Source organism: Azospirillum terrae (genome assembly GCF_053470425.1).
In genome coordinates, this window is record NZ_JBPXMR010000013.1 from 1 (window position 1) to 55,460 (window position 55,460).

The following is a 55,460-nucleotide window of genomic DNA, read 5'->3' on the forward strand; positions in this document are numbered from 1 at the left end:
CGGCGGGCCGAACTATCCGGGCATGTGATAATGGCTTGGGCGCCGCTTCCGCTTGACGGCGGCGCCCAAGCCGGGTCTACATCGCGCCGTCGATTTCCGCAGGTGCGAAGATGATCAAGGTTATCCGGGCCAAGTTCCACGGCATCCGCGTCACCGACGCGAACCTGAATTATCAGGGCTCGATCACGCTCGACCCCGAGCAGTGCGAGTCGATCGGCATCATGCCGCTGGAGTTCGTGGAGATCTGGAACAAGAACTCCGGCGCGCGGATCAGCACGTACGTGATCTACGGCGAGCGCGGCTCGCGGGCCTGCGTGCTGAACGGCTCGGCGGCGCGCACCTGCCAGATCGGCGACGAGATCATTATAGCCGCCTCCTGGTACTGCCAACCGACGGAAATCGCGTCCCTGAAGCCGCGTGTGCTGACCTTCCACCCCGACAACCGGGTGGACAAGGTTCTGTGCTACGACGTGACCGACCACGCCAACGGCCGCTTCGACTTCCGCATCCTGGACTTGACGGACGAGTTGGCCGACGCGGAAGCGGTCTGATCGCCGCTCACCCCTGCACCAGCACCTCGAACACGAAGGGCGAGTCGCGCCCGCCGGCGACCACGCTGTTTGAGCCGATTTGCAGGCTCATGGTGTCCTTGGCGAAGATGCCGCCAATGTATTGGCCGTTGACCATCGTCCCCAACTCGCTGCCCACGTCGCGCACGACGAGGCCAAGGCGGTGGTCGCGGTCGATGGCGAAGTGGTTGGGCGACAGGCGGAACGGCGCGTCGTCGGGCAGGCGCAGCGTGTAGCGGTCGCGCATGGCGGCGCCGTAGCCGTCCGGCGTGCGGCCGATGCGGAAGGGCAGGGCGTCGATCCACACCGTCTGCGAGGCCGGCATCCCCTCGACGCGGATGCCCACGTCGCGCACCCCCATGGTCAGCCGCGCCGAATGCACGTAGCTGGCGATCTTGCGCTCGATGACGGGGTTCGCCGGCTCCGGCGCGGGCAGGGACGCCGCGGCGGCGGCTACAGGCAAGCCGGCCGCAGCGCCGGGCTCGCCACCGGCGTTGTGCAGCCGGGCCACATCCTCGCTCAGCGTGCGGACGCGCTCGCTGAGGCGCAGCAGCAGGAGTTGTGCCGTCTCCGGGTCGCCGCTGATGGTTGGCAGGAAGGCCTCGGCCGGGATCACCTCGACCAGCACTTCGGTGATGGCGCGCACGCTGGCGCTGCGCGGCTTGCGCTCGATGACGCCCATCTCGCCGACGAACGAGCCCGGCCCGATCTCGCCCAGCACGACGGGCGAGCCCTGCGACTCCTTCACCACCGACACCCGGCCTTCCAGGATGCGGCAGGCGAAGTCGCTGGGGTCGCCCTCGCGGAACAGCGCGTCGCCCGCGCGGTAGTGCATCTTCATGGCCGGCAGCCCTCCTCGGCACCGGCCCTACTGTGACGGGCGAAACCTTGCCAAACCGTTGAACGGCGCGACCGCTACGACGGCGACAGGCCGGCGAACTGAAGCAGGCTGAAGGCCATGTTCGCCGTCGCCTCCTTGGGGCTCTCCACGTCGCCGCGCAGGCGCGTCATGAAGAAGGGATGATTCCGGCCGTCCGTCAGCATGATGCGTCTGGCGTCGGGGCCAACCGGCTTGGGCATCGTGAGGTCGTCTTTGGCGAAGCGTTTGTCGGCGCCATCGAAGCGATAGTCGTTGTCGATCTGCTTGCCGGGAGGCAGCACGCGGGTGCTCGGCATCAGGTCGAGGTGGCTGAACATGCCGTCGCCGTCCCTGTCCTTTTTCTTCTTGGGCAGGTGCGCCAGCTTCTCCATCGCGGCGGGGTCGAAGACGACGCGCGCCAGCGCGGGCTCGTTTTTCCGGCCTTCCACCGTCACCTCGGCCAGCGTGCCGTTGTTCTCGGGCGGGCGCTTGGCGAAGTCGGCGCCCATTTCCCTCACCATGCTCGGCGGGGCGAGCGCGCCCAGCACCGTGTTGCGCATGATGTAGTGCAGCGCCTCCTTGTTTATCGTCACCTTGGTGGCCTTGAGCGGGTCGAGGCCCAAGCGGTCGACGAAGAATTTCTTCACCGCATCCATGAAGACCTCTTCGGCCTTCAACTCGGCCGGCGTCTTCTGCACGGGGGCTGCGGCGGCCGGCGACTTCAGCGCCAGGATCGCCTTCAGCTCCTTCGCCTGCGGCGACAGGACGACCTGATCGGTGGGTGCGGCGGCGGTTGTGGCGGTGCTCGTGGAGGGCGCGGCGGTGGCGGTCGCGGCCGGCTTGGCGCTTGTCTGGGGAGTGGTGGGGAGCGATGAGCTGCCCGATGCGATCTGGATGCTCATGGTTGCCGATCTCCGTTTTGGATCACAGCTCCGGCGTTTTTGCCGGGTGTTTGCGCTACTCAGGATAGAGCATGATGCCGGCGCGGTAAACGGCCGATGGCGCGACCGAAGCGCGCAACGCAAAACGCCCATTCCCCTGCCGTCATGCCCGTGCTTGACACGGGCATCCACCGGGGGCGGCGCTCAGGTGCGGGGCGTGGATGGCCGGGTCAAGCCCGGCCAGGACGATGAGGGAAACCGAGCGTTCGCCAGTGTGTCCGCGCTTGGGCTCGACGGTATCAGACCCTGATGTCGACTCCGCCCGGACGCGCCGCCGGGGCCGGTGGGGTGGAGGCGATCTGCTTGGCGCCTTCGAGGGCGGACGCCACCACCTGGGCCTGGGTGGCCTGGATCTGCTGGGTCACCTGCATGCCGATCACGGCCATGCCGGTCAAACTGCCGCTGACGTCCATTCTGGACCTCCACACCCATCGAAAACCCGGCACCCATTATGCGCGTGTGCGAAGGGGGAGTCCAGGGATCACCCCTCCGGCATCTCGAACGCCGCGACCACCGGGGCGTGGTCGCTGTCCAGCGCGGAGTCCGGCTCCCCGCCCAGCGATTCGTTGTGCACCTCGACGGCGCGGAACCAGCCGGCCAGCGGCCGCGACACCAGCAGATGGTCGAGCATCGCCGCCTGTCCCTCGTACAGCACGGAGAAGCGTTTTTCCTCCGGCAGGCGCAATTCCAGCGGCACCAGCGCGCGGGCGGTGAGAGCGCCGTTGCCGGCGTCGCCCAAATCACCGCTGATGATGCGCAACGGCGTCTGGCGGTCCTCGGCGTTGTAGTCGCCGGCCACCACGACCAGCGCCTGGGCGTCGGCGTCGAACAGCTGTTCCACGGCAAGGCGGGTTTCCAACGCCTGTCCGGCCCGCTTGATGGCGGCCAGGAAGAAGCCTTCGGCCCAGCCGCCGACACTCGACCAGGACTGCGCCGTCGGTTTCTGCCCCGGCACCGGGGCGGCCAGGGGTGCGCGCAAATGCAGGTCGAAGACGTGCAGCGGCCGGCCACCGGGCAGGTCCACGCGGGCGTGCAGCACCGGGCGGTCCCAGCTCACCGGCTCCTCGCCGGTGGCGGGCGGGTTGGCGGTGACCATGCGCACTGCGGGCGGCGGCACCAAGTCGTGCTTGAGCAGCCGCGACTCGGCCACCGGCCAGCGGCTGGCGACCACCAGATTGTGCCGGTCGGCCAGATGGCCGGTGCCGGTCGCCAGCGTGTATCCCGCGTACCGCGTGCCCTCCAGCAGCCGGGTCAGCGCGCGCAGGCGGCGCGGCTCGCCCTTCACCGGACGCTGGGCGTTGACCTCCTGAAGGCAGAGCACGTCGGCGGCCAGCCGCTCCAACTGCGGGCGCAGCACGGCGGCGCGTTCCTCGAAGGGCGGCGCACCGTCCTCGTCGTCGAGGCTTTCCAGGTTGAACGTGGCGATTCGCAGAAGCATGGGCGTCAGAACAGTTCGACTTCGCCTTCGATCTCGCTGGTGCGCAGATGATCCATGAACGAGGATTCGCTGCGCACCACGTCGCGCGCCTGATCGTCACCGATCAGCCGGCGCTGCGTGCGCCCCGACGCGGGGTAGAAGCGCACCGCGCGCGCGGCGGCGCCGCCGACGTCCCAGCTCATGGTCGGGATGCCCTCGGTGGCGAGGTATTCCATGACGAACTCGACGTTGCGCTGGCCGATGGCGCTCTTCATGGCGTTGACGCTGGCGCCGCCGAACACCTTGGCGCGCAGCCGGTCGCGGCGGCCGGTCACCGACAGCATGCGGTTGATGAGTTGCTCCATGGCGGCGCTGCCGTAGCGCGACGAAACCGACAGCTTGTCGGTGCCCGAGTCGGGCAGCAGGAAGTGGTTCATCCCGCCGATGGCCGCCACCGGATCGAAGACGCAGGCGGCGACGCAGGAACCCAGCGTGGTGGTGATGATGACGTTGGGGTCGTCGCTGACGACACAGCCGCCGACGACGATGTTGACGATCTCCGCTCCCAGCCGCCGGTCGTGGTAGCGGTTGGCCTCTCCCTGCACGGCTTCATGCCGCGCGCGCAACACTCGGTTCGACGGCGGCCTGGATGCGGAGTGCGGCATTGGGGTCCTGCGAAGGGCGTCGTTGCGCACCAGTGTAAGGCAGGGGGGTGCAACCGCCAAGCGCGCCTTGCGCGGTGGTGGCGTTCGGGCTTCGTGGGGAAAGCAGGATTTACACGGATTGCGCGGATTTATGCACGGATTACACGGATTTTCTTTTGCTTGCTGCGCGTCGGCTTGCCCGCCAGCCCATCGCTGCGCACGGATAAAGAAAATCCGTGTAATCCGTGCCAAAATCCGTGCAATCCGTGTGAATCCTGCTTCCGCCACGAAGCAGTTACGGCACCGCCTGCCACTGCCCCAGCATCTCCGCCTGCACCGCCCGCGCGCGGGCAAGCCAGGCGCGCGCCTCGGGCGGGATTTCGGCGACGCGGCGGTCCATCGAGGCGTCCATGGCCGCGCGGAGCGGCGGGTCCCCCACGCTGAAGACGAAGCCCAGATGCCGGCCGGACGTGGTGCGCAGCAGCCCGGCCAAGGCCTTGGCATAGGCCAGCGTGCCGGACTTGGCGCGCACGCCCGGCAACGGCCCGCTCTCGTCGTCGCCGGGCAGCAGCGCCCACAGCCGCTCGCCGCCCAGCATCAGGATCGCCGCGGTCTGGCGCGGAGTCATCCGCGACGCCGTCGTCAGGCCGGAGTGGTTGAGCAGTCGAAAGCCCGTCCAGTCCACGTCCGGCCGCTGCGCCCGCATCCAGCCCGCCAGCACCGCCGCCGAGCGCTCCAGCGTGTCCGCCGCCGGGTCGAGCGTTCGCGCCGCCGCCAGCCCGACCAGTTCCGCCGACAGGTTGTTGGAGTGCTTCAGCACCCGCGCCGCCAGTTCGATCAGCGGCGGGCTGTCGTGCAGCACCAGGGCGCGTGCGCCGGCTGGCAGCAGGCCGGCCATGGGCGGCGGCAGCGCGATGCCGCGCTCGGCGGCCATGGCGTGGACCACCGACGCCGCGACCGCGCTTGGCCGGGCCACCGGCAGCCAGATCCGCTCCGGCGCGCCGGGGCGCGGCGCCAGTTGCCAGCGTTCGCCGGCCCGGTCGGGCAGGGGGGCCACCAGGGTTTCGGCGGCCGGCACCACGGTGATACCGATGCCGTCCACCGGGTGGCGGCCGATGTCGGAGACGCTCCACACCCCGGCCTCGACCGAGCCGTCGGGCCGGCGCTTCCAGGCGAGCTGCACGCGGTTGAAGTTCAGCGACAGCGCGCCCAGGCCGGTGTTGTAGCCGGCGGTGCGCGGCTGCCCGGAATCGATCTCCGGCAGCTCCGGCAGGGCGGAGGCGTCGTAAAGAAACCTTCCCGTCACCCGGCGCACGCCCTGCGCCGCAAGGCCGTCGAGCATCGCCGCCACATCCTCGCCGACCAGCGACGGGTCGCCGCCGCCCTTCAGGATCAGGTCGCCGTGCAGCGTGCCGTCCGCCAGCGCGCCGGTGGCGTGCAGGCCGGTGGTGAAGCGGTGCTCCGGGCCGAGCAGCGCCAGCGCCGCCACGACGGTCGGCAGCTTGACGACGGAGGCCGGCGCGAACGGCCGGTCGGCGTGGTCCTCGGCCAGCACCCGTCCGTCGGCCGGGTCGAACAGCACACAGCCGATCTCGGCGGTCGGGCCGATGCGGTCGGCGTCGCCGGCCGCGGCCAGCGCCGGCAGCAGGAGCAGCGCGGCAAGGACGCGGCGCCAGGGCAGAGGGAGGGCTTGCGGGAAGGTTCGCATGAGGCCGAAGCTTGCGTTGCGGCGGAGCGCAATGCCATAAAATTAGGGACGGAACCGTCTGCATCAGGGCACGCCGCCATGAATCCCCCGAAACGCGAATACCGGTACGAGGTCGTCGTCGAACAGGGCGGCCGGCCGAACATCGACGGCGTGTTCTCCGACGAGAAAATCGCGATGGACCGGGCGAAGTACCTGCTCGGGCTCGCGAAATACTCGGTTGTCCGCGTTTCCAAGGTGAACAAGGACGGCAAGGAAGAGACGCTGTTCGAAAAGGCGTACAGCGGCGGCGGCAAGGTCACGACGATCTCGCACATCGAAGAGGCCAATTACTGCAAGGACGTGCTGGAAATCTTCTCGTTCGAAAGCCGGATGACGCTGCTGCGGTTGTTCCGCGCCTATTTCGACGACCAGACGGTGATCCCGGCCGAGCAGCTGCACCGCTATTTCCCGCTGCGCTACTTCGAGCGCGAGGCGACGCTGTTCAATCCCGGCATGAGCCGGCTTGCCACCCTCCAGGCGCCGGCCGCCGGGATGAAGGTGTTCGACCGCCAGGACCAGATCCTGAAGATGTTCGGCCAGCTCAAGGAGCTGGCGCAGAATTCGGGCGTGCTGGCGCCCTTCGGCCAGACCTTGATGCAGCTGGGCGTCGCCGGCCTGCTGGCGCAGGCGCGCACCGACCGCGCGCCGGAGGAGCTGGACCGCATCGTCACCTACGCCTTCTCCAGCGCGTTGGAGAACGCCCGCGACTGGGGCGAGAAGCTGACGGGCATCCTGCGCTACCACGTGGAGAGTGACCCGGAAACGGTGGCGATCGTCGATCAGCTGCTGTGCGAGACGATCGACGGCCGCGAGCCGGTGCGGGCGCTGATCGGCTATTCCCCCGACCTGGGCACGGCGCTGCAAGCGCTGCTGGCGACGTTGCGCGGCGACCTGGACGACCGATTGCCGCACACCGAACCGCTGCTGGATCTGTCCAACGCGGTGGCGGCCGGCGGTTTCGTCCATGTGAAGGACGCGCTGCTGCGCCGGGTGCGCGGCGGCATCGAGGGCAAGAATCCGATGACCCGGCATGGTGCGGCGGCCGAGGCCAAGGCGTTCCAGGCCATCGTCGATCAGCTGGCGGCGTTCGACGGCTTCATGGGCGGCCCGGCGATGGCGTCGGCGCTGATGAAGCGCGCCAAGATCGCCTGGGGCTCGGCGCTGAACGACATGCCCTTCGAGGAGACGGTGCAGCGCCTTTCCGGCCGGCTCGGCTCTCCGGCGGCGCGCATCGGCTTCCTGCTCGATCTGGCGGCCAGCGACTTCGGGCGCCGGCGCATGAGCTATCTGGTGGAGCAGGTCGCCAACATGTTCGCCCGCGTCCGCTCGGCCCGCGAACTGGCGCCGGCCGGTGCGTCCATGGACGAGGTGCGCGCGGGGCTCGGCCACCGGCTGCGCGCCGCCGGCATCCCGCGCGTGCTGGCCGACGGGCTGGTCGCAAAGATCGCCGCCATCCCGGACGAAGACCGCGTCATCGTCCCGCTGATCCAAGAAGAGGTGACGGTCGACCTGTCGGCGCCGAAGGTGGTCATTCCGAAGCTGGTGGTGAACTTCAAGGGTAAGCGCCACGTGCTGCCCGACGAGGGCACGGAGCTGGTGGTCGGCCGCTCGCGCGACTGCCAGGTGATGATCGAGGTCCCCTCAGCCTCGCGCCGCCACGCCCGCTTCGCCTGCGAGGGGGCGGGCTTCGTGGTGTCCGACCTCAGCCGCAACGGCACCCGCGTGACGCCCGAGGAGGGCGAGTCGCGCGTGCTGATGAACGGCGAGATGGCGGTGCTGTCCGGCAAGGGCGAGATCGTCATCGGCTCCCCCCAGGCCGGCGAGAAGCCGGCGCACATCCATTGGGAAGTGCAGCGGTAGGGTGGAGCCGCTTACTCCAGCCCCGCCATTTCCGCCCCACAGAACCGGTTGCGGCCCTCGCGCTTGGCGGCGTAGAGGGCGCGGTCGGCGTACTCCAGAACCCGGTCGGGCGGCTCGTCGGCCGGTGGGAAGACGCAGGCGAAGCCCAGGCTGATCGTCACATGGTCGGCCACCGGCGAGGCGGCGTGCGGGATCGCTTCGGTCTCCAGGCTGGCGCGCAGGCGTTCGGCAACGCGGGCTGCACCCTCCGTATCGGTCTCCGGCAGCAGGCAGACGAACTCCTCGCCGCCGAAACGCGCCACCAGATCGCCGGGGCGCTGGACGTGGTCGGTCAGCACGCGTGACACCGCGCGCAGACAATCGTCGCCAGCTTGGTGGCCGTAGCGGTCGTTGAACGCCTTGAAGTAATCGACGTCCAGCATGATCACCGAAAGCGGCAGCCGCGAGCGGCTGCAGCGCCGCCATTCCAGCGCCAGCACCTCGTCGAAGCGGCGGCGGTTGGGGATGCCGGTCAGCCCGTCGAGGAACGACAGCTGGCGCAGCAGATCGGTCTGCCGCTTCAGCAGGATGTGGTTGCGCACGCGCGCCTGGACGATGGGCGGGCTGATCGGCTTGGTGATGAAGTCGATGGCGCCGACCTCCAGCCCGCGGGTCTCGTCCTCCACCTCGCCGCGCGCCGAGATGAAGATGATGGGGATATCGGCGCTGGCCGGGCTCTCCTTGATGCGCGTGCACACCTCGAAGCCGTCCATGCCCGGCATCATGATGTCCAGCAGCACGAGGTCCGGCCGGCGCGCCTGCACCAGCTCCAGCGCCTTCTCGCCGCTGGTGGCGAAGTAGATGTCGTAGTCGTCGCGCAGGATGCGGCTCAGCACATGAACGTTGCTGGGCACGTCGTCGACGATGAGGATCTTGGCGCGCGGTTCGGACATCGGCGGGCTCACGAGGCCGGGAGGTGGCTGAGGGGTAGGTGGATGTGCAGTTCGTCGGCAAGCCGGCGCAGCAGTCCCTGCGCCTTGGCGAAGTCGAGCGCGTCGACGGCGGTGGTGATGGCCTTCACCCGGCCGGGGCCGACGCGGACGCTGAGCGGCCCTGCCAGCGCCAGCCACTCCTCCGCGGCGGCGAAGTTGTTGTCGCCCAGCAGCCCGTCCAGCCGGTCCAGCGCCTCGGCCAGCGGACCCTCCGGAGCGGCGGGCGCGGCCGGGGCCGGGGCCTCGGCCATGCCGCGGGCGGTGTCCAGCACCGCCGCCAGTTCGCGGCGCAGCTCGGGCAGGGTGGCTTGCGCTGCCGCGCGCTCGCCGCGGGACGTCGTGGTTTGCACGGCTTCGGCGGCGGCCGACAGGCGGCGGGCGCCCAGGCTGCCGGACATGCTCTTCAAATCGTGCGCCAGCTTGCGGGCGTCGTCCAGTTGACCGGTCTCCAGCGCGTCGGAGATCGCGTCGGCGATCCCGGCGTGGGTCGCGGCGAAGCTCATCAGGATGCGGTGGAACAGCTCGGCGTCGCCGTCGACGCGGCGCATGGCGTCGGCCATGTCGATGCCGGCCGGCGGGGCCACCACCGGCGTCGCCGGCAGAACGGGCGGCAAAGCGGGGGGCAGAACGGGCGGCAGGGTGACGGCGCCGCCGGTCCAGCGCAGCAGCGTGTCGATGAGCTGCGGCGGGTCGAGCGGCTTGGCCACATGGTCGTTCATGCCGGCGTCGATGCAGTGCGCGCGGTCGCTGGGCAGCGCGCTGGCGGTGATGGCGATGATCGGCAGATGGGCGAAGCGGGCCTCGGCGCGCAACGCGCGGGTGGCGGCGAAGCCGTCCAGGCGCGGCATCTGCACGTCCATCAGCACGGCGTCGAAGCCGGTTTCGGCGCCGTGTACGAGGTCCACCGCCTGCTGGCCGTCGCCGGCCACGGTCACCACCGCGCCGACGCGTTCCAGGATCTCGCGCGCCACCTGCTGGCCGATGGCGTTGTCCTCGGCCAGCAGCAGGCGCTTGCCGGCCAGCGGCCGGGCCGGCACGGCGACCGGCGCCGCAGCGCAGGGGGCGCCGTCCGGCGCCAGCGCATACGCCGTGGCGACCGCGTCGAGCAGCGCCGAGCCGGTCACCGGCTTGACGATGATCCCGTCGAGGCCGAGGTCCACCACCTCCTGCACCGCGTGCTCCTGGCTGAAGGCGGTGACGACGATGATGATCGGCGCGGTCAGCGCGCGGTCGCTGCGGATGTGCCGGCTCGCCTCGATGCCGTCCATGCCCGGCATGCGCCAGTCCATCAGCACCACCTCGTAGGGCAGCTCCGCCGCCGCCGCGCGCGACAGCTCGGCAATGGCGGCCTCGCCGGACGGGCTGGTGACCGCCGTCCAGCCGAAGGTGCGGACCAGCGAGGCGAGGCTCTCGCGCGCCGTCTCGTTGTCGTCCACGACCAGGACGCGCAGGCTGCGCGGCAAGGCCCGCGTCTGCACCGGCCGCGCCATCGGCTGCGCCGGGCGGTCGAACACGGCGGTGAAGCGGAAATCGCTGCCCTTGCCGGGCTCGCTGGAAACGCTCATGCCGCCGCCCATCAGGGTGACCAGCCGGGTGCAGATCGCCAGCCCCAATCCGGTGCCGCCATAGCGCCGGGTGGTCGAGCTGTCGGCCTGACTGAACGCGGCGAACAGCTGGCGCTGCTGCTCCGGCGCGATACCGATGCCGGTGTCGCGGATCGAGAAGGCCAGCGTGGCGTGCTCCGCGGTCAGTGTCACCGCCTCGACGGTGACGACCACCTCACCCCGCTCGGTGAACTTGATGGCGTTGCCGGCGAGGTTGATGAGCACCTGCTGGAGGCGCAGCGAGTCGCCGATCAGTTCCAGCGGCACCTCCGGCTGGACCATGAACAGCACCTCGATGTCCTTCTCGCGCGCCGCGGTGGAGACGATGGTGGCGAGGTTGTCGAGCAGATCGTCCAGGCGGAAATCGGCCTGCTCCAGATCGAGCTTGCCGGCCTCGACCTTGGAGAAGTCGAGGATGTCGTTGAGGATGCCGAGCAGCGACTGCGCCGAACCGCGGAGCTTATGCGCGTAATCCTTCTGGCGGGCCGACAGCTCGGTCTGCTGCATCAGGTGCACCAGCCCGAGGATGGCGTTCATCGGCGTGCGGATCTCGTGGCTCATGTTGGCCAGGAACTCGCTCTTCGCCCGGCTCGCCGCCTCGGCCGCGGTCTTGGCCTCCAGAAGCGCCTGTTCGCCGGCCTTGCGCTCGGTGACGTCGGAGAAATAGACGACGATGCCCTCCGCCGAGGGCGAACAGGTGCCCTCGTACCAGGCCATGTGCGGCGGGTGGAAGATGGTGTCCGTGACCGTCACCCGCTCGTCCATGGCGCGGCGGAAGCTGGTTTCCAGCGGCGAGCCGCGCGTGTGCGGGAATGCGTCCCAGAAGACGGCGCCGGTCAGGTCGCGGCCATGGGAGATGCGGTCGCGGGCGCGCTGGTTCATGTAGACGAAGCGCCAGTCGCGATCGAGCGCCAGGATGCAGTCGGACGTGCTCTCCAGCACCTCGCCCAGCCGTTCGGAGGCGCGGCGGGTCTCACGCTCGGCCGCTTCGGCGCTCTGCCGCGCGGCGTCCAGCTCGCGCTCGCGGGCGGCGAGGCTCCGGGCCATGCTGTTGAGGGTGTCGGCGAGCGCCACGATCTCCACCGGGGCGCCGCGGCTCTCCACCGCCTCCGCCGTCCGGCCGGCGCCGATCCGCTCGGCGGCGTCGCACAGGCGCTGCATCCAGTCCAGCACCGAGCGCTGCACCAGCAGCCACACCGCCAGAAAGCCGACGAGCGCCGCCAGCGCCGACACCGCCAGCCCACTGTACAACTCGGCGCGCGCCTGCGCCCAGATGGGCTCCAGCATCAGGCCGACGACGAAGGTCTTGTCGGTGCCGGGGATGCGCCGGAAGCTCCAGATGCGTTCGTGCCCATCGGCGCTGGTCACCTCGAACTCGCCCTGCGGCTCGGTCAGCATGCGCTTGACGAACGGGAAGGCGCTCATGTTCTTGCCGATCCAGCCTTCCGGGTCCGGCTGGCGGGCGATGATGGTGCCTTCGCTGTCGAACACGACGACGCGGGCGCCCTCCTGCCGGGTGACGGCGATCAGCCCGTCGTACCAGTCCAGGTCGATGTTCACGCCGACGACGGCGCGCACCTGCCCCTGCTCGACGATGGGCTGCAACGCCACCATCATCCGCTTGCCCGACAGCCGGCCGATGATGTAGCCGCTCAGCTCGAAGTCGCCGCTGGCGAGCGCGCGCTTGAAGTAGCTGCGGTCGCTGATGTCCAGCCCGCGGCCGTTGCCGGTGTTGTCGCAGATCACCCGTCCGTCGCTGTCGGCGACCCACAGGCCGTTGTCCCAGCGGTGGCGCTCGTTGAGGGGTTGCAGGATGTCGACGCAGGCCTGCGGGTCCATGGCGCCGGCCCCGCGGATCTCCGGCACGAGGGACAGAACGTCCAGCAGCGTGTGCGCGTCGCCGATGACGTCCTGCTGGCGGCGCACGCCCTCTTCGGTCAAATGAATCGCCATTTCTCTGGCGCTTTCGCGCCGGACGGCCACGTCCTGGGTCAGGTGGTAGACCGCCGCGGCCAGCGGCAACACCAACGCCCCCAGCACGATGGCCAGCATGCGCCCGCGAAGGCTGTCGAAGCGCATGGCGCGCAGAAGGCGGGAGGTGGGGCGTGCGAGCATCTCGGGGCGCGAAGGAGTGGATCGTGGATCGGCGATCCTACCCCGTTCGGCGCCCCGGCGCTCTGCTTATATCAAAGTGGATAACATTTGACGCAGTCGATGCGCTGCGGCGGCGGTGGTCAGAAAAACGCCTCGAGATTGCGGCGGATGCGCTCCAGCACCGGAACGACCTCGGCCGGCACCTGGAATGTCTCGCCGGTGATGGTCTCGTAGGCGTGGATGTAGACGGCGGCGGTGTCCAGCACCAGTTCGTCCGGGATGGCGGGGGTGGCGTCCTTGTACGGGTCGCAGCGCTGGCTGACCCAGGTGCGCACGAAATCCTTGTCGAAGCTGTCCGGCCGCTGCCCGGCCTTCAGGCGCTCGGCGTAGCTGCCGGCCATCCAGTAGCGGCTGCTGTCCGGCGTGTGGATTTCGTCCGCCAGCACCACGTTGCCGGCCTCGTCGACGCCGAACTCGTACTTGGTGTCGACCAGGATCAGGCCGTGCTTCGCGGCGATCTCGCGCCCGCGGGCGAACAGCTTCAGCGCGATTGCCGCGACCTCCTCCCATTGCGCCTTGGGCATCAGGCCGCGCTCGACGATCTCCTTGGCGGACAGCGGCTCGTCGTGGCTGCCGATCTCGGCCTTGGTGGTGGGGGTGATGATCGTTTCGGGCAGCTTCTGGTGCTCGTGCATGCCGTCAGGCAGGCGGATGCCGTACATCTCGCGCTGGCCGGCCTTGTACATCGCGCCGATCGAGGTGGACGTGGTGCCGGTCAGGTAGTCGCGCACGACGAACTCGACGGGCAGGATCTTCAGGCGCTTGGCGACGACGACGTTGGGGTCCGGGTACGCGATGACGTGGTTGGCGACGATGTCCTTCGTCTGCTCGAACCAGAAGCGCGCGGTCTGCGTCAGCACCTCGCCCTTGAAGGGGATGCAGGTGAGGATGATGTCGAAGGCGCTCAGCCGGTCGGTGGCGACGATGATGCGCCGGCCATCGGGCAGGTCGTAGTTGTCGCGCACCTTGCCGGCATAGTGGCTCGGCAGTTCGGGGATGGTGGCGTCGGTCAGCACATTGTGCAGATGCGGAGCCAGCGAGCGCGCGTCGATCATGGGAACCACGCCGAAAAATGGGATTGGACCGGCCGGCATGTAGCACAGGACAGGCCGGCCGAACAGGGCTGTCGGGCATCTACTGATTTTGGGAAAGCGGGCGGCGGAATCCCGGAAATGGAAAATTTCCGGCCCGACTCCCTCCGCAAAAGCCGCCGTGCCCGCTTGGCATGGCGCCTGCAATGGCCCGTGGCGGATTTTGCAAGGGAGTAGCCAGCGTGCACACCATGGACGAAGCCCCGCGGCAGGACGGCGTGGGTGAGCGGAACGGGATCGGCGTGGTTCTGGCGGTCTGCGCGTTCGCGCTGTTCGGCTTTGCGCAGGTGGAGCGCACCGACGCCTTCCCGCGCCTGAGCCAACCGGCCGGCTGTGCGACGGCCGCCAGCCTGCGGACGCCGGACGGCTTGGCGCAGGCGCGCGCGCAGGGCGCCTTCATCCGCGTCCTGCCCTCGGCCGTGCAGCGCGGCGGCGTCGATCCGAAGCGCGGCGGCCAGATGCTGGTGACGGTGTCGGTCGAGGTGGTCAAGACCGGCTGCCCGACCGTGCGCGCCGACGCCAGGTACGACGCGGCGTTCGAGCTGGTGGACGGCGTGCCGAAGATCACCCGCCTCGCCGACCGCGCCCCCGGCGTCCCGACAACGGCCACGCCCGTCGCCGGGAAGTAGGTGGCGGTGATCGCGTGACATCACCTGTTTGCGCGTTGGTTCAACCGGCACGCTTGCCCTTGCCGGTCATGTGTCGTAGGATATGATTCCTCGTTGGCGAGGTGTGTCCGCATGACGCCGAACGGATGAGACGTTCGCCAAAAAACGCGTCTCACTTCGTCTCATCCGACGCCGAACGGATGCAACGCTCCATCGAATCGCGTTTCATAGTGTTTCATAGCGTTTCATCCGACGATGTTGGGCGACGTCTCGCACCCGTCACGTCATCGCTGACAGAGCATCAGAGCACCCGCGGAGAGGCTCATCCCCCCGTCAGCGCCTCGCCGTTCTGCCGGTGCGGCGATGCCAGCATGGACGCGATGGCTTTGCGCAGCTCCACCGCGACCACCGGCTTGTGCAGCATCTGGATGCCGCTCGCGCGCGCCTCGGCCAGACGCTCCGGGGCGGTGTCGCCGGTGATCATCGCGGCCGGCGGGCACGCCCCGAACCGTTCCTCGATCATGCGGATCGCCTGAATCCCGGTCTCGCCGTCGCGCAGCCGGTAGTCGGCCAGGATGGCGTCCGGCGCCCGTCGGCATTCCTCGACCCGCTGCAACGCCTCGCCGACCGAGCCGGCGACGAGGACCGTGTGCCCCCAGGATTCCAGCATCGTCTGCAACCCCAGGCGCACCAGCACCTCGTCGTCGATCACCAGCACCAGCCCGTGCCGCTCGCCGCTGGCGGCGGGGGCGGCGGGCGGGTCGAACCGCGGCGGGCGCCGCACCAGCGGCACGTCTAGGCTGAAGACCGAGCCGCGGCCCACGCGCGAGTGGACCTCGACGCCGTGGCCGAGCAGCCGGCTCAGCCGCCGGACCACCGCGAGGCCCAGGCCCAGGCCCTTGCTGCGGTCGCGCTCCGGGTTGCCGAGCTGGTAGAACTCCTCGAAGATGTCGTCGACGCGCTCGCCGGCGATGCCGATGCCGGTGTCGGCCACCATGATCCGCACCCGGCCGCCGCAGCGGCGGCAGCCGATCAGGACGCCGCCGCTGCGGGTGTAGCGCAACGCGTTCTCGATCAGGTTGCGCAGGATGCGTTCCAGCAAAGCCGGGTCGCTGTGCACCGCCAGCGTGGAGCGCACGACGCGGAAGCGCAGGCCGAGGGCCGCCGCGCGCGGCCCGTACTCGGCGGCGAAGCGGTCGAGCAACTGGGTGACCGGCATGTCGACGGGCTGCGGCTCGATCAGGCCGGCGTCCAGCCGGGAGATGTCGAGCAGGCTGTCGAGCAGCAGGCGCAGCGCGTCCAGCGACTGTTCCATGGCGCTCAGCGCCGCGGCGGCGGTGGGCTCCTGCGTCAGCCGGTCTTTCAGCACGCCCATGAACAGCAGCAGCGATTGCACGGGCTGGCGCAGGTCGTGGCTGGCGGCGGCGAGGAAGCGCGATTTCGCCTGGTTGGCGCCTTCCGCCGCCTCCTTGGCGGCGGCCAGCGCCTGCTCCGTTGCCCGGCGGCGGTCGATGTCGCGGCCCACGGCCTGCACTTCGCTGAAGTGCCCGTCGCTGTCGAAGACCGCATAGCCCTCCCAGGCGAACCAGCGCGGCCCGTCGATGGTGAGCATGCGGTTCTCGACCGCGGTGCGCGGGTGGGGCGGCATCATGATGCGGCCAATGGCCTCGTCGGTCGCGTCGACGCTGTCGGGGTGGATGAAGGCCGCCCACGGGCTGCCCGGCAGGTCCTCCGGCGCCTTGCCCAGCAGGCGCGCCGTGGTGTCGTTGGCGAAGACGATGATGCCGTCGTCGGTCAGGCGCAGCACCATGTCGGACTGCGACTCGACCAGCCCGCGGTAGCGCGCCTCGCTGGCGCGCAGCGCCTCCTCGGCGGCCAGCCGGGCGGCGCGCAGGCGCTCGCGCTCCTCCAGCCCGGCGGCCATCTCGTTGAAGGTGTGGCCGAGGCGCCGGGTTTCCGGCGTGCCGGCCCCCATGTCGACTCGCACCGCGAGGTCGCCGTCGCGCCAGCGCGCCGCGGCGGCGCCCAAGGCCTCCAGAGGGCGCACGATGAAGCGCCGGCCGCCGAACCACGCCGCCGCCGCCGCCGCCAGAAGCCCGGCGACGAGCAGCGCCACGCCCCAGCGCGTCGCCCGGTTGATCGGCGCCAGCCGCGCCTCCTTGTCCAGGCCAACGGCGAGGAAGGTGTCGCGCAGCCCATCGGCGAGGGGCGAATAGGCGAAGATGCGCGGCCGCCCGTCCAGCCCAGGCGCCTCGATCAGTCCCGGCTCGGCCTGGGCCAGCAGGGGCAGCAGCGCAGGGCTCAGCGGCTTGCCCCGCCACCGGTCGCCATCGGGAACGCTGGCGAGGACGGTGCCCCGGCGGTCAGCGAGGATGATGCTGCTGTTGGCTGGCAGCCGCTTGACGGTGAGCGCGTCGCCCAGCCAGTCGAGGTCGATGGTGAAGGTTACCACGCCGCCGACCATTCCCAGCCGGTCGCTGTAGGGAACGGCGAAGGGCCACACCAGCCGTCCGATGGACTTGGCCTCCGTGAAGTCGCCGACGGTGAAGGCACCGGTCTGGAGGGCGAGGCGGACATGGGTGGACTGGTCGATCCGCGTGTCCATGGCGCGCGTGTCGCTGACGCAGCGGATGACGCCCTGCCGGTCGGTGATGGCCAGCGTGCCCATGCGGAAGGGCAGCGGCATGCGGTCGAGCAGCTGCTGGCACGATCCCATGTCGCCGTTGCGGATGGCGTCGGCCACCGCCATGGTGTCGATCAGCTGACGCACGCCGTCGACGATGCGCGTCTGCTCGGCCCCTAGCAGATCGCGCAGGCGCTGGGCTTCCACGTCGAGTTCGGCGAGCTGTGTGCGGCGCAGTTCCACGACCGTATACGCGCCAAACGCGACGGCTGGCAGCACGGCCAGAAGTACCAGAAGAATCAGCCGCTGAAACAGATTCAAGGCCGACGTCCTAAAATATATGTACGGGTGTCTTTTTGCACAATCGGAGCGTGATCCGTCAATCCCCGAATATCCGGTGGTCCATCAGAGATATAGGCGCGTCGGGAGGTGTGAGCCTTTCCCAGGTTTTGCATTCGGATCCTTATCCGCAGAGCGGTCAGGCATGGGCGTCCCGGTCCTCGCTATAGGCGGCGGCAACCTCGCCGATGGCCATGATGGTCGAGCAGATCCCGGTGAGCACCAGCGCCAGCGCCGCCGCTGCCGGGAAGTCGGAGCCGGTCTCCGACACCATGCTGTAGAGTTGCAGCGGCAGGATGGTCAGCCGCGTCCCCACCAGGGCCAGCGCCGTGCCATAGGCGCCGAACACCACCGCCGCCACCAGACAGAAGGCGGTCAGCGCCGTCGTGCGGACCTGCGGAAACAGGATGTGGACCAGCGCCTCGCGCGGCGTGGCGCCCAGCGACTCGGCGGCGGTGAGTTGTGTGCGGTCGAAGTTGACCAGCACCGGCAGCATCAGCATCACCACCCGCGGGATCAGGTAGTAGGAGGTGGCGAAGGCCAGCCCCTGCGGGCTGTAGAGGATGCCGGAGAACCACGCCGCATCCACTCCGAGCAGGCTGAGCAGTTGGGTGACCAGCCCGGCCCGGCCGTAGGCGAGGATGAAGCCGTACGCCACGATCAGTCCGGAAAAGGTCAGCGGCAAGGCGATGAAGAACGACAGCAGCGCCCGCAGCCGCGGCCCAAGCCGCGACAGGTGCAGCGCCACGCAGAAGCCCACCACCAGCGACGTGGTCGCCGCCACCAGCGTCAGCACCGCACTGCCGGCGAGGCTTTGCAGGAACGCCGGGCTGCCGAACACCCGCCGGAACGAGCCGGGGTCGGCCAGCGCGTCGTATCCGACCGAGCCCATGGGCAGCACGAAGAACATCAGCAGCACCGCCACGCCGGGCGATGCGAGCGTCAGCAGGAGGCGGCGGGACCGCATGCTTCTATTGGCCGATGGCTGCCTTGGCCCAACCGGCGTCGATCTCCGCCTTCTTGGCCGCTGCGGCGCGGACGTCGAGCGGGCGCACCTGCGGGGCTGGCGGCAGCTTGTCGGCGACGCTGTCCGGCAGCTTGACGCCGGGCACCGACGGGCGGACGAAGCCCTGCGCGAAGATCCCCTGGCCGGTGTCGGTCATGATGAAGTTCAGCCACAGCTTGCCGGCGTTCGGGTCGGGTGCGTTCTTGACCAGACTGATGCCGTAGGGGGCGGCAACGGAAGCCTCCTTGGGGATGACCACGCTCACCGCGTCGCCGAGGCCATCGGTGTGCTTGGCCTTCAGCCCGTCGTTCTCATAGCTGATCCAGATCGGGATCTCGCCCTTGACGAACTGCGCGTAGGGCGTGGTGCCGACGACGCGCAGCACGTTGCCGGCCTTGTGCAGCTTGCCCAGATAGTCGATGCCCGGCTGCACGTTGGTCATGTCGCCGCCGGCCGCGAAGTTGGCGGCGAAGGTCAGCACCTGTCCCACGCCGGTCGAGCGAGGGTCGAGGTAGGCGATCGCGTTCTTGTATTCGGGCTTCAGCAGGTCGGCCCAGGATTGCGGGACGTTCTTCACCAGCTTGGTGTTGACCAGGAAGGCGATGGTCAGCGAGTGCACGGTGAACCACTTGCCCTCGGGGTCGCGGAACACGTCGGGCAGCTTGTCGAAGTTCACCGGCTTGAACGGCGCCACGAGGTCCTTGCCCATGGCATCCACCGCCGAGGCGGCGAAATAGTACGCAGTGTCGGCCTGCGGCCGGTTACGTGCCTTGTCCAGCGCCACCACCGTGGCGGCCGAGCCGAGGTCGTTGTAGGTGATCTCGACGTTCGGATAGCGCTTTTTGAAGGCGGCGAACTGCGCCGCCCAGTTGGCCCAGGTCGGCCCGGTGTCGAAGGAGACGACCATGCCCTCCTTGGACGCGGCCTCGTAGAGATCCTTCTCGCCGGGATAGAGTTCGGCCGAATCAGCGGGCGTCTGCGCCAGGGCCGCGCCGGCCAGGCAGCACAGCGCGCCCAGCGCGGTCGCCGCGGTTCGCAGGAATCTCATGGCCTTCCTCCTTCTTTCGATGGGCGATTGTCCTGAATGATGTGCACGCTGTCCGCGGGGACGTGGACGGCGCGGACGTCGCCGGCCTCCGAGGTCTCCGCGATCAGCACGCCGCCCGCGACCGCGAGGTCGAAGCGGCGGATGGAGCCGAGAAAACGATCCTGCACGATGGTGCCGGTGAAGCCGTTCACGCCATCGGCCGGCGATCCCAGACGGACCCTCTCCGGCCGGATCAGCACGGTGACGGGGATGCCCGCCGGCAGGCCGTGCGGTGCCGTGGCGAGGCGGCCGAGCGCCGTATCGACGCTGTCCGGGCCGGACACCGTGCCGTCCAGCAGGTTGGCGTGGCCGACGAAGGCGGCGACCTCGCGCGACAGCGGGCGGTCGTACAGCTCGCGCGGCGGGGCGACCTGCTCGACGCGGCCGGCGCGCATGACCACCACGCGGTCGGCGATGGACAGCGCCTCCTCCTGGTCATGGGTGACGTGCAGTGTGGCGATGCCCTGGTCGCGCTGGAGGTGGCGGATCTCGTCGCGCATGCCGACGCGCAGCGACGCATCGAGCGCCGACAGCGGTTCGTCCAGCAGCAGGGCGCGCGGGCTGAACACCAGTGCGCGGGCCAGGGCCACGCGTTGCTGCTGGCCGCCCGACAGGTTGCCCGGCCGGCGGCCGGCGAAAGCGCTCAGGCCGACGCGCTCCAGCATCGCGTGCGCGCGCTCTCGCCGCAGGGCTGTGGCGGTGCCGCGCACCCTGAGCGGGTAGGCGACGTTCTCCCACGCGGTCATGTGCGGGAACAGCGCGTAGGTCTGGAACACGACGCCCAGGTTGCGCTCGCGCGCCGGCAGGCCGGTGACGTCCTGCCCGTCGAGCAGCACCTGGCCGGTCTGCGGCTCCAGAAAGCCGGCGATCAGCCGCAGCAGGGTGGACTTGCCGCAGCCGCTCGGGCCGATCACCGCGACCAGTTCGCCCGACGCCACGGTGAGGTCGATGCCGCTCACCGCCGGCCCCGCGCTGCCGGGGTAGGCGTAGCCGACGCCGCGAAGTTCGATGACCTGTTTCTTTTCCTGGGGGGCACGGCTCATTGCGCGGTCCTCCCGGCGGCGCTGCGGGCGCTGAGCGAACCGCCGGTCGAGGCGACGAGGGCCAGCGCCAGCAGGATCACCGTCGCCGCGCAGGCGAAGCCGGTGGCGCCGTAGAAGGCTTGCAGCAACACTACGGGGTAGGGGCGGGTCAGGAATCCGGCCACCAGATTGGCAAGCTGGAACTCGCCGATGGACAGCGCCGCGACCATGATGAGGCCGGTGCCCAGGCTTTGCCGCACGCCGGGCAGTACGATCTCGACCAGCGTGCGCAGCGGCCCGGCCCCCAGTGACTCGGCGGCGGTTTCCAACTCGGCCAGACGCAGGTGTCGCATGTCGCCGACCAGCGTCTGCAACAGGTAGGGCAGAGTGAGCACGATGTGCCCGCCGATCAGCACGGAGGTGCTGCCGAGAAAGGGCAGGGTGTCGCTGGAGAACACCAGCACGAAGCCGAACGCCAGCACGATGGGCGGCACGGCGATGGGCAGCAGATAGAGGATGCGCGCCGCCGCACGCACCCCGCGCGACGCCGCTCCATAGATGGCGTAGGCCAGCGGCAGCCCGATCAGCGCGTCCACCACGCAGGTCGCGGCGCACACCCGCAGGCTGACCCAGAAGGCGCGCTGAAAGCTGCCGTCCTCGTACACCGCTTCGTACCACCGTCCGCTGAAACCCACCGGCAACATGGTGTTCAGCCATGTCTCGCCGAAGGAACCGACGATCAGCAGCAGGATCGGCAGGAACAGATAGGCGAGATAGACTCCGGTAACCCAAGCCATCGCGGCTCCGCTGGACGCGTTGGGCGCGCCTCGCTTTCGTGTCTTCGCGGGCAGCATAAGGCAGCAGGCCCCTCCGACAAAAGCCTCATCGGGTGTAGCGGTAATCCACAGCAGGCCGGGCGGGTGGCTGTGCCGTTCGTTTTGGGGGTGCAATGGCAGGCGCGAGGCGCTACATAAACGGCCGAAATATTCCGTTCCAACCCCAGGCTGACGAGGAGGTACCGCTATGCGGGCCGAGATCGAAGCGGCCGCTGGCGAGATCAGAGAATCGCTGGCGCTGCTGAGGAGGCATCTTTGACTGGGACAATGCACTGCGGCGTCTCGACGAACTGAACGCCCTGGCCGAGGACCCCAAGCTCTGGGACAACCCGGACAAGGCTCAGACGATCATGCGCGAGCGCACCCAGCTGGAGACCTCGGTGTCCGGCTACCGGGCGCTGGAGCGCGACCTCAGCGACAGCCTGGACCTGATCGAGATGGGCGAGGCGGAAGGTGACGAAACCGTCGTCGCCGACGCCGAGAAGTCGCTGTATGGCCTGCGTGACCGTGCCGGCAAGCTGCAGCTGGAAAGCCTGCTGTCGGGCGAGGCCGACGCCAACGACTGCTACGTCGAGGTGAACGCCGGTGCCGGCGGTACCGAGGCGCAGGACTGGGCTCTCATGCTCATGCGCATGTACACGCGCTGGGCCGAGCAGCACGGCTACAAGACCGAGTGGCTGGAAGAGAGCGCTGGCGAAGAGGCCGGCATCAAGTCCGCCACCGTGCAGATCAAGGGCCACAACGCCTATGGCTGGCTCAAGACCGAGGCCGGTGTGCACCGTCTGGTGCGCATCAGCCCGTTCGACAGCCAGGCGCGCCGCCAGACCAGCTTCGCCGCCGTGTCCGTGAGCCCGGTGATCGACGACAAGATCCAGATCGAGATCAACGAGAAGGACTGCCGCATCGACACCTTCCGCGCGTCGGGCGCCGGTGGCCAGCACATCAACAAGACCGACTCGGCGGTCCGCATCACCCACTTGCCCACCAACATCGCGGTGAGCTGCCAGCAGGAGCGTTCTCAGCACAAGAACCGCGCCAAGGCGTGGGACATGCTGCGCGCCCGCCTGTACGAGCGCGAGCTGAAGATCCGCGAGGACGCCGCGGCGGCGCTGGAGGCCACCAAGTCCGACATCGGCTGGGGTCACCAGATCCGCTCCTACGTCCTGCACCCCTACCAAATGGTGAAGGATTTGCGCACGAACGTGGAGACGTCGCAGAGCCAGGCGGTGCTCGACGGCGACCTCGATCAATTCCTGGAAGCGGCCCTTGCCTCCCGCATCAAGGGCCAGGGCGACGAGGAAGCGGCGTAAGGTGGTCTCTTTACCCTCCCTTGGCTCCGGCCGGGGGAGGGTGGGGGCAACGCTCTCCCCAAAGGACTCCGCCTTCCGCTCCCCGACAGAGGCCCCACCATGCCCCGCACCCTGATCGCGTCCGCGCTGCTGCTCGCCGCCACCGCCACGCCGGCCCTGGCGGCGTCCAAGTGTGGCGCGCGTGGCATGCCGCCGCAGATGTACACGGCCTACGTCGCGGACGCGCAGCAGCAACTGGCGGAGCACGGCTTCAATGCCGGCACCGCTGACGGCAAATTCGGCGCCCGCACGCAGTCGGCCATCCGCGCCTACCAGAAGAAGGCCGGCCTGCCGGTGGACGGCTGCGTTACCAAGGAACTGGTCGACCACCTGCATTTCGCCCAGCCGAAGGTGTACGGCGGCTCGAAACGCTGAGCCGCCGTCCCCTCATCGTCAGGCGATGCCCATGGCCGCTGCGGTCTTCGGGCCGACGACGCCATCGGCGACCAGATTGTGGGCGGCCTGCCACGCCTTGACCGCGGCGCGCGTGGCGGGGCCGTAGCTGCCGTCCGGGGTGGTGCCGACCACCTTCTGGATGGCGCGGACCCGGTCGTCTTCGCTGCCCTCGGGGGCCGCGACCGCCCCGGTCTGCTGCGGGCTCCAGGCGCCGGTCTGGAACAGCGAGGCTTCGGCGGCGCGGCGGGCGACGAGGCCGGGCAGCGCCGTCTTGACACCACCGACCGTGGCGTTGACCCACTTGCCGAACTCCCCGGCGGCACCGTCGAAATTGCCGGCGTTCAGGAGCCGCAGCAGTGTGGAACTGGCGAGGCTGCCGCTCCCCAGATTGAAGACGAACGACGCCAGCGCGCCGCGCTGTTGCGGGTTGATGCTGACCTTGACCAGCTTGTCCACCGATGCCGCCGCGTCCGTCAGATCGTCCGTCAGGAATTGCACGGCTTGGGCGGCGGTGATCGTCTCGCCCATCGACACGCCTTCGGTGTGGCCGTAGCCGATGGTCGGCACCCCGGCCGGGCATTTGTAGGCGGTCAGACGCTGCCCCTCGAAATATTTGACCAGATCGATGGCTTCCTGACAAACCGGCTGTGTCATGCTGAACTCCCGCGTGTGGAATGTACCTTACGCGAAGAAGAGCAGGGCAACCGGGGTGGCGCAACATCCAATGAGTTTGATGCTGGTGCACGGTTCGCATTTTGGTAGGTCCGCGTCCTCGGGGCGATGATTTCGGGCCGAGTGTGTCCGGCGATCCGCTCTGCGTGCCGCGTATGCAGAACTTCCTCCGCCTTTTGCCGTTAATCGGGGGCAGGCAACGGCAGGGCGGTGATCATCATGCTTCAACGCTGGCCCCAGCGGCTATGGGTGGTCCGGCACGGCGAGAGCGCCGGCAACGTGGCGCGCGACGCCGCGCATGCCGCCGGCCTCACTCACATCGACATCGAACACCGCGACGTGGACGTGCCGCTGAGCTCCGATGGCGAGGAGCAGTCGCAGGCGCTGGGCCGCTGGTTCGCGGCGCTGCCGCCGGACGAGCGGCCGGACGTGGTGCTCACCTCGCCCTACGTTCGCGCCCGGCGCACGGCGGAGATCGTCCAGGCCGGCGGCGGGCTGCGGGTGGAGGTCGCCGACTTCGTGGTGGACGAGCGGCTGCGCGAGAAGGAGTTCGGCGTCCTCGACCGCCTGACCCGCCTCGGCATCGAGCGGCATCACCCCGATCAGGCGGAGTTCCGCCGCATCCTCGGCAAGTTCTACCACCGCCCGCCGGCCGGCGAGAGCTGGTGCGACGTCATCCTGCGCCTGCGCAGCGCCATGGACACCATCAGTCTGCATTACGGCGGGCGCCGCGTGCTGATCGTCAGCCATCAGGTGGTGGTGCTGTGCATGCGCTACCTGCTGGAGAACCTGGACGAGGGGCAGATCCTTGCCATCGACCGCGAGGGCGACGTGGCGAACTGCGCCGTCACCGAGTACGCCTTCGATTCCGCCGCCTCCAGCACGGGGCGGATGGAGCTGCGCCGCTACAACTTCGTGGCGCCCCTGGAACGGGCCGGCGCACCGGTGACCGACGCCCCCGACGCCAACGTGGCCGCGCGATGAGCGCCCCGACCCGGATCACGCCCGATCTGCTGCGCGGCATGCCGCTGCCCGATCCCGGCGGTGATGGCGACAAGGAGACGCGCGGGCGAGTCCTGGTCATCGCCGGCAGCGTCGAGGTGCCCGGTGCGGCGCTGCTGGCCGGCACCGCGGCGTTGCGGGCGGGGGCCGGCAAGTTGCAGATCGCCACGTGCCGCAGCGTCGCCCCGCACCTCGGCCTCGCGGTGCCCGAAGCGCTCGTGCTCGGCCTGCCCGAGACGCCGGCCGGCGGCATCGCGCCCGAGGCGGCGGAACAGCTGGCTGAGGCCGCCGAGCGTTGCGACGCTGTGCTGCTTGGCCCCGGTATGATGGACCGCGAGGCGACGGCGGCGCTGACCGCGGCGCTGGTGGAGCGGCTGGAGGCACCCGTTCTGGTGATCGACGCCGGGGCGCTGACCGGCCTGGGCGAGGTGCGGGACGCGCTGAGCCGCCGCGCCGGCCGCACGATCCTCACGCCGCACGCTGGCGAGATGGCGTCCCTGTGCGGCATCGAGCGGGACGCGGTGGAGAGCGATGCACTGGGCACGGCGCGTCCGCTGGCGGCGGGGTTCCAGGCCGTGGTGGCGCTGAAGGGGGCGTGCACCTGCATCGTCTCGCCGGCCGGGGAGGCGTGGAGCTACGAGGACGGCAACGTCGGCTTGGCGACGTCCGGTTCCGGCGACACGCTGGCCGGCGTGGTGGCGGGTCTGGCGGCGCGCGGCGCCGACCCGGTGCGGGCGACGATCTGGGGCGTGCACCTGCACGGCGAGGCCGGCAACCGCCTCGCCCGTTCGCGTGGGCCGCTGGGGTTTCTGGCGCGCGAGCTGCTGGCGGAGATTCCGGCGCTGATGGCGGAACTGGGGCGTCAGGCGGGTTGAGCGGCGTTTCCGGCTGCCGAATGGAACAGTTTGGAACGCTGTGAAACACTTTGCGCTGGGTGTTCCATTCGCCCGGTCCCGCGCGGGCGCATGTTTGGTGTTTAGGGCGTAAATCCTAGCAAACGGCGCGGCGTTTGGCAACAGGGCTGCGAGGGAGTTGCTGAGCGACGGTGGTTTCTGGCGCAATAGGTGCGCTTGTGGGTTGCTGTGATGTTCATTTCCCGCTGTAATCCGGCGCGAAGAGGTGTGCGGACACATTCCGGTGCAGGGTAGCGCGGAAGCCTCGCTTTTAGACGAACGACGTCGGCCACAGGAAGTTTTTAGGTAGCTGTCCGGTTTCGATTTCGCGCGCACCGTGTCGCGCCTCAAGCTTACTTTTTTGGCCGCTCCCAAATGTTATCGACAATCTTCATAGTGAGATTGTCTTTCCCTGGGAGAAAAAGGCCGCGTATAGCAAAGCCTACCAGTCCAACTGCGCTGGCAAACGTCCCTCCCGCAAGTACAACCAAAACCTGCGATGGTAAGTGAGCATATGACCCCGCCACCGAGTGCCAAATCAAAATTAAAAACACAAGACTTGTAACAACCCATAAATAAATGAATGCTTGCTTCGAATGTTGTTCTCGCATTGTGCGTGTTGATTGCGCGTCTTCATGTATGTTTTTCAAAATTCCAAGCATGGCAATTTGAAGCTCCTGCTTGCGCGCGTCGTCAAGCATCTCGTTGGCTTCGATGACGGCCTGTCGGCCTTCCGGTGTAACGATCTCTCTTAGGATTTCTGCTTGTGCAGCGTCATTAATGATAGTCTGGACGCTATTGATGTTTTGTAGTTTCTTCGCGGGGGCTTGTTTGGCTTTGGTCGAGGTTCGGCGTAGACGTGGAGTGGGCTTTTGCTGATCCGCGGGGAATTCTGTGGCAGTCGGCGCTATTACCGTCGGCCTTTCCGTGCTATCGCCGTCCGCGCCCGTCACTGCGTCCCAGCTCCGCCAGATCTAGCGCGATGCAATTCGCGGTAATGGTTCTTGATATCGTCGTTTTCTATCGCAGAATTCAACCCTTCAATATAGACGTTGGACCACGGCGTGCCGGGTACATGGGTCATGGCTGACAACTGGAACGCATTGAAGTTCTTGTAGCTATTCCAGACTGCATCCAAAATATTGCTCTCGCTTGGCGTGAGCGATTCTTTTGTAGCAGAGCTTTCGTTCTCCCAGTCCCTCTGCAGGAAGAGCTTACTGAAGCCTTGCCCGCCATCCGCAAAGGCACGGATGGGGCCGCTTCCATATACCTTAAATTCGTCCCACAGCTCTCTTATGACTGGGCCGTGGCGCCAAGCCTCAACCCTTTCTTGGATAAGGGGCAGGTCCGTCAAAGCCAGTGTCCAGCCGTGTGCTATATACACAAGCTTAAGAACATTCATGGTCGTAAGGAAGCGGCCTTCGGATCTGGCTCGATCCAGAAAGTAATTGGCGATTGCCTTTGAGCTATGATTGGGCATATCCCTCTCCCGTCCTTCCGTCGGCCGCTTAGCGTCTGACTTCATTCAGGCCGAATAGCCCCTGCCACACAACGCGTGTTCACACATTTAAAAGCGGCTCAACCTATACCGCGTTCTTGATCTGATCGCACCTACATAATTTGGTTAATCGCGTGGCAAAACAACCCAGCCCAACGTCAACGGAGCTATGCGCTTTGGCCATTCTGCCAGCGCCCACCACTTCTTACGAAGCGGTAACCCGCCATGCCGCAATAGCCTCTTTCCCAACCCGCTCCACCAAATCCGCCGCAGTCTGGACGCGGAGTTGTGCGCCAGCTTCCCCAAAAAAGATGGGCGGTGCGTGCGTTGCATATCCTACGGGCGCTGACGGTCGCAGAGCGCTGGATGCCAAATGGGAAAGTGTTCTCGTCGAACGGATCGCCGCGCTCGAAGCGGTGGACGCCGCCGTCCACTGACCGCGCCTTACCCCTCCGCCAGCGGCGCGTAGAACTCCGGGCCGAAGTCGGCGCGTTGCCGGCCCTCCACGTTGAAGGGCGGCTTCAGCGAGCCCTTGAAGTGCCGGCGCACCAAGTCTTGCCATGTCTCCACCGGGTCCACCCCGCGCTCGGCGCACAGGTGGCCGAACCAGCGGCGGCCGGAGGCGACGTGGGTGATCTCCTCCTCGAAGATCACGTGCAGGATATCCGCACTCTCGGTGTCGCCGACCGCGCGCAGGCGGCGGACGGTGTCGGGGGTAACGTCCAGGCCGCGGGCCTCCAGTACCATGGGCACCAGCGCCAGCCGTGTCGCGAGGTCGTGGGCCGTGCTCTGCGCCGCCTGCCACAAACCGTCGTGAGCGGGCAGGGCGCCGTAGCCGGAGCCCAGCGCGTTCAGCCGCGTCTCGATCATGGCGAAGTGGCGGGCCTCGTCGTCGGCGACCTGCACCCAGTCGTCGTAGAAGCCCTTGGGCATCGGCGTGGCGGTGAAGCGCGCCAGCAGGTCCCAGGCGAGGTCGATGGCGTTCAGCTCGATGTGCGCCAGCGCGTGCAGCAGCGCCAAGCGGTTCTGCGCGCTGCCGCCTTTGCCGCGCTTGGGCATGTCGCGCGGCAGGCGCAGTTCCGGCCGGTCCGGGCGGGCCGGACGGTCGGGCGGGGCAGCCTGGCCGACTTGCGTGATCCGGCCCTCGCGCCACGCGGCGGCGTGGTCGCGGGTCAGGCGCACCTTGTCCAGCGGCGCGGCGGTGGTCAGCACCGCCAGCGCAGCCTCGCACAGGGTCGTCACGTCAGCCGCCGTAGGCGACGAAGTGCGGGTTGCGGAAGTCCGGCTTGCCGTAGGCCAGCGCGTCCGCTCCGGTGCCCGCGCACACCCGGCCGCCGGCCGCCAGCAGCACGGCGTGGCCGGCGGCGGTGTCCCATTCCATGGTCGTGCCGAAGCGCGGGTAGAGGTCGGCCTTGGCCGCCGCCACCGCGCAGAACTTCAGCGACGAGCCGCAGGAGATGCGCTCCTTCACCGTGTAGCCGGCCAGGAAAGTGTCGGTCTCGCCGGGATCGCCGTGCGAACGGCTGGCGACCACGGTCAGGCCATCGGCCGGCGGCTGACGGACGGCGATGGGGTAGTCGTGCCGCCCCTCGATCCAGTGCACGGCGGTGCCGGCCCCGGCCCCCGCGTAGAGGTCGCCGGTGGCCGGCGCGTACACCACGCCCAGCACCGGCACGCCCTGGTCGATCAGCGCGATGTTGACGGTGAACTCACCGTTGCGGTTGATGAATTCCTTGGTGCCGTCCAGCGGGTCGACCAGCCAGAAACGACCGCCCGATACGTCTGGAATGCGGCCGGCGGACACCTCCTCCTCCGCCACCACCGGCACACCGGGGGTGAGGTGGTGGAGCGCCGGCAGGATCACCGCCTCGGCGGCCTGGTCGGCCTGCGTGACCGGGCTGCCGTCCGCCTTGGTGGCGATGTCGAAGCGGCCGTTGTAGAAGCGCAGGATTACCTGGCCGGCCTCGTGGGCGATGGTGCGGACCGTCGGCAGCAACTTCGCCAGCGCGGGGTCGGTCATGATGTCCTCCGAATTCACTCGTCATAAAACCATAACGCGCCGAGGGTGTGCCAGGAAGCACTTGGTGCGTCGCGAAAGGAGATGGCCATGACGCCAGCGTGGCGGCCGATGGCGCCAGCCGACCTCGACACGGTGCTGGCCGTGGCCTCGGCGGTGCATCCCGGCTATCCCGAAGCGCCCGCGGTCTTCGCCGAGCGGCTGAAACTTTATCCGGCCGGCTGCCGCATGGCGGAGGTCGCCGGGGTGGTGGTGGGCTATGCGGTGATGCATCCCGGACGGCTCGGAAGCCCGCCGGCCCTCGACTCGCTGCTGGGGGAATTGCCGGAATCGGCGGACTGCCTGTACCTGCACGATGTGGCGCTGCTGCCGGGGGCGCGGGGGAGCGGGCTGGGCGTGGCGGCGGTGGGGTGCGCGAGCGATCTGGCGGTGCGGGACGGGGTGGGGTGGCTGGCGCTGACTTCGACGCCGGAGGCGCGGGGATATTGGGAGCGGCGGGGGTTTGCGGCGACCGCCGGGCAGCCGGTGGAGCTGGCGTCGTACGGCGGTGGGATGACGTACATGACACGCCGGGCGCTTTAATTCCCTCCCCCAGCCCCGCTGAGGGAGGGTTAGGGTGGGGGCAACGGCCTTTTTGGAAGACAAGGTTCGGTGGGCCGTGGATTCTCGGCGAGACCGCTGCCCCCACCCTCCCGCGTTCCGCGGCTCCCTCCCTCCCCCGCCGGAGGCGGGGGAGGGTGAAAAAGGCCTACTCCGCCGCTCGCGCGCTCCGGCGTTCCTGGATGATGCGCCAGAGGTATTCCGGCGTCGCCGGCATATCCACATGCTTGATGCCGTACTCCGACAGCGCGTCCACCAGGGCGTTGATCGCCGCGGGCGGCGCGCCGATGGCGCCGGCCTCGCCGGCCCCCTTCATGCCCAGGGCGTTGGTGGTGCTGGGCACGCAGTTCAGCTTCACCTCGACGAACGGCAAATCTTCGGCGCGCGGCAAGGCGTAGTCGGTGAAGGACGCGCTGAGCATCTGGCCGTTGCCGGGGTCGTACACCACGCGCTCGTGCAGCGCCTGTCCCAGTCCCTGCGCCACGCCGCCGTGGATCTGGCCCTTGACCAGCGCCGGGTTCACCACCGTGCCGAAATCGTCCACGACGGTGTAGCGCACCACCTCAACCCCGCCGGTGTCGGGATCGACCTCCACCTCGCAGATGTGGCAGCCGTTGGGGAAGGTGCTGGCGGGCGGGCTCCAGCGCGCCATCTCCGAGAACGCCACGGTGCCCACCCCGGCCGCTTTCTCGGCCACCTGCTTCAGCGATACCGAGCGGTCGGTGCCGACGATGGTGAAGGCGCCCTCCTTGAACTCCACGTCCACCGCCGCCGCTTCCAGCATCTCGGCGGCCAGTTCGCTGGCCTTTTCGACCACCCGCCTGGCGCTTTCGGACAGCGCCGCACCGCCCACCGGTACCGAGCGCGAACCGCCGGTGCCGCTGCCCCAGCTCACCCGGTCGGTGTCGCCCTGCACCACCTCGATGTCCTCGGGCGCCAGCCCCAGGCGGTCGGAGAGGATCTGCTTGTAGGCGGTCTCGTGGCCCTGGCCGTTGGTCTGGGTGCCGATCATCAAAATGGCGCGGCCGTCCTTGAGGATGTCCACCGTCGCCTGCTCCGGCCCGCCGCCCGAGCACGCCTCGATGTAGGTGCTGAGGCCCACGCCGCGCCGTTTGCCGCGCCGTTTCGCCTCGGCCTTGCGGGCGTCCAGGCCGGCCATGTCGGCCATGCCCAGCGCGTCCTCGAGATTCTGCCGGAAGTCGCCGCTGTCGTAGGTCTGGCCGAGCGGCGTGGCGTAGGGCATTGCGTCGGGCGGGATGAAGTTGCGCCGCCGGATCTCGGCGGGGGAGAGGTTCAGGCTGCGGGCGGCGTGGTCGATGATGCGCTCCAGCACATACGCCGCCTCGGGCCGGCCGGCGCCGCGGTAGGCGTCCACCGGCTGGGTGTTGGTGAAGGAGCCGCGCACCCGTACGTGCAGGGCCGGCGTCCGGTAGGAGCCCACCAGCATCGCCGTGCCGCCCTCGGTCGAGATGAACGGCCCGTAGTTGGACAGATACGCGCCCAAGTTGGCGACTGTGTCCACCTTCAGCCCGAGGAAGTGCCCGTCCTTGTCCAGCGCCAGCTTCGCGCTGGTGACGTTGTCGCGGCCGTGGTCGTCGCTGAGGAACGCCTCGACGCGCTCCGAAATCCACTTGACCGGGCGGTTCAGCTTGCGCGCGGCGTACAGGCAGACGACGTATTCCGGGTACATGAAGAGCTTCATGCCGAAGCCGCCGCCGACGTCGCCGGTGACGACGCGGAACTGGTCCTCCGGCACGTGGAAGATGCCCTTGAGCTGCGTGCGCAGCCCGTGCACGCCCTGGCTGGAGACGTACAGCACCAGCCGCCCGGTGCCGTCCTCCACGGCGCCCAGGCAGGCGCGGCCCTCCATGGGGCTGGCGACCACGCGGTTGTTGATCACATCCAGCGACACCACGCGGTCGGCCTTGGCGAAGGCGACGTCTGTGGCGGGCTCGTCGCCGGTTTCCCAGTCGAAGCACAGATTGCCCGGCGCCTCGTCCCACACCAGCGGTTGACCGGGCTCCAGCGCGCCGGCGGTGTCGGTGACCGCGGGCAGCTCGTCGTAGTCCACCATGACCAGTTCGGCGGCGTCGCGGGCGGCCTCTGCCGTCTCGGCCACCACCACGGCCACCGGGTCGCCGACATGGCGCACCCGGCCGCGGGCCAGCGCCGGGCGCGGCGGCGCCTTGTAGGGCGAGCCGTCGCGGCTCTTCAGCGCGAACTGGCAGGGGATCGGGCCGATGCCGTCGGCGTCCAGATCCTCCACCGTGAAGATCCCCAGCACGCCGGGCAGGCCGCGCGCCTCCTGCGTGTCGATGCCGCGGATCGCCGCGTGCGCGTACGGCGAGCGGACGAAGGCGGCGCAGGTCTGGCCGGGCAGGGACACATCGTCGGTGTAGCGTCCGCCCCCGGTGAGGAGGCGGGCGTCCTCGGTCCGGGGAACCGCCTGGCCGATGCCGAACTTCTGCATGGGGGTAGCCTCGCTGCGCGGGTTTGGGCACCCCCGAAGATAGGCCACGGCTTGGCAAACGCAAACCCCGTCCCAACATCGTGGGGCATGTGCGGCCGAATGCTTCTCACCACCCCCGTCGCCGAACTCCAGAAGCTCTTTCACTTCCCGGAGGCGCCGAACCTCGCCCCGCGCTGGAACATCGCGCCGACGCAGGACATCGCCGCCGTGCGGGTGGAGGAGGACGAGCGTCATCTGGCGCTGCTGCGCTGGGGCCTCGTGCCGCACTGGGCCGACGATCCGTCCATCGGCAGCCGGATGATCAACGCGCGGGCCGAAACGCTGGCCGACAAGCCGGCTTTCCGCACCGCGTTCCGCCGGCACCGCTGCCTCATTCCCATCGACGGCTTTTACGAGTGGAAGACGCTGGAGGGCGGCAAGCGCAAGCAGCCCTACGCCATCCGCCGCCGCGACCGCACTCCGCTGGCGCTCGCCGGCCTGTGGGAGAGCTGGGCGGGGCCGAAGGGGCAGCCGCCGCTGCCGCAGCCCATGCAGAGCGCCACCGTCGTCACCACCACGGCCAACGCCGTGCTGCGTCCCATGCACGACCGCATGCCGGTGGTGGTGGAGCCCGAGGATTGGGGCCTCTGGCTCGATCCCGCCGCACCGCTGCCGATGGTGCAGGATCTGCTGCGTCCGGCGCCGGACGGCGATCTGGAGGCCTACCCGGTCAGCACCCGCGTCAACAGCGTGCGCAACGACGACGAATCCTGCATAGTCCCCTTCGATGCTCTGCCCACGCTGTTCTGAGATTCCCATGATCGCACTGGCCGTCCTGCTGACGGGCGGGCCGATGGTCTGGCCGGCTTGGGGCGCCACCGCGTCCAAGGGCGGCACCGGGAGCAAGGAAGGCAAGTTCTCCGCCGTTCCCAACACGCTGGTCAAAGGGAAGGGGCGGGCGGTGGAGGGCGATCTGCTGACCGTCAACGGCGTGGCGGTGCGGCTGATGGGCATCGACGCCCCCGACCCTGGCCAAAAGTGCAAGAACCGCTACGGACATGAATTGGACTGCTTCCGCGTCGCCACCGACGTGCTGGCCAGCCTGATCAAGGACGAAGAGGTGGAATGCACCGTCGCCGACGAGGACCGCAAGCGCCAGAAATACGGCGAATGCCGGGTGCGCGGCGTCGATCTGGGGGGCGCCATGGTGTCGCGTGGCTGGGCCTTTCCGTTCCGCGGCCTGACCTCGGCCTATCAGTCGAGCGAAGCCTATGCGCAGAGCAAGAAACTGGGCCTGTGGGCCGGACATGTGGAAAAGCCGTGGGAGTGGCGGTCGCGGCAGTTGCGCGAGCAGGCACGCTGAACATGCCTTCGGAGACCTCTGCCAACGGGATAGCGGCCTTGAGCTTTTTTTCGGTTCGTAGAGCCCCGGCGCCGTGCTAGGTTAATGCAAGGTTAAAGATTTGTTATCGGGGCGCCGCAAGGGCGCCGGCTCCGGCACGAGACATCCGGCCATGCGAGTCTATGCACGCCAACTGCAAGACCATCTCCCCTACTTGCGGCGCTACGCACGCGCGCTGACGGGGGCCACCGACCGCGGCGACGATCTGGTTACCCGTTGCGTCGAAGTGGCGATGATGGCGCCGACCCGTTTCGGCCTTGCGGAGGAGTCGCGCGTGCCGCTGTACGCGCTGTTGAACCTGCTGTTCGACGAGGACGGCAGCGGCCAGCCGGCCCCGTCGCCACACCCCATCGAGCGGGCGCTGAGCCTGTTGCCGGAGGTGGAGCGGCGCGTTTATCTGCTGGTGGCCTTGGAGGACCTGTCGTTGCCGGACGTGGCGCAGGTGCTGCACATCAACCCGGCCGAGGCGGTGCAATTGCTGATGCAGGCGCGCAACGGCGTGCGCAGCGCGCTCACCCAGCGCGTATTGGTGGTCGAGGACAACCCGATCCTGGCGCTGGAGATCGGCTCGCTGGTCACCGACATGGGCCACGTGGTGTGCGGCACCGCCGCCACCGAGCGCGAGGCACTGGAACTGGCCGAGGCCGAGCGGCCGACGCTGGCGCTGCTCGACGTGCGGCTGGCCGACGGCGACAACGGCATCGAGGTGGCGCGGGCGTTGCGCGCGCAGAAGGCGTTGCGCACGATTTTCGTCACCGCCTTCGATGACGAATTGCTGGAGCGGGACGCCCGCCATTTGGGGCAGGTGGTTCGCAAGCCGTTCACGGCGGATGCGGTGAAGGCCGCGATCTCGCGCGCCGTGTTCATGCCGACGCCCGTCGCCTTGGCATAAGCCCAAACGAGCCACCGAAACGCAACAAGGGCGGCCTTTCGCGGCCGCCCTCGTTTTTTTGCCGCCTTGGCCCTACACCGTGGTGCTGCGGCCGACGACCATGCGGTAGATGGCCAGGATGATGATGGCGCCGACGATGGCGCCGATGAAACCCGCGCCGTCACCCGCCCGGTACCAGCCCACGGCCTGACCCAGATAGGTGGCGACGAAAGCGCCGGCGATGCCGAGCAGCGTGGTGATGATGAAGCCTCCCGGATCGCGGCCGGGCATCAGGAACTTGGCGACGATGCCGGCCAGGAACCCGATGATAATGGTCCAAAGGATCTCCATACGACTCTCCCTGTGAAGCGGGGCCGTCTGCACGCCCTAGGGAATAACGGGCGAACGCGGGTTTGGTTCTGTGGTGCTGGCCAGGGGGCTGGTGGGCGCGCTTGCGGGAACCAATCCCCGGCAGGGGCGGTTCTCCGGGCCATCCACGCGTTTCAGGAGAATTCGCATGTACGCAAAGGCTCTCGCCGTTGCCGTCGTCGCGCTGACGATCCCGGCCGTCCCGGTCTTGGCGCAGTCCAGCGGCCCCGCCAAGGGCGTTCCCGACACCAGCTCGGCCACCGGCGGCCGGGTGGTGACGCAGGGTGGCGAGGGCGTGCGCGGGGTCACCACGGCGCGCGACTTCATCGAGCAGGCGGCGTCGAGCGACATGCTGGAGATCGAGACCGGGCGCCTCGCCGCCGACAAGGCCAGCAGTCAGGCGGTGCGCTCCTTCGGCCAGCAGATGGTCACCGACCACACGCAGACCAGCAAGCAACTGCTGATGCTAGCCGGCAAGCACGGCGTTCCCCCCGCGGGCGCCATGGAGCCACGTCATCAGGAAATGGCGAACACGCTGCGCAACCTGTCCGGTCCGGCCTTCGACCGCCAGTACATCCAGGGTCAGGTGACGGCGCACCGCGAGGCAGTGGCGCTGTTCGAGCAGGCCAGCCAAGCGTCTTCGCCGGATATGGCGGACATCCGCAGCTTTGCGACGCAGACGCTGCCGACCCTGCGCCAGCACTTGCAGATGGCGCAGAGCCTCGCCGGCAGCGGTGTGCCGACGGCGAAGCAGTAAGCCGTAATTGCCCCCACCCTCGGGAGGGGGCAAGCTCGCTCAGCCGCGGACCATGCGGATGTTCGCGGCGTACTTCTCCGGCCCGCCGGTGAAGGTGGCGGTGCCGGCGACCAGCACGTCGGCGCCGGCTTCGATGGCGATGCGCGCCGTCTCCGGGTTGATGCCGCCGTCCACCTGAAGGTCGATGGGCTTGCCCAGCGCGTCGATGCGGCGGCGCAACTCGCGGATCTTCGGCAGCTGGCTCATGATGAAGCTCTGCCCGCCGAAGCCGGGGTTGACCGTCATCACCAGGACGAGGTCGATGTCCTCCAGGATGTAGTCCACGGCCTCCAGCGGCGTGCCGGGGTTGAGCGACACGCCGGCCTTCTTGCCCAGGCTCTTGATGAGCTGGACGGTGCGGTGCAGGTGCGGCCCGGCCTCGGGGTGGACGGTGATGATGTCGGCGCCGGCCTTGGCGAACTCGGGGATGTAGAGGTCGACCGGGCTGATCATCAGGTGCACGTCGAAGGGCTTGGCGGTGTGCGGACGCAGCGCCTTCACCACCGCCGGGCCGATGGTGATGTTCGGCACGAAGTGGCCGTCCATCACGTCGATGTGGATGTAGTCGGCCCCCGCCGCATCCACCGCGCGCACCTCTTCCCCGAGCTTCGCGAAATCGGCGGAAAGGATGGACGGGGCGATCTTGACCGCGGGCATGGCGCACTCCTGGACTGGGAAATCGCGCCCTTCCTAGCACCTTTCCAGCAGGCGCCCAAGGGGGCAGGAGTTTACGCCGTCACCCGCGCCAGATAGGCGCGGCAGCCCGACAGCGTGGAGAGCTGTGGGTATTCCAGGTCGGGTACGCTGATCTTCAGGCGCTTTTCCAGGTTCAGAACGAAGTTCAGGAAATCGACCGAATCGATCTCGATCTGGTCGCGGAACGGCTGGTCGGGGTCGAGCGCCTCCGGCTCGGCCTCCGGCGCTACCGCCGTCAGCGCGTCGAAGATCACCGCGTCGAGCCCATCGGGGGCCACCGTCTCTTGCTCCAAAGGGGGTCCTCCCGCGTCGGTCCGCCGCGCTTCCGTCGGCTGCGGCGGGGAGTATCATAACCGCAAAACTGGCCGAGCCGGCGGGGAAAGGCAAGCCGCCGCTGAAAGCCACACGACCGGGGAGGCGAGCATGACCGTGCGCGAACTGGAAGCGGTGTTCCATCCCCGCAGCGTGGCGCTCGTCGCCGAGGAGGAGACGCCGCTTGCCCGCACGCTGGCCCGCCACCTCTCCGCCGCCGGAATGCCGGTGGCTCGCGCGGACGCGCCCGGCGGCCTCGCCTCCGTCCCCGACCTGATCGTCGTCGCCGCGCCGCCTGCCCGCCTGCCGGACCTCATCGCCGAGGCCGGGCGGCGCGGCGTCAAGGCCGCCGTGCTGGCGGGCGACCACGCGCCGGACGCGGCGGTGCGCGACGCCGTGCGGCAGGCGGCCCGGGACAACGGCATCCGCGTGCTCGGCCCGGCCAGCCTGGGGGTTTCCGTCCCGGTGCGCCGCTTCGCCGCCGGGGCGTTCCACCGCGCCCCGCAGGCCGGCCGGGTGGCGCTGGTGGCGCAGTCCGGGACGCTGGCCGGCGCCGTGCTGGACTGGGCGCTGCGCCGCGACGTCGGCTTCTCGCATGTGGCGGCGCTGGGCGAGATGGCGGACGTCGGCTTCGGCGAGGTGCTGAACTATCTGGCGCTGGAGCGCGAGTGCCAGGCGGTGCTGCTGGTGATGGACGAGGTCACCACCAAGGATGCCGGGGGGGCGCGGCGTTTCCTGTCGGCGGCGCGCGCGGTGTCGCGGGTCAAGCCGGTGATCGTGCTGCGCAGCGGCGGGCGGATGGGGGATGGAACGCCCGACGCGGTGTTCGATGCGGCGCTCCGCCGCGCCGGTGTGCTGCGCGTGCACGCGCTGGACGAGCTGTTCGACGCGCTGGAGGCTTTGGCGGTCGGCGTGCCGGTGCGGGGCGACCGGCTGGCGATTATCGGCAACGGCCGCGGCATCGGGCGGCTGGCGGCCGACGCGGTGCTCGCCGGGGGTGGGCGGCTGGCCGGGGCGCCGCGCGACCTGGGCGAGGGAGCGGACGGTCCGGCCTGCGCCGCGGCGTTGCGCGACGTGCAGGGGGAGGCGACGGCGGACGCCGTGCTGTTGCTGCACGCGCCGACGGCGCTGGTGGCGGCCGGCGACGTGGCGCGGGCGGTGGCCGAGGCCATGCCGACGATCCGTCTGCCGGTGCTGACGAGCTGGCTCGGCGAGCGCGACGCCGAACGGGCGGCCGGCGCGCTGGCCAGCCACCGCGTGCCGGTGTTCGACACGCCGGACCGTGCGGCGCGCGCCTTCCTGCACATGGCCGCGCACCGCCGGAACCAGGACTTGCTGACCCAGACGCCGCCTTCCGTGCCCGCCGGCCCGCCGCCCGACCGCGCGGCGGCCCAGGCGGTCATCGCCGCGGCGCGGGCGCAGTGGCGCTCGCGGTTGCGCGCGGACGAGGCGGCGGCGCTGCTGGCAGCCTATGGGGTCGGGGATGGTCTGAACGCCGCCATGAGCGTGGACCCGCTGTTTGGGCCGGTGCTCGGCGTCGGCGGGAGGGTGGTGCTGCCGCCGCTCAACCTGACGCTGGCGGGCGAGGTGCTGGACGGGGATGCCGCGCCGATGCTCGTGCGGCTTGGGCGGCTCGTCGCGGAGCGCGAGGAGGTGGCGGCGCTGACGCTTGGCCCGGAAGGTGCGGTGGTGGATTTGCTGCCGCCGGGTGTCGAGCGCACGCCGATGGCGATCCGGCCCTATCCCACCGAGCTGGAACGTCCGCTGCCGCTGCCGGACGGGCGGGCGTTCGTGGTCCGGCCGGTGCTGCCGGAGGACGAGCCGGCGCTGAAGGCGCTGTTCGCCCGGCTGACCGCCGACGAGGTGCGGCTGCGCTTCTTCGCGCCGAAGGCGGAGCTGTCGCACGCCACGGCCGCCCGCATGTCGCAGATCGACTACGACCGCGACATGGGCCTCGTGGTGGCGGAAGTGGGCGCGCCGGGTGTTGCCGCGGTGCACGGCGCCGTGCACCTGTCGGCCGACGCCGATCTGGAGCGCGCCGAGTTCGCCATCATGCTGGCGCACGACATGGCGGGCCTGGGGCTGGGGCCGGTGCTGATGCGCCGCATCCTCGACCACGCCCGCGCCAAGGGCCTGCGCGAGGTGTTCGGCGAGGTGCTGATGGAGAACCGCGCCATGCTGCGCCTGTGCGAGGCGCTGGGCTTCACCCGCCGCATGAGCACCGACGATCCGGGCGTGGTGCACGTCTCGCTGGTGAAGTGAGGGCGGGGGATGGACTGGGACGCGATCCGTGCCGAACTCTCCGGTCCCGCCGGGCTCAACATGGGGTGGGCGGCGGTGGACCGGCGCGTGGCGCTGGGGGAGGGCGGGCGCACGGCGCTGCGCTGGATCGGCCGCGACGGCAGCGAGCGCGCCGTCACCTACGCCGAACTGGCCGAGCGGACCAGCCGCTTCGCCGACGCGTTGCGCCGCCTCGGCGTGCGGCCGGGGGAGACGGTGTTCACGCTGCTGCCGCGCGTGCCGGATCTGGCCGTTGTCATCCTCGGGGCGCTGAAGGCCGGCTGCGTGGTGGCGCCGCTGTACGCCGCCTTCGGGCCGGAACCGCTGCGGGTGCGGCTGGCCCTGGGCAAGGCGCGGGTGCTGGTCACCACCGACGCGCTGTGGCGGCGCAAGGGGCCGCTGGACGTGCCGCACGCGCTGACCATCGGCGGTGATCCGCCGGAGGGGACGCGGGACCTTGCCGGCCTGCTGAACGCCGCCGACCCGCACGCCGCCGTGACGCCGACCGGCCCCGACGATCTGGCGCTGCTGCACTTCACCAGCGGCACCACCGGGGCGCCCAAGGGGGCACTGCACGCGCACGACGCCATCGTGGCGCAGGTAGCCTCGGCGCGGCTGGCGCTCGATCTGAGGGCCGGCGATGTCTACTGGTGCACGGCCGATCCGGGCTGGGTGACCGGGACGGTGTACGGCGTGCTGGCGCCGCTCGCCTGCGGGGCGACGGTCGTGCTGGACGAGGGCGACTTCGACCCGGCGCGCTGGTACGGCCTGATCGAGCGGCAGCGCGTCGCCGTCTGGTACAGCACGCCGACCGCCATCCGCATGCTGATGCGAGCCGGCGATGCCCTGCCGCGCCGCTTCGATCTGACCAGCCTGCGCCACCTCGCCAGCGTCGGCGAGCCGCTGAACCCGGAAGCGGTCACATGGGGCCGCGCCGTGCTGGGCCAGCCCTTCCACGACACGTGGTGGCAGACCGAGACCGGCGCCATCGTGCTCGCCAACCGTGACGCGGTGCCCGGCGCGCTGGGATTGCCGCTGCCGGGGATCGAGGCCGCCGTGCGGCAGCCGGACGCCGAAGGGGTGGGCGAACTGGTGTTGCGCCCGCCCTGGCCGTCGCTGTTCCGCGGCTATCTGGGCGACGAAGCGCGCACCAGCGCCTGTTTCGCCGAGGGCTGGTACCGCACCGGCGATCTGGTGCGGCGCGACGCCGATGGGCTGTTCCGCTTCGTCGCGCGGGCGGACGACGTCGTCAAGGCGTCCGGCCACCTCGTCGGCCCGTTCGAGGTGGAGAGCGTGCTGCTCGAACACCCGGCGGTCGCCGAGGCGGGCGTCATCGGCAAGCCCGACCCGCTGGCCGGCGAGACGGTCAAGGCGTTCGTGGCGCTGAAGCCCGGCTTCGGTTGGAGCGACGCGCTGGCGTCGGAGCTGATGGCGCACGCCCGCCGCCGCCTGGGGCCGGCGCTGGCGCCCAAGGAGATCGCGGTGGCGGCAGCGCTGCCGCACACCCGCAGTGGCAAGATCCTGCGACGCCTGCTGAAGACCCGCGAACTGGGCCTGCCGGACGGCGATCTGTCGACGCTGGAAGGGGCGTAGTTACCCCCGCATCTTGCGCAGCACCTCGCCGACCCGGTCGCCCAGGCCGGTGACCCGGCTGGTCAGGCCCTGCGCCAGCGATCCCAGAGAGTCCACTGTCTCGGTCACCCCGGCCACCGCGCGCTCGGCGTCGGCGATGCTGCGGCCCGCCGTGGCGGCGTCCTCGCGTGAGCGGCCGAGGTCGCGCGACACCGTGGCGGTCAGGTTGGTCTGCTCGCCGATGGCCGAGGCCACCGTCTCGTTGATGCCCTGGATCGACTGGATGGTGCCGTGGATGCGCGACAGCGCGTCGTCCACCGCCGCCGTCTCGCGCTGGAGGTTGGCGACCTGATCGGCGATCTGCTTGGTGGCGTCGGCGGTCTGCCGGGACAGCGCCTTCACCTCGTTCGCCACCACGGCGAAGCCGCGTCCGGCCTCGCCGGCGCGGGCGGCCTCGATGGTGGCGTTCAGGGCCAGCAGGTTGGTCTGGCTGGCGATGGCGTTGATCAGCTTGACGACGCTAGCGATCTGCTCGGCCGCGGCGCGCAGCGAGTTCATCACCGTGGTCGCCCGCTCCGAGTCGGTGGTGGCGGCGGCGCTGATGTCGCGGGCCTTGGCGGTGTCCTGGGCGATCCGCTCGGCGGTGGCGGTCAGGCGCTCGATGGTGCCGGCGATGTTGTCCACCGAACTCTCCAGCGCACGCGCCGCCGAGCCGGCGTCGGCGGACTGGCGGCGCACGTCGCCGGTGGCGCCGCGCACGCTGCCCACTGCCTGATCGAGCTTGCGGGCGACGTCCGCCGCCTCGCCGACGACGGTGCCGACATCGCGCTCCAGCCGGTCGGACAGCTCGCGCAGCAGTTGGTTGCGCTGAGTTTCGGCGACCTCGGCGCGGATCATGGCGATGGCCCAGTGCCGGGCGATGCGGGCGTAGCGGCGGGCCTGCTCGACCGGGGCGGCGACGCCCAGGCTGCCCACGCGCTGCCCGTCGATGTCGATGGCGCAGCTGTAGCCCTCGCGCATGCCGGTGGAGCGCGCCGCCTCGTCCTTGCTGACCGCGCGCTCGTCCGCGCGGCCGGCCATGATCTCGGCGCCGACGGCGTGCGGGCTGCCGACTCGCTCGCGGGCCGAAGAGGCGATGATGGCGCCGCCCTGGCCCATGAAGGAGACGGTCACCTCCAGTTCCTTGGAGATGTGATCGCAAATTTGCTGGGCGGTCTTCGCGCTGAGTTCCACGGCCTCGCTCCCTAAGTCGCAATTTTGCGGTACTTTAATCGGGCATCGTTAACGACCCGTTTCGGTTGTGCGGAGAAAGGGAAGAGATGGCGAAGGCGAGCGTGCTGGTGCTGCCGGGTCTCGGCGGGTCCGGGTCGGAGCATTGGCAGAGCCGGTTCGAGCGGCAGAACCCCGGATTCCGCCGGGTCGAGCAGGCCGATTGGGACACCCCGCAGCGCGACGCCTGGGTCGCTGCGCTGGAGGCTGCCGTCGTGGCGGCGCAAGCTCCAGTGGTGCTGGTGGCGCACAGTCTGGCCTGCGCTCTGGTGTCGCACTGGGCGCGGGAGGGCTCGGTGGAGCGGGTGGCGGCGGCCTTGCTGGTGGCGCCGTCGGACGTCGAGGCGGAGGGCATGCCGTCCGAGGTGCGCGTCTTCGCGCCGATGCCCGGCGATCCGCTGCCGTTTCCGGCGGTGGTGATGGCCAGCCGCAACGACCGCTATTGCGCGATCGAGCGGGCCTGCGGGTTCGCGGCGCTGTGGGGTACGGATTTCATCGACGTGGGCGCGCACGGCCACATCAACATCGACTCCGGGCACGGCCCCTGGCCCGAGGGCGAGCGGCTGTTGGCCGATCTGATCCGGCAGGTGGAAGAGGGGTGATGCGCTATCGCCGCCCGACCAGCGTGTGGGTGTCCGGGGCGTAGTCGAAGTCCGGGGCTTCGTCCAGGTCGCGCCCGGTCAGGTCGATGCTGACCTCCATGGGGCGGGCTTGGCCGGGGGCGGGAACCGTCTGGGCGGCCCCCACCCGCAGCGCCGACGCCGGCACCGCGTAGACCCTGGCGCCGATGCCCAGGAAGCCGCCCTGCGTCAGCACGATGCGGTCGATGCGGCCGTCCGGCCCGGCCAGCGTGAAGTCGCGGATCTCGCCGGCCGACTGGCCGTCCCGCGTGTGCACGCTCTTGCCGATCAGCGCCTGGGCCTCGGCGGCGGTGAGCGGGCGCTGTGCGCTCGGGGCGACGTGCGGCAGTCCTGGCGCGGTCCGGTTGTCCGGCGGCAGCATCGTCAGGGGTTGCGACTGGGGCTGTTGGGCGACGGCGGCACCCGCGGCGAGCAGGGCATAAGCCGGCAGAACGAGTCGAAGCGGGCGCATGGGGCGACCTCTGGTGCGGGGCTCGGCCCATACAACACCTGCGGAACCCCGTCGGTGCCGCTACCTGCGCTTCAGGAGGAAAACCGCCTGCTCGCCCAGCAGGTTGGCGAGGCCGCCATGGCGATGCGCGACGACGCGGTCGGCGCGGTCGAGGATCATCGTGCGCTCGATGCTCACCCCGGTCTGCCGGCACAGCTCGACGAAGTCGGCGATGGTGCAGAAGTGGATGTTCGGCGTCTCCCACCACTGGTAGCCGAGCCGGTCGGTGACCGGCATGCGGCCCCGCAGCAGCAGTTGCGCGCGGATGCGCCAGTAGCCGAAGTTCGGGAACGACACGATGGCCCGCCGGCCGATGCGCACGAGCTGCTCCAGCACCGCGCGCGGCTGGCGCATGGCCTGCAAGGTCTGGCCCAGCACCACATAGTCGAAGGCGCCGTCCGGGTAGTCCTTGAGGTCGGTTTCGGCGTCGCCCTGGATCACCGACAGGCCCTGCTTCACGCAGCGGTGCACGCCGTCCATGCTCAGCTCGATGCCGCGGCCGTCAACGTCCTTCGTGTGCGTCAAGTGGTTGAGCAGCGCGCCGTCGCCGCAGCCGATGTCGAGCAGGCGCGAGCCGGGCTCCACCATCTCCGCCACCAGCCGCAGGTCAGTGCGGATGCTGGCCGGGCGGGCGGTGCCGTTAAGGCTGGGGGAGGTCACTGCGGTGCGCTCGTCGAGGATCGTCATGCGGTGTTGCCTCAGGCGATGCGGGCGCGGCGGCGGGCCATCAGGCCGCGGTGCTCGGCGCCGCCTTCCAGGAAGCCGCGGATGACCTGATGGAATTCCGGCTCGTCGAGCAGGAAGGCGTCGTGGCCCTTGTCGGTCTCCACCTCGACGAAGCTGACGTTCGCGGCCGCCGCGTTCAGCGCGTGCACGACGGCGCGCGACTCGCGCGTCGGGAACAGCCAGTCGCTGGAGAAGCTGACCAGGCAGAAGCGCACCGGCGTCGGCGCGCCGTTGTGCCGGAAGGCGTTGGTCAGCACGCCGCCGTGGTCCGCCGCCAGATCGAAGTAATCCATGGCGCGCGTGATGTAGAGGTAGGAGTTGGCGTCGAACCTCTCGACGAAGCTGATGCCCTGGTAGCGCAGGTAGCTTTCCACCTGGAAATCCGCGTCGAACCCGTAGGTGACGTTGGAGCGGTCCTGAAGGTTGCGGCCGAACTTGCGGTGCAGCGCCGTTTCCGACAGGTAGGTGATGTGCGCGGCCATGCGCGCCACCGCCAGCCCGCGCTGCGGCCGCTTGCCCTGCGTCAGGTAGTCGCCGCCGCACCAGTCCGGGTCGGCCATGGTGGCCTGCCGGCCCACCTCGTTGAAGGCGATGTTCTGCGCCGAATGGCGCGCCGCCGTGGCGATGGGGATGGCCGAGTACACCGCCTCCGGGTACGACACCGCCCATTGCAGCACCTGCATGCCGCCCATGGAGCCGCCGATGACGCTGAACAGCTGCTCGATGCCGAGGTGGTCGATCAGCAGCTTCTGCGCCCGCACCATGTCGCCGATGGTGATGACCGGGAAGTGCAGGCCATAGGGTTTGCCGGTGGCCGGGTCGATGTCCGCCGGGCCGGTCGAGCCCATGCAGCCGCCGATCACGTTGGAGCAGATGACGAAATAGCGGTCGGTGTCCACCGGCTTGCCGGGGCCGATCATCATCTCCCACCAGCCGGGCTTGGCCGTGACCGGGTGCTGCTCGACCACGTACTGGTCGCCGGTCAGCGCGTGGCAGACCAGGATGGCGTTGGAGCGGTCGTCGTTGAGCGTGCCGTAGGTCTGGTAGGCCACCGTGAACGGCCCGAGATCCAGACCGCTGTCGAGCCGCATCGGCCGCTCGACGCCCAGCGTGACACGCTTGCCGGGCAGGCATGCCGTGTCGACGGGGCCGATCGCGGAGGGCTTGGGGGCGGACATGGCGGACGCAAAAGCCTGTGCCAAAACGGGAGCGTAGAGGTACCGACCGGCGCTCGAAGGTGTCAACGTTTTCTTTGATTTTAGCGGCTTCGCGGACTACACCTATTCGCCTTCGCCAGACACGGTCCCCGCCAAAATGCCGCCCTCGAAAGCCCCCCTGGAAGACCTTCGCCGCGAGATCGACCAGATCGACAACCAGCTGCATGACCTGCTCATGCGGCGTGCCCAGGTGGTCGAGCGCGTCGGCGCCGCAAAGGGGGCCGGCGGCGTGTTCCTGCGCCCCGGCCGCGAGGCGGTGATCCTGCGCCGCCTGATGGCGCGCCACACCGGATCGTTCCCGGCCGCCGTCATCGTGCGCATGTGGCGCGAGATGATCTCGGCGCTCACCCGCCTGCAAGGCCCGTTCGCCGTCGCCGTCTACGCGCCGGAAGACCGCCGCGGATTCTGGGACGTGGCGCGCGACCATTACGGCAGCTTCGTGCCGATGACCGCCGTCAACACCCCCGTCGCCGCCGTGCGCGCGGTGTCGGAGGGCACGGCGACGGTGGGCATCGTCCCCTATCCGGCCGAGGACGACCGCGACCCCTGGTGGCGCTTCCTGGTGTCGTCGGACGGGCGGACGCCGCGCGTCGTGGCGCGCCTGCCGTTCGGTGGCCGCGGCAACGCCCGCGGCGAGGATCACGACGCGCTGGCCATCGCGCTGATCCCGCACGAGCCGACCGGCGACGACCGCACGCTGCTGGGCATCGAATTGGGCCGCGATCTCAGCCGCGGCCGGCTGAAGGAGACGCTGGAGTCGGCCGGTTTGCCGGCCGTGGGCTTCTGCACGTGGCATGGGCGCGAGCCGAACGGCGTCTCGATGCATCTGGTCGAGGTCGCCGACTTCGTCGACCCGCAGGACCCGCGCCTGTCGGCGCTGGTCGAGCGCCTGGGCGACATCCCGGCGCGGGTCAACACCATTGGCGGCTATGCCGTGCCGATGAGACTTCCCTGACGCTCCTTTTTCCAAGCGGGTTTCGAGACATGACCACGCCGACCGCGCCGGTGCCCCGTCCGGGCATCATGGACATCGCACCCTATATCGGCGGCGAGCACGCCGGTACGATCCGCCTCGCCTCCAACGAAGGCGCCCTGGGGCCGAGCCCCAAGGCCATGGAGGCCTACGCGCGGCTGGCCGGCACCATCCACCGCTACCCCGACGGCGGCTCGAACCAGCTGCGCGAGGCGCTGGCCAAGCGCTTCAACCTGGATTCCGGGCGCATCGTCTGCGGCGCCGGCTCGGACGAGCTGATCGGCTTGCTGGTGCGCTCCTACGCCGGGCCGGGCGACGAGGTGCTGTACAGCCAGCACGGCTTCCTCATGTACCCGATCGCCGCCAAGTCGGTGGGCGCCACGCCGGTGGCGGCGCCGGAGCGCGATCTGACGACCGACGTGGACGCCATGCTGGCGCACGTCACGCCGCGCACCAAGATCGTCTTCGTTGCCAATCCCAACAACCCGACCGGTACGTACCTGACCGGCGCGGATTTGGCCCGCCTGCACGCCGGCCTGCCGCCGACGACGCTGCTGGTCATCGACGCGGCCTACGCCGAGTTCGCCACGCAGGGCGACTATTCCTCGGGCGTCGAGCTGGTGGAGAAGCACGCCAACGTCGTGGTGACGCGCACCTTCTCCAAGATCTTCGCGCTGGGTTCGCTGCGTCTGGGCTGGTCCTATTCGTCGGCGGGCGTCGCTGATGTGCTGAACCGCGTGCGCGGGCCGTTCAACGTGTCGGGCGCGGCGCAGGCCGCCGGTGTGGCGGCGCTGGAGGACGCGGAGTTCCTGGAGCGCTCGCGCGCTCACAACGAGACGTGGCGGGCGTGGTTCGTCGGCGAGGCGCAGGCGCTGGGGCTGACCGTGCACCCGAGCATCGCCAACTTCGTGCTGGTGTCCTTCAAGGGCCAGCGCCCCGGCAAGGACGACGCCGAGGCGGCGCGCCTGTTCCTCAAGGACCGCAGCATCCTGGTGCGCCAGATGGGCGGCTATGGCCTGCCGGACTGCCTGCGCGTCACCATCGGCACCGAAGCCGAGATGCGCGCGGTGGTGGATGCGCTGAAGGGGTTTCTGGCGGGGTGATGCCTTATGCCCTCTCCCTCTACGAAGCAGGGAGAGGGCAGCGGCACTCCAGAAACTTTCCCTTGGCCCCCCGCCGCCCTGGTGCGGTAAAACCACCGCCTTCCGGATAGTCTCCGCCGAGGGTTTCACCACCATGACCGCAACCGCCGCCCCACTCTTCGACCGCATCGCCATCGTCGGCATCGGGCTGATCGGCTCGTCGCTGGCGCGCGCGGTGAAGGAATACGGGCTGGCGCACACCGTGGTCGGCAGCGACCGTAGTGAGGCCGTCTGCGCCAAGGCGCTGGAGCTGGGCTTTCTCGATCACGCCACGCCCGACCTCGCCGTTGCGGTGGAGGGGGCCGATCTCGTCATGCTGTGCGTGCCGGTCGGCGCCTGCGCCGAGGTGGCGGAGCGCATCGGCCCGCACCTCAAGCCCGGCGCCATCGTCAGCGACGTTGGCTCGGTGAAGATGGCGGTGCTGCGCGATGTCGGCCCGCACCTGCCGGAAGGCGTGCACCTCGTCCCAGGCCACCCGGTGGCGGGCACCGAGTATTCCGGCCCGGAGGCCGGCTTCGCCACGCTGTTCCAGGGCCGCTGGTGCATCCTGACGCCGCCGCCCGGCGTGCCGGAGGAGGTCGTCGAAAAGGTCGCTGAGCTGTGGCGGCGCTGCGGCTCGAAGCTGGAGGTGATGGAACCGGCGCACCACGACCGCGTGCTCGCCATCACCTCGCACCTGCCGCACCTGATCGCCTACACCATCGTCGGCACCGCGTCGGACCTGGAGGAGGACACCAAGTCCGAGGTCATCAAGTTCTCGGCCGGCGGTTTCCGCGACTTCACGCGCATCGCCGCGTCCGACCCGATCATGTGGCGCGACGTGTTCCTCAACAACCGCGAGGCGGTGCTGGAAATCCTCCAGCGCTTCACCGAGGATCTGACCGCCCTCCAGCGCGCCATCCGCTGGGGCGAGGGCGACACGCTGCAGGAAACCTTCACCAAGACCCGCGCCATCCGCCGCGGCATCATCGACGCCAAGCAGGCGTGATCCTCACCCGCCGAGCAGCGCTGCAATGCGCTCGGCGCCCACCGCGGCGGCGGCGTCCCAGGTGAACCGCTCCGCCATGTCCCTGGCCGCCGCAGTACCCAGAGGCCGCACGGACTCGAAATCATCGACAACCCGCCGCATCAGCGTGCGGAGGTGGGCGAAGTCCGGCTCCGCCCAGTCGCCGAAGGCGAAGCGGGGGATCGGGCAGCGCACGAGCGTGTGGTCCAGCAGCAGAGCATTGCCGGGGTGCGCGTAGGCCGTCGGGCCGCTCCAGTCGGTGACGATGGTCGGCAGGCCCGAGGCCATGGCCTCGGTGATCGGAAGCCCCCAGCCCTCGCCGCGCGTTGGCATCACGAAGGCGTCGCAGCTCCGGTACAGCCGGGCCATCTCCGCCCGGCTCGCGACCCAGTTGACGCGGCGCACCTGCCGCTCGCGCCCCCTCAACACCTGCTGGAGAAGGCGCTCGTCCTTTTCGTTGTCCGGCCGGCAGCTCAGCACCAGGACCGCCTCATCGCCGGAGAACTCGGCGGCGAACGCCTCGACGAGTTCGATGGAGCATTTGCGGTTTTCGAACTTGCCGACGGTGAGGAACTTGACCCTCGGGTCGGCCGATATCGCGGTGAAGGTGTCGCCCGCCGGGTGGAACAGCCCGGTGTCCACGCCTTCCGGCACAATATCGACCGCCGGGGCCGGAATGCCGTTCTCCACCAGCACGTCGCGACCCCAGGCGGTGGGAGTCCAGATGCGGTCCACGCCGTTCAGGATCGGGCGCCAGTGCTCGTGAATCCTGGTGGTCTCCCAGGCCAGGAAGCCGATCCGCGGGCCGGGGAAGAGCTTGCCGGTTTCCCACATGTCCGGCGCTCCGATGGCGATGCTGACCACCGGCCGGCCGGCGGCATGCCGGGTCAGGATGTCGCCGGCTGTCCTCCGCATTGCGGCGGCGTTCGGGGTGAAGGGACATCCCACGACCTCCATGCGTTTCGCCAGCGCGGTGCCGAAGGCGCGTGCGTGCTCGCCGAAGCCGCCTTCGAAGTCGAAGTGGCCGATCAGGACGACCAGCGGGTTCACCACCGTATCGTCGGCACCGGTGCCACCTTCAGCGGGCCGACGAACAGGCCGCGGTACTGGATGGTCAGCGGCGCCTTGATGACCGGCTGGCCGTCCTCGTCCGGCCGGGCCAGCATGCCGACGACGCTGCGGGCGATGTTCATCTCGTTGGGCTTCAACTGGTCCTGCAACGCCGTCAGCACCTGCGCCGCGCCGCGGACCTCGGCCGTCATCGTCGCCAGGGGCTGCAAGTCCTTGTCCAGCGCCAGCGTGCCGTTGACCACCATTTTCAGCGGCCCCCAGTCCAGCGCCGCCCGGTCCACCTCCACCGTGCCGCCGTCGCGGCTCCAGGCCGCGAGGCTGTCCGGCTGGACCTGCGGCGGCCGGCCCTGCACGCGCAGCACCACCGCCAGACGATGCACCACGCTGCCCAGACCGGCCGGCGGCGCGCCGGGCAGCTGCATGTCGCTCACCGTCAGAGTGGCGCCCAGGCCGGTCTGCTGGTGGTCGGCCGGCGGCTCGGGCGGTTGGGTCAGCGTCACCTCCAGCCCGGCGGCGGTGAACACCGGGTTGCCGGGCACCTCGGGCGCCAGCGTGGCGCCGGGGAAGGTCAGCCGGCCCTCCAGCGGCGTGCCCGTGCCGGACATCATGAGGTAGCCGGCGCCGCCGCTCTTCGCCGCCAGTTCCACCGGCGCGCCGACATGGGGGGCGACGCGCAGGCGCTGTTCGCCGGGCAGGGTGATGTCGACCCGCGCCGGGTCCCACAGCGGCGCCTCGGCGACGATGGCCGGGCCGCGCCAGTCCAGGCCGCGCACCGCCACCCGCGCGTCGGTGGCGGTGGCGCGCACCAGCAGCGGGAAGCCGCGCACCGTCAGGTCCTTGTACTCCACGGTGGCGCCTTGTGCGCGTTGCGCCTCGGCCCAGGCGAGCAGGCCGCGCTCGACGGTGCCGGCGACGATCCACCACGCCACGCCCCATGCCGCGAGCGCCGCGACGGCGAAGACCGCGGCGGCGATGGTCAAACGCTTGGAGAGCTTCATCGGTGGCAAATTCCGGTCTGTGAGGGTCCTGTTATAGCCCCCATATGCAGAGCGTGCTAGGTTCGACCCGTCGGCGCCGTCAGGTGCCCTCCGCGACTTGCGCAGGCCAATGCTGCTCGACACGCGATGCCTCCAGGCCGAGGTTCCGGCCGCCGAATCCGCCCATAAGCCGGCGCCCGCCTGGGCCGCCGACATTCCCGTCGCCGCCGGTTCCGAGCTGTGGGTGTTCGCCTACGGCTCGCTGATGTGGCACCCCGGCTTCCCTTCGGGCGAGCAGCGCATGGCGGTGCTGCACGGCTATCACCGGCGCTTCTGCGTCGCCTCGCACCGCTACCGCGGCACGCCGGAGCGGCCAGGGCTGGTGCTTGGGCTCGACCGCGGCGGCTCGTGCCGCGGCATGGCGTTCCGGGTCGAGGCCGGGCACGTGCCGGCGACGCTCGACTATCTGTGGGAGCGGGAGATGATCAACCGCACCTACCGGCCGAAGCTGTTGCCCGTGCATCTCGGGGGCGAAAGGCGCATCGTCGAGGCCTGCACCTTCGTGGTCGACCGCGAGCACTCGCAATACTGCCCCTGCCTGGACGAGGCGGTGATGGCCGAGCGCATCGCCTGCTGCGCCGGTGAGCGCGGCCCGAACGTCGAATACCTCGTCAACACCGTGGAGCATCTGGAACAGCTGGGCATCCGCGACGCCCGCCTGTCCGCGCTGATGCACGAGGTGAAGCGGCGCGTCGGCGGTGCTTAGGGACGCGGTCCTGGCGCCGGATGAAACGCTATGAAACGCTATGAAACGCGATTCCGTTGAGTGTTGCATCCGTTCGGCGTTGGTATGAGACGTTGTGAGACGTATTTTTGCCGTCCGTCTCGTCCGCTCTGCAGCGTGGGGGTAGGCTCCCCGTCGGGGACTTTTATCCTAGCGCGAGCGGCCGGCAAGAGCAAGCGCGGCGGTTCGATCCAACGCGCAAAGCGCTTCAGCGGCCCTCCAGCAGCGCGCGGTTCCCGGCGACCAGTTCGATCAGGAAATCCATGGCGGCGCGCACCGGTGCTGCCCGGCGCAGGTCGGGGTGGACGAGCAGCCACAACTCCCGCGCCGCCGGGGCCGCGTCGGCGGGCAGCCGCACCAGTCCGGGATCGGGATCGCCGAGGAAGCAGGGCAGCGCCGCCACGCCCAGCCCGGCGCGCGCCGCCGCGAACAGGCTGGCAAGGTCGTTGGCACGGAACACCACCGGACGGTCGCCGGCAACCGCCAACAGCCAGCGCTGCTGCGGCACGTGGTCGAGGCTGTCGTCGTAGGCGACGAACTCCCACGCCGCGTCCGCCCGCTCCGCCAGATAGCCGGCGTCGGCATACAGCGCGTAGGCCATGCTCCCCAGCTTGCGGGCGACCAGCCCTGGGTCTTCGGGGGCCTGAAGGCGGATCGCCAGATCGGCCTCGCGCCGGCTCAGGCTGATGGCACGGCTGTCGCCGATCAGTTCCAGCACCACCTGCGGGAAGCGGCGGCGGAACGGCGCCAGCCGCGGAGCCAGGAGCGCGCTGGCGACCACCGGCGGGGCTGACAGGCGCACGCTGCCCGATGGCGCGTCGGATTGGCCGCGGGCGAAGCGCTCGATGGCGAAGGCGTCCTCCTCCAACCGGCCGGCGAGGTCGGCCACCCGCTCTCCCGCCTCGGTGAGCGCGTAGCCGCGCGGCAGCCGGTCGAACAGGCGCACGCCCAGTTCGGCCTCCAACGCCGAGACGCGCCGGGAGACGGTGGTGTGGTCCACGCGCAGGCGGCGCGAGGCGGCGGACAGGCTGCCGCTGCGGGCCAGTTCGGCGAAGAAGCGCAGGTTTTCCCAGTCCATGGATCTGTGTGTTTTTGCGCAGAGAGTGCGCAAGGATGCCGGATTTCCGTGCATCGCGCCACGGATTAGCGTGCCTCCAGAAACCAGACTGAGGAGACACGCCATGATCCAGGCCGTTCGCATCCACGAGACCGGCGGGCCGGACAATCTGCGGGTGGAGAGCGTCGATCTGCCGCCGCCCGGCCCCGGTGAGGTGCGGCTGCGCCACGCCGCCATCGCCGTCAATTATGTCGATGTTTACCATCGCACCGGGCTCTACCCGTTGCCGGCGTTGCCCGCGACCATCGGCGTGGAAGGGGCGGGGACCATCGAGGCCGTCGGCCCCGGCGTGCACGACCTGTCCGTCGGCGACCGGGTCGCCTGGGCCGGACTGCCGGCCGGCGGTTATGCCGAAGCGCGCAACATCCCGGCCGAACGCGTCCTGCGTCTGCCCGAGGGGGTGGACGAGCGCACCGCCGCGTCGATGCTGCTGCGCGGCATCACCGTGCACATGCTGCTGACGCGCGTGCTGCCGGTGGGCGAGGGGAGCACGCTGCTGGTGCACGCGGCGGCCGGCGGGCTGGGGCTCGTGCTGACGCAGTGGGCCAAGCGGCTGGGCGCGACCGTCATCGGCACGGTCGGCAGCACGGAGAAGGCGGAGGTCGCCAAGGCGCATGGGCTGGGCCACGCCATCCTCTATCGGGAGGTCGATTTCGCGGCGGCGGCGCGGGAGTTGACGGACGGGAAGGGCGTGGACTTCGCGGTGGACGGCATCGGCGGCGACACGTTGAGGCGCAGCCTCGACGCCGTGCGGCCCTTCGGCGTCGTGGCAAGCGTCGGGCAGGCCGGTGGCGCGATTCCGCCGCTCGACGTGGGGGATCTGGGGCCACGGCGCTCGCTGTCGCTGGCGCGGCCAAGCGTCTTCGGTTATCTCGGCGATCTCGCCACCTACCGCCGGGCGGGGGCGGAGGTGCTGGCCTTGGCGGCGGAGGGGCTGCGGGCCGGGCCGGTCACGGCGCTGCCGCTCGGCGAGGCCGCCGCGGCGCATCGCATGCTGGAAAGCCGCGGGTCGACCGGGGCGCTGGTGCTGATCCCGTGAAGCTGACGGCCTGAAGCTGATCCCCTGACAGCGGGGGGCGGAGGTGCCATATTCGGCCAATGCTTCGCCCCCTCCTCGCCCTTGCGGCGCTCCTTCTCGCCGGGCCGGCGTTCGCGGCCGGCGTGCGGCACGATCTGGACGTTACTCTCGACCCGCCGGCGCGGCGGCTGGAGGTGCACGACCGCATGGCGCTGCCGCCCGGCCCGCACACCCTGATGCTGGCGCCGGAGTTGACGGTCGCCGAGGCGACGGCCGGCGGGCAGCCGCTGCCCTTCGAGCGCCGGGGCGCGAGTCTGACACTCACCGTGCCAGCGGCGGGCGAGGTCACGCTGCGCTACGCCGGCACGCTGGCGGCGCTGACGCCCGAGCACAAGGGCGGCGGTGCGGCGGCCGGCGAGGACGGCGCCTATCTGCCGGGTGGTCCGGCGTGGCTGCCGCTGGCCGATGACGAGCCGCCGACGTGGCGGCTGGCGGTGCGGGTGCCGGCGCCGTTCGTCGCGGTCGCCACCGGTGCCTTGCTGGAGGAGAGCCGGGAGGGCGGCTACCGCGCCGTCTTCGCCGAGGACCGCGCCGTCGAGGCGCCCTCGCTGTTCGTCGGCAAGTGGGAGGTGCGCGAGCGCATGGACGGCGCGCTCCGCCTGCGCACCTATTTCGAGCCGGATCTGAACGGGCTGTCCGACGACATTCTCGACGTGACGCAACGGTCCATCGACACGGATTCCACGCGCATCGGCGCGTACCCGTTCGCCGGGTTCGCGGTGGTGTCGGCGCCGCTGCCCGTGGGGCTGGGGTTTCCGGGGCTGACCTACATCGGCCGGACGGTGCTGCCGTTGCCCTTCGTGCGCGGCCAGTCGCTGGCGCACGAGATCCTGCACGACTGGTGGGGCAACGGCGTGCGGGTGGACTATGAACAGGGCAACTGGTGCGAGGGGCTGACCACCTACATGGCCGACTACGCCGCCGCCGAGGCGCGCGGGAGCCAGGCGGCGCAGGCCATGCGGCTGGACTGGCTGCGCGATTACGCGGCCCTGCCGGCGGAGCGCGACACCCCCGTCAGCGCCTTCAAGTCCAAGGTGCACGACGCCTCGCAGGTGGTCGGCTACGGCAAGGTGGCAATGATCTTCCACATGCTGCGCGCCGAGCTGGGCGAGGAGGCGTTCGCGGCGGGGCTGCGGCGCTTCTGGCAGGAATACGTCTTCAAGGACGCGGGCTGGAGCGACCTGAAGCGGGTGTTCGAGGAGGCGGCGGGGCGCGATCTCGGGCCGTTCTTCGCGCAATGGGTGGAGCGGGCCGGCGCGCCGGTGCTGCACCTGTCCGCCGCCTCGCAGCAGGGCGACCGGCTGTCGGTGACGCTGCGCCAGGACCAGCCGGTCTACGCGCTGTCGGTGCCGGTGGTGGTGGAGACCCTGACCGGCGTGCAGCGCCATATCGTGCGTTTGGACGGACGCGAGACGTCGGTCACCCTGCCGGTTGCCGGGACGCTGAAGTCGGTGGCGGTCGATCCCGGTTCCGACCTGTTCCGCCGGCTGGCGCCCGGCGAGGCGCCGCCGACGTTGCGCGACGTGACGCTGGACGGCGCCACCAACGTGGTGGTCGCCGCCGAAGGGGAGGCGGCCGAGGCCGGCCGTGCGCTGGCCGAGCGGCTGATGGACCGCAAGGTGCGCCTCGTCGGCCCCGACCGCACCGACCCGGCGCAGCCGCTGGCGCTGATCGGCACGTCCGAGGCGGTGGAGCGGCTGCTGCGCGCCTACCGGCTGGAGGCGCCGGCCAGTCTTGCCGGGCGCGGAACGGCGCGGGTGTGGACGGCGCGCAGCGCGCAGGGCAAGCCGGTCCTGGTGGTCGAGGCGGCGGACGGTGCGGCGCTCGGGGCGCTGTTGCGGCCGCTGCCGCACTACGGCCGGCAGAGCTGGCTGGTGTTCGAGGGCGGCAAGGTCACTGAGCGCGGCGTCTGGCCGGCGGGTGATAGCCCGCTCAAGAAGCGATTCGACTAACCCTTCCGGGGTGCCGCGCACCTTGGTTGGATCGACTGTCCCGCTACCGCTGTTGAAGCGGAGACGAAACGCATTCGCATGCAGAATGCGCCTTGCGGGAGAGAAGAGATGTCAGGGAAGTCGAAAACGGGTCGTTTGTGCGTTTTTGGGCTCGGTGCGGCGGCTCTCATGGCGTTGACCACGCCGGTCATGGCCAATCCGGGCGACACCTACACCATCACCGGCGACCGCGTGAACGTGCGCGCGGCGCCGTCCGACCGCGGTTCGATCCGCACCACGGCGCGGCGCGGCGACGAGCTGCTGGAACTGCGCCAGGAAGGGTCCTGGACCGGCGTGCGCGTCCTGCGCACCGGCGAGGAGGGCTGGGTGTTCTCCGACCTGCTGCGCCAGCGCTCGGCCAGCACGCTGGGCAGCGGCGGCAGCGGCGAGGGGCGGGGCAGCTTCGCCCGCTACTCGTCGGGCTTC

52 protein-coding genes (1 of these 52 running past the window's edge) are annotated in these 55,460 nt (G+C 69.9%); 22 read left to right on the top strand and 30 right to left on the bottom strand.

What is annotated here, in order from left to right; genetic code table 11:
* Positions 1-110 precede the first annotated feature (110 nt).
* A complete protein-coding gene (gene panD / locus ACSVDD_RS24070) occupies positions 111-551 on the top strand; it encodes an aspartate 1-decarboxylase (RefSeq protein ID WP_448191949.1) in 441 nt (146 codons plus the stop codon).
* A 7-nt stretch (positions 552-558) separates the two neighbouring features.
* On the opposite strand, the gene ACSVDD_RS24075 is transcribed toward panD, so the two are convergent.
* From ACSVDD_RS24075 to dacB, 6 genes are all read right to left on the bottom strand, one after another.
* Positions 559-1,410 carry a cyclic nucleotide-binding domain-containing protein gene (locus ACSVDD_RS24075; protein WP_448191950.1) on the bottom strand — a complete coding sequence of 284 codons (852 nt, stop codon included), beginning with the start codon at positions 1,408-1,410 and terminating at the stop codon, positions 559-561.
* A gap of 74 nt (positions 1,411-1,484) precedes the next feature.
* Positions 1,485-2,330 carry a hypothetical protein gene (locus ACSVDD_RS24080; protein ID WP_448191951.1) on the bottom strand — a complete coding sequence of 282 codons (846 nt, stop codon included), beginning with the start codon at positions 2,328-2,330 and terminating at the stop codon, positions 1,485-1,487.
* A 278-nt stretch (positions 2,331-2,608) separates the two neighbouring features.
* A complete protein-coding gene (locus ACSVDD_RS24085) occupies positions 2,609-2,782 on the bottom strand; it encodes a hypothetical protein (RefSeq protein ID WP_448191952.1) in 174 nt (57 codons plus the stop codon).
* A 68-nt stretch (positions 2,783-2,850) separates the two neighbouring features.
* Positions 2,851-3,807: an endonuclease/exonuclease/phosphatase family protein gene (locus tag ACSVDD_RS24090; RefSeq protein ID WP_448191953.1), complete on the bottom strand. Its 957-nt coding sequence runs from the start codon at positions 3,805-3,807 to the stop codon at positions 2,851-2,853.
* 5 nt (positions 3,808-3,812) lie between these two features.
* Positions 3,813-4,391, bottom strand: a complete 579-nt coding sequence (locus tag ACSVDD_RS24095) for a chemotaxis protein (RefSeq protein WP_448191954.1) — start codon at positions 4,389-4,391, stop codon at positions 3,813-3,815.
* 334 nt (positions 4,392-4,725) lie between these two features.
* Complete coding sequence (dacB, locus tag ACSVDD_RS24100; protein ID WP_448191955.1) at positions 4,726-6,138, bottom strand: D-alanyl-D-alanine carboxypeptidase/D-alanyl-D-alanine endopeptidase; 1,413 nt, start codon at positions 6,136-6,138, stop codon at positions 4,726-4,728.
* Positions 6,139-6,216: 78 nt separating this feature from the next.
* Here dacB and ACSVDD_RS24105 point away from each other — a divergent pair, with 78 nt between their 5' ends.
* Positions 6,217-8,037 (top strand): FHA domain-containing protein, encoded by a 1,821-nt coding sequence (locus ACSVDD_RS24105; protein WP_448191956.1) that lies wholly within the window; start codon positions 6,217-6,219, stop codon positions 8,035-8,037.
* Positions 8,038-8,048: 11 nt separating this feature from the next.
* On the opposite strand, the gene ACSVDD_RS24110 is transcribed toward ACSVDD_RS24105, so the two are convergent.
* The 3 genes from ACSVDD_RS24110 to ACSVDD_RS24120 form a co-directional block, all read right to left on the bottom strand.
* On the bottom strand, positions 8,049-8,969 hold the full coding sequence (locus tag ACSVDD_RS24110) for a diguanylate cyclase domain-containing protein (protein WP_448191957.1): 921 nt from the start codon (positions 8,967-8,969) through the stop codon (positions 8,049-8,051).
* A gap of 8 nt (positions 8,970-8,977) precedes the next feature.
* Entirely contained in the window at positions 8,978-12,727 is a 3,750-nt protein-coding gene (locus ACSVDD_RS24115; RefSeq protein ID WP_448191958.1) for a response regulator, read from the bottom strand.
* A gap of 119 nt (positions 12,728-12,846) precedes the next feature.
* A complete protein-coding gene (locus tag ACSVDD_RS24120; RefSeq protein WP_448191959.1) occupies positions 12,847-13,821 on the bottom strand; it encodes a phosphoribosylaminoimidazolesuccinocarboxamide synthase in 975 nt (324 codons plus the stop codon).
* Between the two features lie 218 nt (positions 13,822-14,039).
* On the opposite strand from ACSVDD_RS24120, the gene ACSVDD_RS24125 reads away from it, so the two are divergent.
* A complete protein-coding gene (locus ACSVDD_RS24125; protein WP_448191960.1) occupies positions 14,040-14,486 on the top strand; it encodes a hypothetical protein in 447 nt (148 codons plus the stop codon).
* Positions 14,487-14,787: 301 nt separating this feature from the next.
* On the opposite strand, the gene ACSVDD_RS24130 is transcribed toward ACSVDD_RS24125, so the two are convergent.
* From ACSVDD_RS24130 to ACSVDD_RS24150, 5 genes are all read right to left on the bottom strand, one after another.
* Positions 14,788-17,409 (bottom strand): ATP-binding protein, encoded by a 2,622-nt coding sequence (locus tag ACSVDD_RS24130; protein WP_448191961.1) that lies wholly within the window; start codon positions 17,407-17,409, stop codon positions 14,788-14,790.
* Positions 17,410-17,566: 157 nt separating this feature from the next.
* A complete protein-coding gene (locus ACSVDD_RS24135) occupies positions 17,567-18,394 on the bottom strand; it encodes an ABC transporter permease (protein ID WP_448191962.1) in 828 nt (275 codons plus the stop codon).
* Positions 18,395-18,398: 4 nt separating this feature from the next.
* Positions 18,399-19,481 carry an extracellular solute-binding protein gene (locus ACSVDD_RS24140; protein ID WP_448191963.1) on the bottom strand — a complete coding sequence of 361 codons (1,083 nt, stop codon included), beginning with the start codon at positions 19,479-19,481 and terminating at the stop codon, positions 18,399-18,401.
* Positions 19,478-20,563 (bottom strand): ABC transporter ATP-binding protein, encoded by a 1,086-nt coding sequence (locus tag ACSVDD_RS24145; protein WP_448191964.1) that lies wholly within the window; start codon positions 20,561-20,563, stop codon positions 19,478-19,480. Before ACSVDD_RS24145 ends, ACSVDD_RS24140 begins: the two co-directional genes overlap by 4 nt.
* Positions 20,560-21,339, bottom strand: coding sequence for an ABC transporter permease (locus ACSVDD_RS24150; protein ID WP_448191965.1), 780 nt, complete (start codon positions 21,337-21,339; stop codon positions 20,560-20,562). Before ACSVDD_RS24150 ends, ACSVDD_RS24145 begins: the two co-directional genes overlap by 4 nt.
* A gap of 226 nt (positions 21,340-21,565) precedes the next feature.
* Between ACSVDD_RS24150 and prfB the strand changes: the two genes are divergently transcribed.
* Both prfB and ACSVDD_RS24160 read left to right on the top strand, forming a co-directional pair.
* Positions 21,566-22,688 (top strand): peptide chain release factor 2 gene (prfB, locus tag ACSVDD_RS24155; protein ID WP_448191966.1). Its coding sequence is split into 2 segments (ribosomal slippage): positions 21,566-21,634 and positions 21,636-22,688, totalling 1,122 coding nucleotides; the frame shifts between segments, so codons are not numbered across the junction.
* Positions 22,689-22,787: 99 nt separating this feature from the next.
* Positions 22,788-23,102: a peptidoglycan-binding domain-containing protein gene (locus ACSVDD_RS24160; RefSeq protein WP_448191967.1), complete on the top strand. Its 315-nt coding sequence runs from the start codon at positions 22,788-22,790 to the stop codon at positions 23,100-23,102.
* An 18-nt stretch (positions 23,103-23,120) separates the two neighbouring features.
* Here the strand turns inward: ACSVDD_RS24160 and ACSVDD_RS24165 are convergent, their stop codons facing one another.
* Positions 23,121-23,777 (bottom strand): glycoside hydrolase family protein, encoded by a 657-nt coding sequence (locus ACSVDD_RS24165; RefSeq protein WP_448191968.1) that lies wholly within the window; start codon positions 23,775-23,777, stop codon positions 23,121-23,123.
* Between the two features lie 237 nt (positions 23,778-24,014).
* On the opposite strand from ACSVDD_RS24165, the gene ACSVDD_RS24170 reads away from it, so the two are divergent.
* Complete coding sequence (locus ACSVDD_RS24170) at positions 24,015-24,779, top strand: histidine phosphatase family protein (RefSeq protein WP_448191969.1); 765 nt, start codon at positions 24,015-24,017, stop codon at positions 24,777-24,779.
* Entirely contained in the window at positions 24,776-25,672 is an 897-nt protein-coding gene (locus tag ACSVDD_RS24175; protein WP_448191970.1) for an NAD(P)H-hydrate dehydratase, read from the top strand. Before ACSVDD_RS24170 ends, ACSVDD_RS24175 begins: the two co-directional genes overlap by 4 nt.
* 371 nt (positions 25,673-26,043) lie before the next feature.
* Here the strand turns inward: ACSVDD_RS24175 and ACSVDD_RS24180 are convergent, their stop codons facing one another.
* From ACSVDD_RS24180 to cysQ, 4 genes are all read right to left on the bottom strand, one after another.
* Complete coding sequence (locus tag ACSVDD_RS24180; RefSeq protein ID WP_448191971.1) at positions 26,044-26,643, bottom strand: hypothetical protein; 600 nt, start codon at positions 26,641-26,643, stop codon at positions 26,044-26,046.
* The gene (locus ACSVDD_RS24185; RefSeq protein ID WP_448191972.1) at positions 26,640-27,170 is read right to left on the bottom strand and encodes a Panacea domain-containing protein; all 531 of its coding nucleotides are present in this window, start codon (positions 27,168-27,170) and stop codon (positions 26,640-26,642) included. Before ACSVDD_RS24185 ends, ACSVDD_RS24180 begins: the two co-directional genes overlap by 4 nt.
* 462 nt (positions 27,171-27,632) lie before the next feature.
* Positions 27,633-28,430 (bottom strand): ferritin-like domain-containing protein, encoded by a 798-nt coding sequence (locus ACSVDD_RS24190; protein WP_448191973.1) that lies wholly within the window; start codon positions 28,428-28,430, stop codon positions 27,633-27,635.
* Position 28,431: 1 nt separating this feature from the next.
* On the bottom strand, positions 28,432-29,208 hold the full coding sequence (gene cysQ, locus ACSVDD_RS24195; protein ID WP_448191974.1) for a 3'(2'),5'-bisphosphate nucleotidase CysQ: 777 nt from the start codon (positions 29,206-29,208) through the stop codon (positions 28,432-28,434).
* Between the two features lie 87 nt (positions 29,209-29,295).
* Here cysQ and ACSVDD_RS24200 point away from each other — a divergent pair, with 87 nt between their 5' ends.
* Positions 29,296-29,787, top strand: a complete 492-nt coding sequence (locus ACSVDD_RS24200) for a GNAT family N-acetyltransferase (protein WP_448191975.1) — start codon at positions 29,296-29,298, stop codon at positions 29,785-29,787.
* A gap of 166 nt (positions 29,788-29,953) precedes the next feature.
* Here ACSVDD_RS24200 and ACSVDD_RS24205 read toward each other — a convergent pair whose 3' ends face one another.
* A complete protein-coding gene (locus tag ACSVDD_RS24205; protein ID WP_448191976.1) occupies positions 29,954-32,275 on the bottom strand; it encodes a xanthine dehydrogenase family protein molybdopterin-binding subunit in 2,322 nt (773 codons plus the stop codon).
* Between the two features lie 99 nt (positions 32,276-32,374).
* Between ACSVDD_RS24205 and ACSVDD_RS24210 the strand changes: the two genes are divergently transcribed.
* From ACSVDD_RS24210 to ACSVDD_RS24220, 3 genes are all read left to right on the top strand, one after another.
* Positions 32,375-33,064 (top strand): SOS response-associated peptidase, encoded by a 690-nt coding sequence (locus ACSVDD_RS24210; RefSeq protein WP_448191977.1) that lies wholly within the window; start codon positions 32,375-32,377, stop codon positions 33,062-33,064.
* A gap of 7 nt (positions 33,065-33,071) precedes the next feature.
* A complete protein-coding gene (locus ACSVDD_RS24215) occupies positions 33,072-33,617 on the top strand; it encodes a thermonuclease family protein (RefSeq protein ID WP_448191978.1) in 546 nt (181 codons plus the stop codon).
* Between the two features lie 151 nt (positions 33,618-33,768).
* Complete coding sequence (locus ACSVDD_RS24220; protein WP_448191979.1) at positions 33,769-34,548, top strand: response regulator; 780 nt, start codon at positions 33,769-33,771, stop codon at positions 34,546-34,548.
* 72 nt (positions 34,549-34,620) lie between these two features.
* Here the strand turns inward: ACSVDD_RS24220 and ACSVDD_RS24225 are convergent, their stop codons facing one another.
* A complete protein-coding gene (locus ACSVDD_RS24225; protein WP_448191980.1) occupies positions 34,621-34,878 on the bottom strand; it encodes a GlsB/YeaQ/YmgE family stress response membrane protein in 258 nt (85 codons plus the stop codon).
* A gap of 166 nt (positions 34,879-35,044) precedes the next feature.
* Here ACSVDD_RS24225 and ACSVDD_RS24230 point away from each other — a divergent pair, with 166 nt between their 5' ends.
* Positions 35,045-35,653 (top strand): DUF4142 domain-containing protein, encoded by a 609-nt coding sequence (locus tag ACSVDD_RS24230; RefSeq protein ID WP_448191981.1) that lies wholly within the window; start codon positions 35,045-35,047, stop codon positions 35,651-35,653.
* A 39-nt stretch (positions 35,654-35,692) separates the two neighbouring features.
* Here the strand turns inward: ACSVDD_RS24230 and rpe are convergent, their stop codons facing one another.
* Both rpe and ACSVDD_RS24240 read right to left on the bottom strand, forming a co-directional pair.
* Positions 35,693-36,349: a ribulose-phosphate 3-epimerase gene (rpe, locus tag ACSVDD_RS24235; protein ID WP_448191982.1), complete on the bottom strand. Its 657-nt coding sequence runs from the start codon at positions 36,347-36,349 to the stop codon at positions 35,693-35,695.
* A gap of 71 nt (positions 36,350-36,420) precedes the next feature.
* Positions 36,421-36,681 (bottom strand): acyl carrier protein, encoded by a 261-nt coding sequence (locus ACSVDD_RS24240; RefSeq protein WP_448191983.1) that lies wholly within the window; start codon positions 36,679-36,681, stop codon positions 36,421-36,423.
* Positions 36,682-36,811: 130 nt separating this feature from the next.
* Between ACSVDD_RS24240 and ACSVDD_RS24245 the strand changes: the two genes are divergently transcribed.
* Together ACSVDD_RS24245 and ACSVDD_RS24250 are read left to right on the top strand one after the other, a co-directional pair.
* The gene (locus ACSVDD_RS24245) at positions 36,812-38,962 is read left to right on the top strand and encodes a bifunctional acetate--CoA ligase family protein/GNAT family N-acetyltransferase (RefSeq protein ID WP_448191984.1); all 2,151 of its coding nucleotides are present in this window, start codon (positions 36,812-36,814) and stop codon (positions 38,960-38,962) included.
* Positions 38,963-38,971: 9 nt separating this feature from the next.
* On the top strand, positions 38,972-40,573 hold the full coding sequence (locus ACSVDD_RS24250; protein WP_448191985.1) for an AMP-binding protein: 1,602 nt from the start codon (positions 38,972-38,974) through the stop codon (positions 40,571-40,573).
* Here ACSVDD_RS24250 and ACSVDD_RS24255 read toward each other — a convergent pair whose 3' ends face one another.
* Complete coding sequence (locus tag ACSVDD_RS24255; protein WP_448191986.1) at positions 40,574-41,785, bottom strand: methyl-accepting chemotaxis protein; 1,212 nt, start codon at positions 41,783-41,785, stop codon at positions 40,574-40,576. It abuts the gene before it with no gap.
* A gap of 86 nt (positions 41,786-41,871) precedes the next feature.
* Here ACSVDD_RS24255 and ACSVDD_RS24260 point away from each other — a divergent pair, with 86 nt between their 5' ends.
* The gene (locus ACSVDD_RS24260) at positions 41,872-42,423 is read left to right on the top strand and encodes an RBBP9/YdeN family alpha/beta hydrolase (RefSeq protein ID WP_448191987.1); all 552 of its coding nucleotides are present in this window, start codon (positions 41,872-41,874) and stop codon (positions 42,421-42,423) included.
* A gap of 4 nt (positions 42,424-42,427) precedes the next feature.
* Here ACSVDD_RS24260 and ACSVDD_RS24265 read toward each other — a convergent pair whose 3' ends face one another.
* From ACSVDD_RS24265 to metX, 3 genes are read right to left on the bottom strand one after another with little or no spacing between them, the layout of a single operon-like run.
* Positions 42,428-42,913 (bottom strand): PRC-barrel domain-containing protein, encoded by a 486-nt coding sequence (locus tag ACSVDD_RS24265; RefSeq protein WP_448191988.1) that lies wholly within the window; start codon positions 42,911-42,913, stop codon positions 42,428-42,430.
* A 60-nt stretch (positions 42,914-42,973) separates the two neighbouring features.
* Complete coding sequence (metW, locus tag ACSVDD_RS24270) at positions 42,974-43,639, bottom strand: methionine biosynthesis protein MetW (protein ID WP_448191989.1); 666 nt, start codon at positions 43,637-43,639, stop codon at positions 42,974-42,976.
* Positions 43,640-43,650: 11 nt separating this feature from the next.
* Positions 43,651-44,856, bottom strand: a complete 1,206-nt coding sequence (metX, locus tag ACSVDD_RS24275) for a homoserine O-acetyltransferase MetX (protein WP_448191990.1) — start codon at positions 44,854-44,856, stop codon at positions 43,651-43,653.
* 136 nt (positions 44,857-44,992) lie between these two features.
* Between metX and pheA the strand changes: the two genes are divergently transcribed.
* From pheA to ACSVDD_RS24290, 3 genes are all read left to right on the top strand, one after another.
* Complete coding sequence (gene pheA, locus ACSVDD_RS24280; RefSeq protein ID WP_448191991.1) at positions 44,993-45,850, top strand: chorismate mutase; 858 nt, start codon at positions 44,993-44,995, stop codon at positions 45,848-45,850.
* Between the two features lie 29 nt (positions 45,851-45,879).
* Complete coding sequence (gene hisC, locus ACSVDD_RS24285; protein WP_448191992.1) at positions 45,880-46,971, top strand: histidinol-phosphate transaminase; 1,092 nt, start codon at positions 45,880-45,882, stop codon at positions 46,969-46,971.
* 133 nt (positions 46,972-47,104) lie between these two features.
* Positions 47,105-47,998, top strand: coding sequence for a prephenate/arogenate dehydrogenase family protein (locus ACSVDD_RS24290; RefSeq protein WP_448191993.1), 894 nt, complete (start codon positions 47,105-47,107; stop codon positions 47,996-47,998).
* Between the two features lie 3 nt (positions 47,999-48,001).
* Here ACSVDD_RS24290 and ACSVDD_RS24295 read toward each other — a convergent pair whose 3' ends face one another.
* Positions 48,002-49,066, bottom strand: coding sequence for a glycosyltransferase family 4 protein (locus tag ACSVDD_RS24295; protein ID WP_448191994.1), 1,065 nt, complete (start codon positions 49,064-49,066; stop codon positions 48,002-48,004).
* The gene (locus ACSVDD_RS24300; RefSeq protein WP_448191995.1) at positions 49,063-50,085 is read right to left on the bottom strand and encodes a DUF2125 domain-containing protein; all 1,023 of its coding nucleotides are present in this window, start codon (positions 50,083-50,085) and stop codon (positions 49,063-49,065) included. Before ACSVDD_RS24300 ends, ACSVDD_RS24295 begins: the two co-directional genes overlap by 4 nt.
* Positions 50,086-50,194: 109 nt before the next feature.
* Here ACSVDD_RS24300 and ACSVDD_RS24305 point away from each other — a divergent pair, with 109 nt between their 5' ends.
* The gene (locus tag ACSVDD_RS24305) at positions 50,195-50,830 is read left to right on the top strand and encodes a gamma-glutamylcyclotransferase (protein WP_448191996.1); all 636 of its coding nucleotides are present in this window, start codon (positions 50,195-50,197) and stop codon (positions 50,828-50,830) included.
* 226 nt (positions 50,831-51,056) lie between these two features.
* Here the strand turns inward: ACSVDD_RS24305 and ACSVDD_RS24310 are convergent, their stop codons facing one another.
* Complete coding sequence (locus ACSVDD_RS24310) at positions 51,057-51,926, bottom strand: LysR family transcriptional regulator (protein ID WP_448191997.1); 870 nt, start codon at positions 51,924-51,926, stop codon at positions 51,057-51,059.
* A gap of 103 nt (positions 51,927-52,029) precedes the next feature.
* On the opposite strand from ACSVDD_RS24310, the gene ACSVDD_RS24315 reads away from it, so the two are divergent.
* From ACSVDD_RS24315 to ACSVDD_RS24325, 3 genes are all read left to right on the top strand, one after another.
* A complete protein-coding gene (locus ACSVDD_RS24315; RefSeq protein WP_448191998.1) occupies positions 52,030-53,004 on the top strand; it encodes a quinone oxidoreductase family protein in 975 nt (324 codons plus the stop codon).
* A 59-nt stretch (positions 53,005-53,063) separates the two neighbouring features.
* Positions 53,064-54,995, top strand: a complete 1,932-nt coding sequence (locus ACSVDD_RS24320) for a M1 family metallopeptidase (RefSeq protein ID WP_448191999.1) — start codon at positions 53,064-53,066, stop codon at positions 54,993-54,995.
* A gap of 168 nt (positions 54,996-55,163) precedes the next feature.
* Positions 55,164-55,460, top strand: partial view of an SH3 domain-containing protein gene (locus ACSVDD_RS24325; RefSeq protein WP_448192000.1) — the 5' portion only. The gene runs 294 nt beyond the window's last position; the window shows 297 of its 591 coding nt (coding positions 1-297); the start codon lies at positions 55,164-55,166; the stop codon falls past the right edge of the window.

Coding starts and splice junctions, on each gene's coding strand:
- ACSVDD_RS24265 (WP_448191988.1), bottom strand. CDS start 42,913: ATGCGCCCGCTTCGACTCGTTCTGCCGGCTTATGCCCTGCTCGCCGCG.
- metW (WP_448191989.1), bottom strand. CDS start 43,639: ATGACGATCCTCGACGAGCGCACCGCAGTGACCTCCCCCAGCCTTAAC.
- ACSVDD_RS24080 (WP_448191951.1), bottom strand. CDS start 2,330: ATGAGCATCCAGATCGCATCGGGCAGCTCATCGCTCCCCACCACTCCC.
- cysQ (WP_448191974.1), bottom strand. CDS start 29,208: ATGACCGACCCCGCGCTGGCGAAGTTGCTGCCGACGGTCCGCACCATC.
- ACSVDD_RS24250 (WP_448191985.1), top strand. CDS start 38,972: ATGGACTGGGACGCGATCCGTGCCGAACTCTCCGGTCCCGCCGGGCTC.
- ACSVDD_RS24185 (WP_448191972.1), bottom strand. CDS start 27,170: ATGCCCAATCATAGCTCAAAGGCAATCGCCAATTACTTTCTGGATCGA.
- ACSVDD_RS24220 (WP_448191979.1), top strand. CDS start 33,769: ATGCGAGTCTATGCACGCCAACTGCAAGACCATCTCCCCTACTTGCGG.
- ACSVDD_RS24205 (WP_448191976.1), bottom strand. CDS start 32,275: ATGCAGAAGTTCGGCATCGGCCAGGCGGTTCCCCGGACCGAGGACGCC.
- ACSVDD_RS24115 (WP_448191958.1), bottom strand. CDS start 12,727: ATGCTCGCACGCCCCACCTCCCGCCTTCTGCGCGCCATGCGCTTCGAC.
- ACSVDD_RS24175 (WP_448191970.1), top strand. CDS start 24,776: ATGAGCGCCCCGACCCGGATCACGCCCGATCTGCTGCGCGGCATGCCG.
- ACSVDD_RS24140 (WP_448191963.1), bottom strand. CDS start 19,481: ATGAGATTCCTGCGAACCGCGGCGACCGCGCTGGGCGCGCTGTGCTGC.
- ACSVDD_RS24110 (WP_448191957.1), bottom strand. CDS start 8,969: ATGTCCGAACCGCGCGCCAAGATCCTCATCGTCGACGACGTGCCCAGC.
- ACSVDD_RS24200 (WP_448191975.1), top strand. CDS start 29,296: ATGACGCCAGCGTGGCGGCCGATGGCGCCAGCCGACCTCGACACGGTG.
- ACSVDD_RS24290 (WP_448191993.1), top strand. CDS start 47,105: ATGACCGCAACCGCCGCCCCACTCTTCGACCGCATCGCCATCGTCGGC.
- ACSVDD_RS24225 (WP_448191980.1), bottom strand. CDS start 34,878: ATGGAGATCCTTTGGACCATTATCATCGGGTTCCTGGCCGGCATCGTC.
- ACSVDD_RS24300 (WP_448191995.1), bottom strand. CDS start 50,085: ATGAAGCTCTCCAAGCGTTTGACCATCGCCGCCGCGGTCTTCGCCGTC.
- ACSVDD_RS24165 (WP_448191968.1), bottom strand. CDS start 23,777: ATGACACAGCCGGTTTGTCAGGAAGCCATCGATCTGGTCAAATATTTC.
- ACSVDD_RS24150 (WP_448191965.1), bottom strand. CDS start 21,339: ATGGCTTGGGTTACCGGAGTCTATCTCGCCTATCTGTTCCTGCCGATC.
- ACSVDD_RS24145 (WP_448191964.1), bottom strand. CDS start 20,563: ATGAGCCGTGCCCCCCAGGAAAAGAAACAGGTCATCGAACTTCGCGGC.
- ACSVDD_RS24135 (WP_448191962.1), bottom strand. CDS start 18,394: ATGCGGTCCCGCCGCCTCCTGCTGACGCTCGCATCGCCCGGCGTGGCG.
- ACSVDD_RS24260 (WP_448191987.1), top strand. CDS start 41,872: ATGGCGAAGGCGAGCGTGCTGGTGCTGCCGGGTCTCGGCGGGTCCGGG.
- ACSVDD_RS24310 (WP_448191997.1), bottom strand. CDS start 51,926: ATGGACTGGGAAAACCTGCGCTTCTTCGCCGAACTGGCCCGCAGCGGC.
- ACSVDD_RS24105 (WP_448191956.1), top strand. CDS start 6,217: ATGAATCCCCCGAAACGCGAATACCGGTACGAGGTCGTCGTCGAACAG.
- metX (WP_448191990.1), bottom strand. CDS start 44,856: ATGTCCGCCCCCAAGCCCTCCGCGATCGGCCCCGTCGACACGGCATGC.
- ACSVDD_RS24170 (WP_448191969.1), top strand. CDS start 24,015: ATGCTTCAACGCTGGCCCCAGCGGCTATGGGTGGTCCGGCACGGCGAG.
- ACSVDD_RS24085 (WP_448191952.1), bottom strand. CDS start 2,782: ATGGACGTCAGCGGCAGTTTGACCGGCATGGCCGTGATCGGCATGCAG.
- ACSVDD_RS24305 (WP_448191996.1), top strand. CDS start 50,195: ATGCTGCTCGACACGCGATGCCTCCAGGCCGAGGTTCCGGCCGCCGAA.
- ACSVDD_RS24210 (WP_448191977.1), top strand. CDS start 32,375: ATGCTTCTCACCACCCCCGTCGCCGAACTCCAGAAGCTCTTTCACTTC.
- ACSVDD_RS24215 (WP_448191978.1), top strand. CDS start 33,072: ATGATCGCACTGGCCGTCCTGCTGACGGGCGGGCCGATGGTCTGGCCG.
- pheA (WP_448191991.1), top strand. CDS start 44,993: ATGCCGCCCTCGAAAGCCCCCCTGGAAGACCTTCGCCGCGAGATCGAC.
- ACSVDD_RS24245 (WP_448191984.1), top strand. CDS start 36,812: ATGACCGTGCGCGAACTGGAAGCGGTGTTCCATCCCCGCAGCGTGGCG.
- ACSVDD_RS24315 (WP_448191998.1), top strand. CDS start 52,030: ATGATCCAGGCCGTTCGCATCCACGAGACCGGCGGGCCGGACAATCTG.
- dacB (WP_448191955.1), bottom strand. CDS start 6,138: ATGCGAACCTTCCCGCAAGCCCTCCCTCTGCCCTGGCGCCGCGTCCTT.
- ACSVDD_RS24160 (WP_448191967.1), top strand. CDS start 22,788: ATGCCCCGCACCCTGATCGCGTCCGCGCTGCTGCTCGCCGCCACCGCC.
- ACSVDD_RS24075 (WP_448191950.1), bottom strand. CDS start 1,410: ATGAAGATGCACTACCGCGCGGGCGACGCGCTGTTCCGCGAGGGCGAC.
- hisC (WP_448191992.1), top strand. CDS start 45,880: ATGACCACGCCGACCGCGCCGGTGCCCCGTCCGGGCATCATGGACATC.
- ACSVDD_RS24320 (WP_448191999.1), top strand. CDS start 53,064: ATGCTTCGCCCCCTCCTCGCCCTTGCGGCGCTCCTTCTCGCCGGGCCG.
- rpe (WP_448191982.1), bottom strand. CDS start 36,349: ATGCCCGCGGTCAAGATCGCCCCGTCCATCCTTTCCGCCGATTTCGCG.
- panD (WP_448191949.1), top strand. CDS start 111: ATGATCAAGGTTATCCGGGCCAAGTTCCACGGCATCCGCGTCACCGAC.
- ACSVDD_RS24090 (WP_448191953.1), bottom strand. CDS start 3,807: ATGCTTCTGCGAATCGCCACGTTCAACCTGGAAAGCCTCGACGACGAG.
- ACSVDD_RS24120 (WP_448191959.1), bottom strand. CDS start 13,821: ATGATCGACGCGCGCTCGCTGGCTCCGCATCTGCACAATGTGCTGACC.
- ACSVDD_RS24230 (WP_448191981.1), top strand. CDS start 35,045: ATGTACGCAAAGGCTCTCGCCGTTGCCGTCGTCGCGCTGACGATCCCG.